The organism is Acinetobacter sp. 25-47-122, from assembly GCF_056779695.1.
On record NZ_JBWYIJ010000002.1, the window covers coordinates 57,672 to 115,342 of the forward strand.

General features: G+C 38.0%; 50 protein-coding genes and 4 tRNA genes (1 of these 54 only partly in view). 30 read left to right on the top strand and 24 right to left on the bottom strand.

Annotated features, from left to right (window positions below; all coding sequences use genetic code 11):
* Positions 1–680 precede the first annotated feature (680 nt).
* Positions 681–2,096 carry a type I glutamate--ammonia ligase gene (glnA, locus tag AC1M9P_RS01805; RefSeq protein WP_171076768.1) on the top strand — a complete coding sequence of 472 codons (1,416 nt, stop codon included), beginning with the start codon at positions 681–683 and terminating at the stop codon, positions 2,094–2,096.
* A 96-nt stretch (positions 2,097–2,192) separates the two neighbouring features.
* Positions 2,193–2,471, top strand: a complete 279-nt coding sequence (locus AC1M9P_RS01810) for a hypothetical protein (RefSeq protein WP_481586575.1) — start codon at positions 2,193–2,195, stop codon at positions 2,469–2,471.
* Positions 2,472–2,501: 30 nt separating this feature from the next.
* Here the strand turns inward: AC1M9P_RS01810 and AC1M9P_RS01815 are convergent, their stop codons facing one another.
* Positions 2,502–3,416: a polysaccharide deacetylase family protein gene (locus AC1M9P_RS01815; protein ID WP_481586576.1), complete on the bottom strand. Its 915-nt coding sequence runs from the start codon at positions 3,414–3,416 to the stop codon at positions 2,502–2,504.
* A gap of 160 nt (positions 3,417–3,576) precedes the next feature.
* Between AC1M9P_RS01815 and AC1M9P_RS01820 the strand changes: the two genes are divergently transcribed.
* From AC1M9P_RS01820 to AC1M9P_RS01835, 4 genes are all read left to right on the top strand, one after another.
* On the top strand, positions 3,577–4,068 hold the full coding sequence (locus AC1M9P_RS01820) for a chorismate--pyruvate lyase family protein (protein WP_481586577.1): 492 nt from the start codon (positions 3,577–3,579) through the stop codon (positions 4,066–4,068).
* 10 nt (positions 4,069–4,078) lie between these two features.
* Positions 4,079–4,957 carry a 4-hydroxybenzoate octaprenyltransferase gene (gene ubiA / locus AC1M9P_RS01825; RefSeq protein ID WP_481586578.1) on the top strand — a complete coding sequence of 293 codons (879 nt, stop codon included), beginning with the start codon at positions 4,079–4,081 and terminating at the stop codon, positions 4,955–4,957.
* 108 nt (positions 4,958–5,065) lie between these two features.
* Positions 5,066–6,289, top strand: coding sequence for an alpha/beta hydrolase family protein (locus AC1M9P_RS01830; RefSeq protein ID WP_481586579.1), 1,224 nt, complete (start codon positions 5,066–5,068; stop codon positions 6,287–6,289).
* Between the two features lie 112 nt (positions 6,290–6,401).
* Positions 6,402–6,632 carry a hypothetical protein gene (locus AC1M9P_RS01835; protein WP_051586562.1) on the top strand — a complete coding sequence of 77 codons (231 nt, stop codon included), beginning with the start codon at positions 6,402–6,404 and terminating at the stop codon, positions 6,630–6,632.
* Here the strand turns inward: AC1M9P_RS01835 and AC1M9P_RS01840 are convergent, their stop codons facing one another.
* The 6 genes from AC1M9P_RS01840 to AC1M9P_RS01865 all read right to left on the bottom strand — a co-directional run bounded on the left by AC1M9P_RS01840 (position 6,633) and on the right by AC1M9P_RS01865 (position 9,590).
* On the bottom strand, positions 6,633–7,085 hold the full coding sequence (locus AC1M9P_RS01840) for a DUF2726 domain-containing protein (RefSeq protein WP_481586580.1): 453 nt from the start codon (positions 7,083–7,085) through the stop codon (positions 6,633–6,635). It abuts the gene before it with no gap.
* 66 nt (positions 7,086–7,151) lie between these two features.
* Positions 7,152–7,227, bottom strand: a tRNA-Asn gene (locus tag AC1M9P_RS01845).
* A gap of 505 nt (positions 7,228–7,732) precedes the next feature.
* Positions 7,733–7,808 (bottom strand) — tRNA-Asn (locus tag AC1M9P_RS01850).
* Positions 7,809–7,814: 6 nt separating this feature from the next.
* A tRNA-Asn gene (locus tag AC1M9P_RS01855) sits at positions 7,815–7,890 on the bottom strand.
* Between the two features lie 153 nt (positions 7,891–8,043).
* Positions 8,044–8,670 carry a superoxide dismutase gene (locus tag AC1M9P_RS01860; protein ID WP_092765960.1) on the bottom strand — a complete coding sequence of 209 codons (627 nt, stop codon included), beginning with the start codon at positions 8,668–8,670 and terminating at the stop codon, positions 8,044–8,046.
* A 161-nt stretch (positions 8,671–8,831) separates the two neighbouring features.
* Entirely contained in the window at positions 8,832–9,590 is a 759-nt protein-coding gene (locus AC1M9P_RS01865; RefSeq protein WP_481586581.1) for a Nif3-like dinuclear metal center hexameric protein, read from the bottom strand.
* A 169-nt stretch (positions 9,591–9,759) separates the two neighbouring features.
* On the opposite strand from AC1M9P_RS01865, the gene AC1M9P_RS01870 reads away from it, so the two are divergent.
* Complete coding sequence (locus AC1M9P_RS01870; RefSeq protein ID WP_035267020.1) at positions 9,760–10,947, top strand: trypsin-like peptidase domain-containing protein; 1,188 nt, start codon at positions 9,760–9,762, stop codon at positions 10,945–10,947.
* Positions 10,948–11,181: 234 nt separating this feature from the next.
* Here the strand turns inward: AC1M9P_RS01870 and AC1M9P_RS01875 are convergent, their stop codons facing one another.
* Together AC1M9P_RS01875 and radA are read right to left on the bottom strand one after the other, a co-directional pair.
* Positions 11,182–12,186, bottom strand: coding sequence for a Tim44 domain-containing protein (locus AC1M9P_RS01875; RefSeq protein ID WP_481586582.1), 1,005 nt, complete (start codon positions 12,184–12,186; stop codon positions 11,182–11,184).
* Between the two features lie 131 nt (positions 12,187–12,317).
* Positions 12,318–13,706 (bottom strand): DNA repair protein RadA, encoded by a 1,389-nt coding sequence (radA, locus tag AC1M9P_RS01880; RefSeq protein WP_179998490.1) that lies wholly within the window; start codon positions 13,704–13,706, stop codon positions 12,318–12,320.
* Positions 13,707–13,891: 185 nt separating this feature from the next.
* Here radA and AC1M9P_RS01885 point away from each other — a divergent pair, with 185 nt between their 5' ends.
* Entirely contained in the window at positions 13,892–14,290 is a 399-nt protein-coding gene (locus AC1M9P_RS01885) for a hypothetical protein (protein ID WP_481586583.1), read from the top strand.
* A 58-nt stretch (positions 14,291–14,348) separates the two neighbouring features.
* On the opposite strand, the gene AC1M9P_RS01890 is transcribed toward AC1M9P_RS01885, so the two are convergent.
* The gene (locus AC1M9P_RS01890) at positions 14,349–15,707 is read right to left on the bottom strand and encodes an alanine/glycine:cation symporter family protein (protein WP_481586584.1); all 1,359 of its coding nucleotides are present in this window, start codon (positions 15,705–15,707) and stop codon (positions 14,349–14,351) included.
* Between the two features lie 322 nt (positions 15,708–16,029).
* Here AC1M9P_RS01890 and AC1M9P_RS01895 point away from each other — a divergent pair, with 322 nt between their 5' ends.
* The 5 genes from AC1M9P_RS01895 (at position 16,030) to AC1M9P_RS01915 (ending at position 20,947) form a co-directional block, all read left to right on the top strand.
* Positions 16,030–17,427 carry an amino acid permease gene (locus AC1M9P_RS01895; RefSeq protein WP_481586585.1) on the top strand — a complete coding sequence of 466 codons (1,398 nt, stop codon included), beginning with the start codon at positions 16,030–16,032 and terminating at the stop codon, positions 17,425–17,427.
* 150 nt (positions 17,428–17,577) lie between these two features.
* Positions 17,578–17,772 carry an LPS translocon maturation chaperone LptM gene (gene lptM / locus AC1M9P_RS01900; RefSeq protein WP_035267033.1) on the top strand — a complete coding sequence of 65 codons (195 nt, stop codon included), beginning with the start codon at positions 17,578–17,580 and terminating at the stop codon, positions 17,770–17,772.
* Between the two features lie 46 nt (positions 17,773–17,818).
* Positions 17,819–19,063 (top strand): diaminopimelate decarboxylase, encoded by a 1,245-nt coding sequence (gene lysA, locus AC1M9P_RS01905; protein ID WP_481586586.1) that lies wholly within the window; start codon positions 17,819–17,821, stop codon positions 19,061–19,063.
* An 11-nt stretch (positions 19,064–19,074) separates the two neighbouring features.
* Positions 19,075–19,917, top strand: a complete 843-nt coding sequence (dapF, locus tag AC1M9P_RS01910) for a diaminopimelate epimerase (RefSeq protein ID WP_035267038.1) — start codon at positions 19,075–19,077, stop codon at positions 19,915–19,917.
* A gap of 112 nt (positions 19,918–20,029) precedes the next feature.
* Positions 20,030–20,947 (top strand): tyrosine recombinase XerC, encoded by a 918-nt coding sequence (locus AC1M9P_RS01915; protein WP_035267040.1) that lies wholly within the window; start codon positions 20,030–20,032, stop codon positions 20,945–20,947.
* Positions 20,948–21,007: 60 nt separating this feature from the next.
* Here AC1M9P_RS01915 and AC1M9P_RS01920 read toward each other — a convergent pair whose 3' ends face one another.
* Positions 21,008–22,678 carry an amidase gene (locus AC1M9P_RS01920; protein WP_481586587.1) on the bottom strand — a complete coding sequence of 557 codons (1,671 nt, stop codon included), beginning with the start codon at positions 22,676–22,678 and terminating at the stop codon, positions 21,008–21,010.
* A gap of 336 nt (positions 22,679–23,014) precedes the next feature.
* On the opposite strand from AC1M9P_RS01920, the gene AC1M9P_RS01925 reads away from it, so the two are divergent.
* Entirely contained in the window at positions 23,015–23,389 is a 375-nt protein-coding gene (locus AC1M9P_RS01925; RefSeq protein WP_035267044.1) for a hypothetical protein, read from the top strand.
* Between the two features lie 210 nt (positions 23,390–23,599).
* The gene (gene mtlD, locus AC1M9P_RS01930) at positions 23,600–25,747 is read left to right on the top strand and encodes a bifunctional mannitol-1-phosphate dehydrogenase/phosphatase (RefSeq protein WP_481586588.1); all 2,148 of its coding nucleotides are present in this window, start codon (positions 23,600–23,602) and stop codon (positions 25,745–25,747) included.
* Between the two features lie 86 nt (positions 25,748–25,833).
* Here the strand turns inward: mtlD and AC1M9P_RS01935 are convergent, their stop codons facing one another.
* A complete protein-coding gene (locus tag AC1M9P_RS01935; protein WP_092765973.1) occupies positions 25,834–26,328 on the bottom strand; it encodes an Lrp/AsnC family transcriptional regulator in 495 nt (164 codons plus the stop codon).
* Between the two features lie 112 nt (positions 26,329–26,440).
* Here AC1M9P_RS01935 and AC1M9P_RS01940 point away from each other — a divergent pair, with 112 nt between their 5' ends.
* The 7 genes from AC1M9P_RS01940 to serC all read left to right on the top strand — a co-directional run bounded on the left by AC1M9P_RS01940 (position 26,441) and on the right by serC (position 35,494).
* Positions 26,441–27,049, top strand: coding sequence for a LysE family translocator (locus tag AC1M9P_RS01940; protein ID WP_481586589.1), 609 nt, complete (start codon positions 26,441–26,443; stop codon positions 27,047–27,049).
* A 452-nt stretch (positions 27,050–27,501) separates the two neighbouring features.
* Positions 27,502–28,254, top strand: a complete 753-nt coding sequence (locus AC1M9P_RS01945) for an electron transfer flavoprotein subunit beta/FixA family protein (RefSeq protein ID WP_035266425.1) — start codon at positions 27,502–27,504, stop codon at positions 28,252–28,254.
* Positions 28,255–28,272: 18 nt separating this feature from the next.
* Positions 28,273–29,205, top strand: coding sequence for an FAD-binding protein (locus tag AC1M9P_RS01950; protein ID WP_035266428.1), 933 nt, complete (start codon positions 28,273–28,275; stop codon positions 29,203–29,205).
* A 331-nt stretch (positions 29,206–29,536) separates the two neighbouring features.
* A complete protein-coding gene (locus AC1M9P_RS01955) occupies positions 29,537–30,046 on the top strand; it encodes a hypothetical protein (RefSeq protein ID WP_481586590.1) in 510 nt (169 codons plus the stop codon).
* Positions 30,047–30,350: 304 nt separating this feature from the next.
* A complete protein-coding gene (gyrA, locus tag AC1M9P_RS01960) occupies positions 30,351–33,299 on the top strand; it encodes a DNA gyrase subunit A (RefSeq protein ID WP_481586591.1) in 2,949 nt (982 codons plus the stop codon).
* A 77-nt stretch (positions 33,300–33,376) separates the two neighbouring features.
* A complete protein-coding gene (locus AC1M9P_RS01965; protein ID WP_481586592.1) occupies positions 33,377–34,222 on the top strand; it encodes a hypothetical protein in 846 nt (281 codons plus the stop codon).
* Between the two features lie 189 nt (positions 34,223–34,411).
* Positions 34,412–35,494 carry a 3-phosphoserine/phosphohydroxythreonine transaminase gene (gene serC, locus AC1M9P_RS01970; RefSeq protein WP_481586593.1) on the top strand — a complete coding sequence of 361 codons (1,083 nt, stop codon included), beginning with the start codon at positions 34,412–34,414 and terminating at the stop codon, positions 35,492–35,494.
* A gap of 84 nt (positions 35,495–35,578) precedes the next feature.
* On the opposite strand, the gene AC1M9P_RS01975 is transcribed toward serC, so the two are convergent.
* The 6 genes from AC1M9P_RS01975 to argG form a co-directional block, all read right to left on the bottom strand.
* On the bottom strand, positions 35,579–35,728 hold the full coding sequence (locus AC1M9P_RS01975; RefSeq protein ID WP_171076764.1) for a hypothetical protein: 150 nt from the start codon (positions 35,726–35,728) through the stop codon (positions 35,579–35,581).
* A gap of 33 nt (positions 35,729–35,761) precedes the next feature.
* On the bottom strand, positions 35,762–36,703 hold the full coding sequence (locus AC1M9P_RS01980) for a hypothetical protein (RefSeq protein ID WP_481586594.1): 942 nt from the start codon (positions 36,701–36,703) through the stop codon (positions 35,762–35,764).
* Between the two features lie 154 nt (positions 36,704–36,857).
* Complete coding sequence (locus AC1M9P_RS01985; protein ID WP_481586595.1) at positions 36,858–39,383, bottom strand: TonB-dependent receptor plug domain-containing protein; 2,526 nt, start codon at positions 39,381–39,383, stop codon at positions 36,858–36,860.
* A 215-nt stretch (positions 39,384–39,598) separates the two neighbouring features.
* Complete coding sequence (gene rnt, locus AC1M9P_RS01990; protein WP_035266446.1) at positions 39,599–40,255, bottom strand: ribonuclease T; 657 nt, start codon at positions 40,253–40,255, stop codon at positions 39,599–39,601.
* Positions 40,240–41,274, bottom strand: a complete 1,035-nt coding sequence (gene pyrC, locus AC1M9P_RS01995; RefSeq protein ID WP_035266516.1) for a dihydroorotase — start codon at positions 41,272–41,274, stop codon at positions 40,240–40,242. Before pyrC ends, rnt begins: the two co-directional genes overlap by 16 nt.
* Before the next feature lie 228 nt (positions 41,275–41,502).
* Complete coding sequence (gene argG / locus AC1M9P_RS02000) at positions 41,503–42,843, bottom strand: argininosuccinate synthase (RefSeq protein WP_092765981.1); 1,341 nt, start codon at positions 42,841–42,843, stop codon at positions 41,503–41,505.
* Between the two features lie 428 nt (positions 42,844–43,271).
* Here argG and AC1M9P_RS02005 point away from each other — a divergent pair, with 428 nt between their 5' ends.
* The 7 genes from AC1M9P_RS02005 to AC1M9P_RS02035 all read left to right on the top strand — a co-directional run bounded on the left by AC1M9P_RS02005 (position 43,272) and on the right by AC1M9P_RS02035 (position 51,242).
* On the top strand, positions 43,272–45,305 hold the full coding sequence (locus tag AC1M9P_RS02005; protein WP_481586596.1) for an FAD-dependent oxidoreductase: 2,034 nt from the start codon (positions 43,272–43,274) through the stop codon (positions 45,303–45,305).
* A 97-nt stretch (positions 45,306–45,402) separates the two neighbouring features.
* Positions 45,403–45,492: transfer RNA gene (locus AC1M9P_RS02010), tRNA-Ser, on the top strand.
* A gap of 414 nt (positions 45,493–45,906) precedes the next feature.
* Positions 45,907–46,440: a fimbrial protein gene (locus tag AC1M9P_RS02015; protein ID WP_035266450.1), complete on the top strand. Its 534-nt coding sequence runs from the start codon at positions 45,907–45,909 to the stop codon at positions 46,438–46,440.
* A 73-nt stretch (positions 46,441–46,513) separates the two neighbouring features.
* Positions 46,514–47,251 (top strand): fimbrial biogenesis chaperone, encoded by a 738-nt coding sequence (locus tag AC1M9P_RS02020; protein WP_051586549.1) that lies wholly within the window; start codon positions 46,514–46,516, stop codon positions 47,249–47,251.
* Between the two features lie 98 nt (positions 47,252–47,349).
* Positions 47,350–49,863, top strand: a complete 2,514-nt coding sequence (locus AC1M9P_RS02025; RefSeq protein ID WP_481586695.1) for a fimbria/pilus outer membrane usher protein — start codon at positions 47,350–47,352, stop codon at positions 49,861–49,863.
* On the top strand, positions 49,860–50,867 hold the full coding sequence (locus AC1M9P_RS02030; protein WP_035266523.1) for a fimbrial protein: 1,008 nt from the start codon (positions 49,860–49,862) through the stop codon (positions 50,865–50,867). Before AC1M9P_RS02025 ends, AC1M9P_RS02030 begins: the two co-directional genes overlap by 4 nt.
* A gap of 102 nt (positions 50,868–50,969) precedes the next feature.
* Positions 50,970–51,242, top strand: a complete 273-nt coding sequence (locus AC1M9P_RS02035) for a hypothetical protein (protein WP_155756966.1) — start codon at positions 50,970–50,972, stop codon at positions 51,240–51,242.
* Between the two features lie 89 nt (positions 51,243–51,331).
* Here the strand turns inward: AC1M9P_RS02035 and AC1M9P_RS02040 are convergent, their stop codons facing one another.
* Genes AC1M9P_RS02040 through AC1M9P_RS02060 form a run of 5 tightly spaced genes read right to left on the bottom strand, consistent with a single transcriptional unit; the run spans position 51,332 to position 55,971 of the window.
* Positions 51,332–52,120 (bottom strand): ABC transporter ATP-binding protein, encoded by a 789-nt coding sequence (locus AC1M9P_RS02040; protein WP_051586550.1) that lies wholly within the window; start codon positions 52,118–52,120, stop codon positions 51,332–51,334.
* Positions 52,117–53,133, bottom strand: coding sequence for a FecCD family ABC transporter permease (locus tag AC1M9P_RS02045; RefSeq protein WP_481586597.1), 1,017 nt, complete (start codon positions 53,131–53,133; stop codon positions 52,117–52,119). The genes AC1M9P_RS02040 and AC1M9P_RS02045 overlap by 4 nt, the downstream gene beginning before the upstream one ends.
* A 1-nt stretch (position 53,134) precedes the next feature.
* On the bottom strand, positions 53,135–54,172 hold the full coding sequence (locus AC1M9P_RS02050) for a FecCD family ABC transporter permease (protein ID WP_051586551.1): 1,038 nt from the start codon (positions 54,170–54,172) through the stop codon (positions 53,135–53,137).
* Between the two features lies 1 nt (position 54,173).
* The gene (locus tag AC1M9P_RS02055; RefSeq protein ID WP_051586552.1) at positions 54,174–55,124 is read right to left on the bottom strand and encodes an ABC transporter substrate-binding protein; all 951 of its coding nucleotides are present in this window, start codon (positions 55,122–55,124) and stop codon (positions 54,174–54,176) included.
* A gap of 37 nt (positions 55,125–55,161) precedes the next feature.
* Positions 55,162–55,971: a siderophore-interacting protein gene (locus AC1M9P_RS02060; protein ID WP_035266467.1), complete on the bottom strand. Its 810-nt coding sequence runs from the start codon at positions 55,969–55,971 to the stop codon at positions 55,162–55,164.
* Positions 55,972–56,203: 232 nt separating this feature from the next.
* Between AC1M9P_RS02060 and AC1M9P_RS02065 the strand changes: the two genes are divergently transcribed.
* The gene (locus AC1M9P_RS02065; protein WP_035266475.1) at positions 56,204–57,526 is read left to right on the top strand and encodes a condensation domain-containing protein; all 1,323 of its coding nucleotides are present in this window, start codon (positions 56,204–56,206) and stop codon (positions 57,524–57,526) included.
* Between the two features lie 36 nt (positions 57,527–57,562).
* Here the strand turns inward: AC1M9P_RS02065 and AC1M9P_RS02070 are convergent, their stop codons facing one another.
* Positions 57,563–57,671, bottom strand: partial view of an SDR family oxidoreductase gene (locus tag AC1M9P_RS02070; RefSeq protein WP_035266478.1) — the 3' end only. Its footprint extends 662 nt past the window's final position; 109 of the gene's 771 nt are visible here — the last part of the coding sequence; its start codon lies beyond the right edge, outside the window; it ends in the stop codon at positions 57,563–57,565.

Here is a 57,671-nt window from a genome sequence, read left to right on the forward strand (position 1 = left end):
CTCATACGTGTTATTCATAAGTTTTTTTAATCATTCTGTTTGATGAGTAAGATTTGTTTTAAAAACAAACAAACAAAATGCACTCAGTAAATTTATAATTTATAAGATTTAGTCTCGCGGTCGTTCACTTTTACATCATTTAGCGAAGATATTTAATTTTAATGAACTAATATGATGCACAAAATTTAGATTCATCATGGCTCGATGTGTATTAATAAAGTCATGATTGAGTTGTAATTTTAGTCTTTCAAGTAAAAATTAAATATTAAATTTTTTTATTTATTGATATATAAAACAAGGCATTAAACGCATGTGCCTGAAAATTTGATCCATTTTTCTAATTTATAAAAATTTATAAAATATATCGTTTGGTAAATTAAGTAATTAAATCCCTGAATAAACTTGACTTTAAGTTTAATAATTAAACGATCATGCTCTGAGGTGCACCATTTTGATACAGGTTGTAAATAAATATTTTTTATTGCGATGAACTGTGCCTGAATATGGTGCATTTAGTTTTAAGCACAGTATAATAGTCGCAAAGCAAAGTGAATAAAGCTGTTAATCTGATAAGGATTTCAAGATTTTAGCTTTGCTTTTAAAAGTTGGTACGGTAATTGCTTTAAAACTACCAACTACTAACACGCACTAAATGTGCAACAAAAAATCATCGGAGCAAAATGAGCATGGCGAACAAGGTCCTACAACTCATCCAAGAAAGTGGCGCAAAATGGGTAGACTTCCGTTTTACGGACACTAAGGGTAAAGAACAACATGTTACTTACCCAGCAGATACTATCGATGAAGATACTTTTGAAGATGGTAAAATGTTCGACGGTTCTTCAATTGCTGGTTGGAAAGGTATCGAAGCGTCTGACATGATCTTACGTCCAGATGCTGAAACAGGTTTTATCGACCCGTTTTTTGCAGAGCCAACTGTAGTGGTGACTTGTGATGTTATTGAGCCATCTACTGGTCAAGGTTATGACCGTGACCCACGTTCAATTGCTCGCCGTGCAGAAGAATATTTAAAATCTACTGGTATTGGTGATACTGCTTTCTTTGGTCCAGAACCAGAATTCTTCGTATTTGACGAAGTTAAATGGGACATCGATATGTCTGGTGCTCGCCATACATTAATCGCTGAAGAAGCTGCTTGGTCTACAGGTAATTCTTACGAATCAGGTAACTCAGGCCACCGTCCACGCGTTAAAGGTGGTTACTTCCCAGTGCCTCCAGTTGATTCTCACCACGATATGCGTGCAGAAATGTGTGCGAAAATTGAAGACATCATGGGGCCAGGTCGTGTAGAAGTACATCACCATGAAGTTGCATCTTGCCAATTAGAAATTGGTGTGAGCTTCAACACTATGGTTCGTAAAGCTGACGAAGTACAACAGTTTAAATATGCTGTTTGGAACGTTGCTCATCAATATGCTAAAACTGCAACGTTTATGCCTAAACCAATGGTTGGTGATAACGGTTCTGGTATGCACGTTCATATGTCAATTTCTAAAGACGGCAAGAACTTGTTTGCTGGTGATGAATATGCAGGCCTTTCAGAAATGGCATTGTATTTCATTGGCGGTATCATCAAGCACGCACGCTCATTAAATGCGATTACTAACCCTTCTACAAACTCGTATAAGCGTTTAGTGCCACATTATGAAGCGCCAATTATGCTTGCTTATTCAGCGCGTAACCGTTCGGCTTCTATCCGTATTCCATACGTTTCTAGCCCGAAAGGTAAACGTATTGAAGCACGTTTCCCAGATCCAATGATGAACCCTTACTTAGGTTTCGCTGCATTGTTAATGGCGGGTATCGACGGTATTCAAAACAAGATTCATCCAGGTGAAGCTTCAGACAAGAATTTGTATGATCTACCTCCTGAAGAAGAAGCAAAAATTCCTACAGTTGCACACAGCTTGGATATGGCTTTAGAAGCTCTTCAAGCCGATCACGATTACCTTCTTAAAGGTGGCGTATTCACTAAAGAAATGCTTGATGCTTACATTGAGCTTAAAACTGAAGAAGTTCGTCGTCTTAATACGACAACTCACCCAGTTGAATTTGATATGTACTACAGCCTGTAATTCGTTCACGAATTTCGCTGTAAAAAACCCGCGCAATGCGCGGGTTTTTTTGTGTTTTGAGTTAAAATAAATGTAGTCAAATATGAGAAATATTTCATGGCAAAGCCACGTAAAAAGCACACGGGATTTTTTCCTTGGAATGATCCAAGTGATCACGAAAAAGGATTTAAGCTCAATTTTTCTGAAGTGACCTATTTGGAAGTTGGCAGAACCGTCGAAGGCTATAAACAGGCACAATTTCTTGAACTAAGAAATCCTGATTTGGCTTTACAATTTGATTATCCAAATAAATTTTATATCAGTGCCGAAGGTTTGATTTTAGTAAAAACAGCACAAGGTAAATTTGAAGTGATTGCAAAATCAGACAATGCTTGAATGTGTGAGTCTGCGCCTAAAAAATAAGATTTATTCCTTGTGATCATCCAAGTCATATTTGAGTAAGTTTTCACGCTCATAAGGTGCATCCTCAGCAGGATATCTTAAACTTTCAATATTTTGGCTTTTGGCGATAGACCATATAACACTCTCCCCAGCGGGGATATTAGGGCTGAAATTCTGATATAACGGATCAACATAAGCATCTGTTGTATTGATTATTGTCCACCCTTTGCTTTCTAAGGCTAAAATAATCTCGCCTAGAAACTGTCCATTAATCGCATTCGTGTGGAGTAACAATACATGCTGAGGAGAGCGTTGAAGGGTTTGCAATGCGAGTGAATCATAATATTCAGCTCGATCAAGAAGATGATCAATATAAGCACGCTTCAATCTTTTAATGTGTGACGTTTTTCCTGCTTTTAGATACGCTAGATATTTTTGATTATAAAACCAGTCACTTGCATCAATACTGACACCACCATGCTGGTAATGATTTTGTTTTAACCAGTTTTGGACTTGATCTCTTTTCGCAATATTATTACCTTCTTTGAGATAGGGATATCTAAAAATTTTCCTAAAGTTTTGTAAATCATGAAAAACCAATTCATTAATTTTAATGCTTTTGATGTAGTCTTTCGCCAAAACTTCAGGTTTATTTAAATTTTCGTGAAAAGCACTGTGATTGCCAACAATGTGTCCGTGTTTATCCCATTGACGTATTAAGTCTTTACCCGCATTGTCACCGATTTTGATGTAACTTGGGAAAATGATAGATTGAATATTTTTGTTTTTTAAATGCGCTAGTATTTGTTGATTGATGTGTGGAGCAGTAGGATCGATAGTTGGATTTAATCCATCATCAAAACTCAGTGCTAATTGACGAGCATGAGCTTGGCAAAGAAATAACAGTGATATAAATGAGTACAAGCTAAATTTAAGCATGTTTAATGAAGTTGTTTACGAATGAATGTTTATAGCATTTTTTTGAGGGAGTGCAGTATGAAATGTGTGAGTGTGATGCCCTAAACTAAGCCATAGGTTTGGTGCATTAGTTCTAAAGCTTGGGTACACTTGAGTGTATAAAATAATGGTAGTCTGAAATATGCTCGAAAGCCGTCAATTTAATCATCAGGAAAAATTAATGTGTCCTGAGTTAAAAAAATGGTTGTACGCCTCAGGCTCACTTACCCAACAAATGACAGATTTAGCTGATGGAATATTTAAAGTTCAACGAATCCAAGAGCGATTTCAACGTTTAAACTTTAATGATGCTAGTTGGATGGGTGTATCACATCAGCATACTTCATGGGTTAGAGAGACTCATTTATTTGGTTCTGATTGCGAACCTTGGGTAAAAGCGAAATCTATTTTTCCAATTACCAGCCTTCAAAAAAAAGCACGTCTTTTTCAACATATTGGAAATCAGCCCATAGGTCGATTCCTGTTCCATCGCACAGAACCGCAATGCCAACGTCGCGTGATCTTCCTTGAGGATGGATGGACTAGACAGAGCTGTTATACTTGGCATGGCTGTAAATTTATTGTCCAAGAAACATTTTTACCAGCATTTGAACGTTTTATAAAAACTCATTGAGCTAGACTTTATGGCAACCGCACAAGCAATCACCTGGCGCGAGCGTTTAAGCGCTTATTACTATTTATGTCGTTTCGATAAGCCAATTGGTACTGAGTTAGTCCTGTGGCCCACCTTATGGGCGCTGTGGATTGCAGCTGGTGGAATACCTGATTTAGTGACACTGCTTGCCATCGTATGTGGCACTATATTTATGCGTGCAGCGGGATGTGCCATTAATGATTTTGCTGATCGTAAAGTGGATGCACACGTAGAAAGAACCAAAAATCGTCCATTAGCCACAGGTGTGATTTCGGCAAAAGAAGCAGTTTGGGTGTTTATCGCACTGGTTGCTGCAAGTGCTTGTACATTGTTTTTCCTGCCTATTGAAACTTTTTATTGTGCTTTAATTGGGCTGGTACTTGCTTTCATCTATCCATTTATGAAGCGCTATACGCATTTACCTCAAGTGGTACTGGGGATGGCATTCTCATGGGGAATACCGATGTCATTTACGGCAATGGGCAAGCCTTTGGATTGGACGTGTTGGCTACTTTATTTCGGTAATTTGGCTTGGACTGTGGCTTATGATACTCAATATGCAATTACGGATCGCGAATATGATTTAAAGATTGGGGTTAAGTCGACGGCTATTTTGTTTGGAAAAAATGATATTAAAATTATCAGTTTATTGCAGGCGATGAGTGTCATTTTAATTGGTGCTGCACTATGGCTTGAACATATACTTGTCCCTTTTGGATTAATCGCATTAGTGCTCGTGGTAGGTGATTTCATCTATCAATGGACCAAAACACGTGATAAAGATCCGCAATGGTGCTTCTGGGCATTTAGACATAACCGATGGGTAGGGGTGATGATCTTTATGGGTATTTTTATTGCATTCATATAAACTGAATATTAAGTACAAATAAAGTTATTAAGCATCCTAGTCGGATGCTTTTTTTTATGTTTAATTAAAAGTACTCATGGAGAGTGATAATAATGAAGGGAAAGAATGATGAAGTATGTGATTAAAAAAACAGTTATCGCAATGTACTGTACGGCAGCATTACTCTTAACGGCTTGTAATAGTGATGATGATAAAAATATTTTTCAAGAAAAAGTGTTTGTTGCTGAGAAAGCTTATCAAAAAGATAGTCTAGAGCAAGCTTCCAAAATCCAAATTATGACTTATTTAATGCCGAATGTTCTGGGTCAGAAAACTGAGGCTACAGCAATGGTCATGTTTCCTAAGAAAGCTCAGCCAGCAGCAGGATGGCCAGTGGTGGTATGGGCACATGGAACAACTGGTGTTGGAGACGAATGTGCACCAAGCAATAATTTACTTAATTCGAATTTTGAAATTTTAGCGAACAGTCTTCTTAAAGAAGGTTATGTCATTGTAGCCCCTGATTATGAAGGTTTGGGAGTTAAAGGGATTCATCCTTATCTTCATCTATCTAGTGCTGCACAATCTGCGATTCATGCAATAAAGTCAGTTCACCAAGCATATCCATCACGATTAAGTAAATCTTGGATGTCTGTCGGCCAATCCCAAGGTGGTCATGCATCATTAGGAATTGCACAATATGCCAATAATGATCCGTATTTCAAAGGGGCTGTAGCGACTGCTCCAGCATCCAGTTTGGGTTACATTATTACCCAAGTCGCACCAAATGCCATTTCAGCGATAGAAATTCAAAATAGAGATTTGGCAATCGCTATTTATTCAGAGCTATTAGCTTATGCTGCTTATACAGGTGTAGGGATTAAAGCATATGAACCTAGATTTTCATTAGCAACGATATTCCAATCTAGGTCTCAAGCTGTGGCAGAGAAAGCTGAGGGGTCGACTGGTGAAAATGGCCTATGCTTGATGCCATTAATTGATGAGTTTAGAACAGATATTAAGACTTATTTGGAATCAAATTCAACACAAAAAGTAATGGACTATCCTGGGTTAAAGGTTGGCTTTGAAAATGATCCAGTGGTGAGTAGTTTTTTAAGTAATAATCAGCCTGGAACTCAAAAACTCATGAAACCGGTTTATGTGGTTCAAGGTGAAAATGACACCGCTGTGCCATATCAAGTAACACAACAATTAGTAAATCAGTTAAATGGCTTGGGGACTCAACCTCCAGTTGTATTAGATATTGTGGCAGGAGCATCGCATACACAAGCGATTGTTGAGAAAAATGATGAGGTTGTTGATTTTATTAAATCGTATTTATCGGTGCGCTAAACGTGACTATGTCAGCTAGGGTGTTGCATCCTAGTTGACACTTAAAGCTAAAGTTTTTTCTATGACTTTATTCTGTTATATTGCCTCGGACTCAATGACTCAGGTTTTGTTGATGACTTCATCAAAAAAGAAATTCACCACTAAATTTATTTTATTGGCAAGTCTAGGCCCCCTTATCCCGTTGCTTATCATTGCGATTGCTTTTTTTGCAGTAAAGAGTGATGCAAAGAACAAAGCAGAGTACGATCGTTTACGTGCAGAACAAGCCGCGCGAATTGAAGCTAGAGAAAAACAAGAGCAACTTGAGCAGAATGCTTCGTCTGTAGCAGAGCCTTTGAACTAATTATTTTTTAGCAAGAATGTCTTTTTTGAGACTTTGAACACTTGGGATATCGTTATAGCGAAATACTCGATATCCTGCTTCATAAAACATTTGATCGCGTTCAGCATCTTCTTGTTCCTTACCAAGATGACTTGGATCATCGAGTTCGATAATGGCGATAACTTTAAGCTGATCATCCAGTAAGACAAAGTCAGTCACTTTTCGATTAAATTTAGCTCGAATCTTTAGACTGGGGTTTGTGATTAAAGCGCTAAAAGCGACTTGAGCAAGCACATGGTATTGCGGAAAACTCTCTTTTAATCTAAAAAACATTTTACTTTCAAATGCGGTAATAATGCGTTTGGGGTAAAAGCGTTGTGGCTTTTTAAATAATTGTTGAAAGATAATGGTGAGCAGGGCAAGGGTTGCAATAACACCAATAATTAAGAAAGTAATTTGACTGGATTGAAACACAGGAATTCGTAAATAAAAGCACATATAAGAAAAAACCCACTCGATTGAGTGGGTTTTTAGAATCTTTGGCTCTCCAACCTGGGCTCGAACCAGGGACCTGCGGATTAACAGTCCGTCGCTCTACCGACTGAGCTATTGGAGAATCTGGTACGCATTCTATGAGTCAAATGAAGAGAGGTCAAGCCTTAACATTGAAAAATATTAGAAATATGAATCAACTGATTTAAATTTAATCTAAGTGAAACGATCTATAGCTTTTTTAATAAATGGACATACTCTGCTTTGCTTTTCAGTGGATTCGCTTTACGACATAAACTCATAAGTTCCATCATGGTTTGTTGTGATGATTCCACATTTACCTCGTTTTGAATTTTTTTGATCAGGAGTGTGTGTTCAGAGGACAATTCTGAAGTGCAGTGATACAAACGTTCATACATAAGTGCAGGGGCTACTTTATTATGTTCAGATTTCTGAGTGCATTGAAATATAAAAATGAGACTGCCAACAAGTAGAGACCAGAAAATCAGTGATTTAAGCCAAGGTGTATTCATTTTTAGACTTTTTTATAAAATTAGAATAATTCTATAGCAAATCAAAAATTTAGGCATAAAAAAACCCAAGTCATTATGCTTGGGTTTTTAGAATCTTGGCTCTCCCACCTGGGCTCGAACCAGGGACCTGCGGATTAACAGTCCGTCGCTCTACCGACTGAGCTATGGGAGATTAGATTGGCTCTCCAACCTGGGCTCGAACCAGGGACCTGCGGATTAACAGTCCGTCGCTCTACCGACTGAGCTATTGGAGAATCTGATGCGCATTTTAGGGTTGAAATTACTAGTCGTCAACCAATTATTGTAAAGAAATGAATAGTTTGATTTATTAATACTCAAATTGATGTAAATAATAAAAAAACCATCCTAAAAGGATGGTTTTTTAAACCTAATAAGACGGTTAAATCTTATTTTTCTACGCCAGCTTCTTGACCAGCATATTTCGCATTAGCGTAATCCCAGTTCACTAAGCTTTCTAAGAAAGTAGAAATATACTTAGGACGAGCGTTGCGGAAGTCGATGTAGTAAGCATGTTCCCAAACATCGATCGTTAATACAGCTACTTTACCATGAGCAAGTGGAGTATCAGCATTTGAAGTTTTCATGATAGAAAGTTTACCATTTACTTCATCAGCAACTAACCAAGCCCAACCTGAACCGAATTGAGTTGTAGCAGCAGCAGCAAATTCTTCAGCAAATTTTTCGTAAGAACCGAAAGCTTCGTCAATTTTAGCAGCTAAAGCACCAGTCGCTTTACCACCACCGTTTTTAGCCATACAATTCCAGTAGAATGTGTGGTTCCAAACTTGTGCTGCGTTGTTGAAGATACCTGCTTTAGAAGCATCACCAGCAGAAGCTTTGATGATTTCTTCAAGCGTTTTACCTTCAAGATCAGTACCTGCAATAAGGTTGTTTAGATTAACAACGTAAGTATTGTGGTGTTTGTCGTGGTGGTATTCTAAAGTTTCTTTGCTGATGTGTGGAGCAAGATCTTCGTAACCGTACGGAAGAGCTGGTAAAGTAATCGTTGTCATGTTTTAAGTTCCTTGCATTGTGCTGGGTTTTACATCGAAGTGCACTTATTGTAATAGATTCTCACCATATTTTGCGCATTACTTATAAATAAGAATACAGAATAAAGCGTGAATTAATACGTATAAGCTCACTCCAATTTAAAACGCGTGGTTAAATCAATTTAAATAGGATTATTGAGTTCAACGTAATGATATTCAAGACCAAATTGTTCACAAATTGCTTGACCTAGTCGTTGAACACCATAACGTTCAGTCGCATGATGTCCACATGCGTAATAATGCACATCTAATTCTACAGCTTGATAAAAGGTACGCTCACTGACTTCACCTGAAATATAAGCATCGCAATTTTGTTCGGCAGCTTTAGTGATAAAGTCTTGAGCACCGCCAGTACAAAATCCAACTTTTTGAATACGTGGTTTATCAGCCATCAAATGTATCGGATCATAATTAAGTTGTTGTGACACAAAAGCTTTGAACTCATCTGGTGTCATTGCATTTTTTAAATAGCCGATATTTCCAATGGGATGACGTTCATTCGGATCAAGTGCTTCAAGTTGATCAAGATGAAGTAAATCTGCTATCGCTGCATTATTTCCCAAGCTAGGGTGGCTATCTAGAGGTAAATGATAAGCTAATAATGAAATATCATGTTGAATGAGTGATTTAATTCGTTTGCCACGCATTCCTGTAATCGGAGATGGCTCACCTTTCCAAAAATAGCCATGGTGAACCAATAAAACATCAGCTTGCAGCTCGATTGCAGCATCAATGGCTGATTGAGAAGCCGATACAGCACAAACAATTCGCTTTACTTCTGTTTTGCCTTCGATTTGCAGACCATTAGGAGCGTAATCTTTAAATTCATTGGCTTTTAGGGTCTGATCACACCATTGGATAATGTCGTTTAGCTTTACCATAATGTTCTTAAGTCTGTGAAAATATAAAGATCAAAGCATATTTTTAATATTAACTAAAGCCGAACAAAACTATTTTCACAATTTTAGGTATATAAATTTTTTTTGATTACAATATGCTGTCATAAATACTTTTCTCATCAATAAATTAAAATTCTCAGAGGATATTAAAGTGCGCCGGTCCTTTACATGGTTACCATGGGTGTTACTCATCATTGTAATTATTAGTTTTGTCACGTGGCAAAAGCTAAATCAACCAAAGCCTCAAATAGCAGCTGATGGTTATAAAATGCCGGCTGAAAAAGTAGAACCTTTAGTGGATACGACACGTTCTGGGGGAGTGGTTTCATACAATGCTGCGGTAAAGGTTGCAGCACCTGCAGTCGTCAATATTTTTACAACACAAACTGTTAAAAAAATTGATCATCCGATTCTAAATGATCCTGTTTTCAGAGAATTTTTTGGTGGTCAATTACCAGAACGTTTTGGACAAGGACCAAATGAAAATAGTTTGGGTTCAGGGGTGATTGTTCGACCTGATGGTTATATTCTGACTAATAATCATGTGATTGCACAGGCTGATCAGATTATTGTGGCGTTGTATGATGGTCGTCGAGCAGAAGCCAAAGTGATTGGAACAGATCCTGATACGGATTTAGCAGTCATTAAAATCGAAATGGACAAACTACCAGTACTTCCTTTCAAACTGAGTGGAAACGAGGTTGGAGATGTTGTACTCGCAATTGGTAATCCATTTGGCGTGGGGCAAACAGTCACGCAAGGGATCATTTCTGCGACAGAGCGTTCGGGATTGGGTATAAATTTCTATGAAGATTTCATTCAAACCGATGCTGCTATTAATCCAGGAAACTCTGGGGGAGCACTCATTGATGTTGCTGGTAATTTGATTGGGATTAATACCGCAATATTCTCGCAATCGGGTGGTTCTTTGGGAATTGGTTTTGCTATTCCTGCTAAAGTCTGTCAGCAAGTTTTGAATTCAATATTAAAAGAAGGCAGAGTGATTCGTGGGTGGCTAGGTATTGGTTTGGCGAATCCGACGCAACTCGATGTATTACAACCTCGTGAGAAGGGGGTAATTGTGAGCAGCGTCTATGAGTCTGGTCCTGCAGATAAAGCTAAGATTAAAGTTGGTGATCGGATCATGAAAGTAAATGATCAGGAGATCAATAATCCATCACAATTAATTAATTATGTTGCAATGCAATCACCGAATACCTCTGCGAAAATTGAGATTTTACGTGAAGGTAAGAGCATCAATACTGAAGTGGTTATTGGTGAACGACCAGCTGAAACCAGCGATCGTAATAGCCAGTATATTCCATTACCTCGTCGTTAAATTAACAAGCCCCAGTAATGGGGCTTTTTTATAATTCTTAGATTCTATATTGTTTCAAACCCTTGAATAGATCTGAATAAATCTGCTACTTAGTGATTTAAATACGGTCATGCATTCCTAAGTGACGGTGAGATAGGGTTTTAATACATGCAGAATTGAATTCACTCAACAAGGATTAAACAGTGTACGAAACAAAAAAAGCCAGTGGTTCACTGGCTTTTTAAAAGAATAAAATTAGCTTTCCTGTTGAATACCCGCAATCAACCAATCTTGACTAGAACCCGCTGGTTTAACGAAATGCCAGACTTCAGCAAACGGTTGTGGAAGGCTGTTTAAGTCTTCACTTACCGTACCCGTGAAACGAACGCTAACAACGTATTGACCATTTTCAGTTGCAGAATCAACAACCATAGCATTCAGATTTGAAAACTCAGCTACGTCTTGATCTTGGTTAGCCATGATATCGTTATACATCGATTGATAAAGATCAGGCGTCAAATAACGTTGAATCTCAGCAATATTACTTGCCGTATTCATCGATTGAATATGATTGAAGCGTTGGCGTGCAATGCGTAAGAAAGCAGCTGGTTCAGTTCCGTCAGGTAGCTGACTTCCACTAGACATTGTTGCTGCACCAAAAGGAGCTTGTGGTGCTTGACCAAATGGCGCTTGAGATGCAGCTGTGCCACCGCCCACAGATTGACCAAAAATATTGGTATTGTCATTAGACACTGAAGGGCGAGGTGCAGCAGTTTGACCAAACGGTGCAGATTGTGGACCTGAACTGTTTGGTGCATAAGGGTTGTTAGCCGCTAATTTTTTTTTTGCTCCGAATTTACGGAAGATGAAGAACGCAGCAGCAGCAATAATCAACAACCATACCCAACTTGGGATACCACCTTCTTCCTCAGGTTGTGCAGCAACTTCTGCTTGACTTGCTGGAACAGTATCATCATCTGCTAAAGCATTTGCTGCGACTGCACCAATTGCAGCACCAGCAACACCAGCAGCGACCATACCACCCACACCAGGACCAGACTTTTGAGGCGCAGTCGCTGGAGCAGCAGGTTGTTGGGCAGGAGTAGCTTGACGTGGTTGCTGATATGATTGGGTTGGAGCAGCAGAACGGCTCATACCATGGCTTTTACCACCACCAGCACGTTTTGCTTCTGCAAAAGGCGCTACCATGAGTGTCGCCATTAAAATACCCGCAACTAAACTACGCTGTCGAACTTCCATCTAAAATTCCTATTTTAAAAAGTTAATTTCACACTGTATTTATGCAGTCTTTTGGCTTAAATTTCAACTTAAACCTCAATTTTTTTCAGTATTCATACACAGTGTACAGTTAAATAAATTGATCAGCTGAATTAATGTTCATCCGCTAAGCTCATCGCTTCAGTTAAAGCTTCATGTAGACGGGCAACGGCGATAATTCGAACACCAGAAATATCCTTTTGCGGTGCATTCGCTCTAGGCACAATAATATATTTAAACCCGTGCTTAATTGCTTCCTTCAAACGTTCCTGCCCGTTAGGTACGGGACGAATCTCTCCAGATAAACCCACCTCGCCAAATACAGCCAATTGCTGAGGGAGTGCTTTAGCTCTCAAACTTGAAGCACAAGCCAATAAGACGGCGAGATCTGAACCTGTTTCAGTAATTTTTAAGCCACCAACAACATTCACATATACGTCTTGACCAGAAGTTTGAACACCACCATGTCGGTGCATGACGGCGAGTAGCATATTCAAACGGTTTTGCTCAAGACCCAAGGCAACACGACGAGGTTGACCATGTGCGTCATCTACTAGGGCTTGCACTTCAACTAAGAGTGGACGTGTGCCTTCTCGACTAATCATGACGATAGAACCAGGAATCGCTTCATCATATCGGCTAAGAAAGATGGCTGAGGGATTGGCAACCTCTCTAAGCCCTTTATCGGTCATCCCAAAAACACCGAGTTCATTGACTGCACCAAAACGATTTTTAACAGCTCGAATCATTCGATAACGTGAATCAGATTGACCTTCAAAATAAAGTACGCAATCGACCATGTGTTCTAAAACACGAGGGCCAGCTAAAGCACCTTCTTTGGTCACATGACCCACAATAAATAAAGCTGTTCCGCTGTTCTTCGCAAAACGTGTCAGAAGGGCTGCAGATTCTCGAATTTGAGAAACGCCGCCTGGCGCAGACTGTAAAGTTTCAGTGTATAAAGTTTGAATCGAGTCTAAGATCGCGACAGCAGGTCGTTCATGCGCTAATACTTCGCAAATACGTTCTACGCACGTCTCAGCCATCACTTTTAATTGATCAGTTGGAAGATCCAAACGATTGGCACGTAATGCAACTTGAGATAAAGATTCCTCACCAGTGACATATAGGGCGGAACTTTTCGCGGCAGCCATATGGGTTGCCGTCTGCAAAAGAATTGTTGATTTACCAATACCAGGGTCACCACCGATCAGTACAACTGAACCAGTAACAAGCCCTCCGCCTAAAACGCGATCAAATTCTCCAATCCCTGTTGCTAAACGTGTTTCGTGAGAAACTGAAACTTGATTCAATGTAGTGATTGATGCTGCTTGACCAGCATAACCGCCTGCAATTTTTGGATTTGCACGATGCGTAATCGCAGGGGCAATGGTGACTTCAACTAAACTGTTCCATTCACCGCATTCTGAGCATTGACCTGCCCATTTAGGATGATCTGCGCCACATTGTTCACAGCGATATACACTTTTTGCTTTAGCCATAACTTGATATAGGTTTTTGATTATCTATATGCTGAGCATACTGAGTAAAGGTCACGAAAACAAAAAATATTGATCAAATTTTAAAATAATAAGACAAGTCATGACGTGTGCTTTAACGAGATATTAAATTAAAGCAATCATGAATTGATTTATACTCATAACAAGAATCTACTGAGTCATTTGATATGCGTTTGTACGCCCAACATATTGATGCCATCGCACGTGAAATACAGCGTGATGTACTGTTTATTCATTTTGAGAACTATACTGATGATCAGAATGATGAAGAAAGTATTCGAGATCATGTGATTGCGTGGCTTGAACAACATGAAATTAAATTTGAGCCATGTTTAGGTTTGTCTGGTGAGGATGAAATTGATAGCTATCTGGGTGACCTATATCTAGATATTCCTTTTGATGAGCAAAATATGCAGTATCAGCTGGTTAAAAATTATCTTGAAGATGAACAAGGCAATATGAAAATTGAACATGTTCTATTTTTTGTATTGAGCTTAGAGGTTGCGGAAGAAATTGTAAAGGATCAAGAGGAAAAACAAAATTTGAATGAGCAGAAATTTTCGTGAAAAGATAAAAAAGCCTCATCAATGAGGCTTTTTTATTGGTTTGATTCTATTAATTTGTTTAATAAAGCTCACCAGATTTTCGTCGTTCAATAAAATCTTTAGATTCTTTTGCAATAACTCCAGAAAGTAATAATAAGGCAATTAAGTTTGGTGCTGCCATTAAACCATTGAAGGCGTCTGCGAAAAGCCAAACTAAATCAAGTGTGACGACACAGCCTACAAATACTGAAGCAATATAAATGAGACGATAAATAAATACTGACTTTTCACCCAGTAAATAGGTGCAACATTTTTCGCCGTAATAACTCCAACCTAAAATAGTTGAATATGCAAAAAAGATGATTCCGAACGTAACAACCCAGCCCCCAAATCCTGGTAGTAATTTGTCAAAAACACTAATGGTCAGAACAGCGCCAGTTTGATCACCGAAAGTTTGTCCTGCCATGATGAAACCCATAACAAGAACAATACCCGTAATTGAGCACACAATAATCGTATCAATGAATGTACCTGTCATTGAAACTAGGCCTTGACGGGCAGGGTGGTCAGTTTTAGCTGCTGCCGCTGCAATTGGAGCAGAGCCCATACCAGCTTCGTTTGAAAATACACCACGGGCAACACCGTAACGAATCGCTGCACCAATCGCACCACCTGCTGCCGCTTCACCTGTGAATGCATAGGTAAAGATCATTTTTAAAGCAGGAACAACTAATTCAAGGTTATTGAAAATAATAATTAGCCCGCCAATGACATAGCCTAGAGCCATGACTGGAACAATAATTGAGGATGCTTTGGAAATAGACTTAATACCGCCTAAAATCACCAATGCAGAGAAAATTGTAATAATGATGGCAGTGGTGAGCGTGCTTATACCCAAACTATTTTCTACTGCTAATGCCACTGTGTTTGATTGAACTGAGCTACCAATACCAAAGGATGCCAATGTACCAAATAATGCGAAGAGGACAGCTAGCCACTTCCATTTTGCACCAAGTCCTCGTTCAATGTAGTACATTGGACCACCAGACATTTCACCTTTTTCATTTTTTACACGATATTTGACTGCCAGAACACCTTCACCGTATTTGGTTGCCATACCGAAAAATGCAGTCATCCACATCCAGAAGACAGCACCTGGACCACCCAGCACACAAGCTGTCGCTACCCCTGCGATGTTACCTGTACCAATCGTGGCTGAAAGTGCAGTCATGAGTGAGGCAAACTGTGAGATATCTCCCGAGTCTTTTTTATCGGGGTGTTTCCCAAACACTTGTTTGAATGCTAATGGAAGCATCCAGAATTGCCAAAAAAGTAGACGGAATGTTAAGAAAACACCTGTCCCAACAATCAGCACCAGCATATAAGGTCCCCAGACTAAGCCGCTGAGTGTTTCCATGATCGATTGTATTTCTTGCATAAATTACCTTCTTATTTTCCTGATTGTTTTTTACATGCATGATCAAGCAAGGGATATGCCATACTTTTGCGCGATCAAACACATCATTCCTTTTGATTATTTTTTGCACTTATATTTTTTACATATAACAACAAGATTTTCAATATTTTACTCAAAATAAGATAAATAAATATGATGAATAAATGATCATTCTGGTTATATATAAGAAAAATGAATTAATACTTTAAACTAATTAGAAAATATTGATCGTGCTAATTTTCTTTTTGAAATCTGATTTTTTTCAGTTAAGTTGTGCCGATTAATATATTTGGTGAATTTGAAAATGTCAGATCAAAATATAAATTCGCCTCAGCAAAATGGTGAATTACAACGAAGTCTATCCAATCGACATTTGCAGTTAATTGCAATTGGAGGCGCAATTGGAACAGGTTTGTTCATGGGCTCTGGGAAAACAATTAGCCTAGCAGGTCCTTCAATCCTTGTAATTTACATGATCATCGGTTTCATGGTTTTTTTAGTGATGCGAGCACTAGGCGAATTGTTGCTTTCAAATTTGCAATATAAGTCGTTTATTGATTTCTCCACGGATTTAATTGGACCATGGGCAGGTTACTTTGTGGGCTGGACCTACTGGCTGTGTTGGATCACCATCGGTATCGCAGATTTATCGGCGATCATTTATTACCTTCAGTTCTTCAATAATGGGATGCCTTTTAGCCCCGAAGAAGGGGTAATGATTAGCATCGCTGCAATCGTATTTATCATGGGATTGAATCTTGTTACTGTGAAACTGTTTGGTGAATTAGAATTCTGGTTTGCTTTAATCAAGATTATCGCAATTGTGGTTTTAATTGGCGTTGGCTTTTGGATGATATTTACAGGTTTCACATCTACATCAGGTGAAATCGCAGCATTCAGCAATATTTGGTCACACGGTGGGATTTTCCCAACTGGTGCAATCGGTTTCTTGGCAGGCTTCCAAATCGCAATTTTTGCTTTTGTGGGTGTAGAACTGGTGGGTACAACCGCAGCTGAAACTAAAGATCCTGAAACGAACTTGCCGAAAGCTGTCAATTCGATTCCTATTCGAATCATTATTTTCTATGTTTTGTCGTTACTGGTGGTGATGTCGGTTACACCATGGAATAAGATTGATCCGAATATTTCCCCATTTGTAAACTTGTTTAGTCAAGCAGGTATTGCAGCCGCTGCTATTATTATGAATTTGGTTGTATTGTCTTCAGTAATGTCATCGATGAACAGTGGCGTATTCTCAACCAGCCGCATGCTGTTTGGCTTATCGCGCGAGACTCAAGCTCCTGAAGCTTTTGGAAAACTAAATAAGCGAGCTGTGCCAGCGAATGCCTTGTATTTCTCAGCAGTATGTTTGTTACTAGGGGCAGCACTGCAATACTTCGTACCGAATACGGTGGAAGCATTTACTTTAGCGACAACACTTTCCACCATTTTATTTATTTGTGTTTGGTTGATGATTATTTGGAGTTATGTGGTGTATTACAAAACACGCCCAGAACTTCATGCCAAATCGACATTTAAACTACCAGGTGGATTGGTGACATGTGCGATTGTTGCTATATTCTTTATTGGCATGATTGGAGTATTGGCTTTAGAAGATGATACTCGCCGTGCATTGATGGTGAGCCCGATTTGGTTTGTTATTCTGATCATTGGTTATTTTGGTTTTTATAAGAAAAAATAAAAACTTATAAATGATTTGCAATTTAGGTCAAAAGAAACGTCAGTAATTACTGGCGTTTTTTTATTTCTGTTATTAATCTGTTGCGTTAAATACTTTGGTGAATTAGATGATCAAGGTATACTTCTATAAATTTTACTGATAGGTGTGGGTATGCGTATTTTGATCGGAGTTATCAGTGCAGCCGTTGTTTCAATCTTGGCTGGATGTGGTCAGACTGGTGCATTACAACTACCCAGTGATCCAAACTATGACAAGCGAGCACAATATTTAATTTATAAAAACAGTGATCGCCCAAGTCAGGATCAAGCTGAACCTAAAGCAGATGCTGTACCTACTCAAGATTAATATTCATTTATTTTTTTCTCCAGCGCAATTTAGAAAGGATACATCCATGAGTTTCCCTCGCATTCAAGGGGTTTTGCACGCAGAACAATGTTCATTGGATCAACTTGCTCAGCAATTTGGTACACCACTTTATGTTTATTCAAAAGCAACTTTTGAAAAACATTATTTGGATATGGATCGTGCTTTTAACTTTATCGATCACCAAATTTGTTTTGCAGTGAAGTCAAACTCAAATATCGCTGTTCTAAATGTGTTGGCGAAACTTGGTTGCGGTTTTGATATCGTGACTGGTGGTGAATTAGCACGTGTTTTACGCGCAGGTGGTGACGCTTCTAAAATTGTCTTCTCTGGTTTGGGCAAGTCTGAAGCTGACATTCGTCAAGCATTAGAAGTGGGTATTGCTTGTTTTAATGTGGAATCATATGCAGAGCTTGACCGTATTCAAAAAGTTGCAGCAGAACTTAACGTAAAAGCTCCAATTTCACTTCGGGTAAATCCAGATGTTGATGCCAAAACACATCCATATATCTCGACTGGTCTTAAAGAAAATAAATTTGGTATTCCTTCTGATTCGGTATATGAAACTTATCAGTATGCAGCAAGTTTAAGTCACTTAGATATCGTAGGAATTGATTGTCACATTGGTTCACAATTGACTGAAACTCAACCTTTTGTTGATGCACTTGATCGTGTCATGAACATGATTGAAGCATTGAAAAAATTAGGGATCAACCTCAAACATATTGATATTGGTGGTGGTCTTGGTGTGACTTATAAAGATGAAGTTCCACCGACAGTTGAAGAATATGCAAATGCTTTACGTCCTGCATTAGAAAAACTTGGTCTTAAAGTGTATATGGAGCCAGGTCGTAGTATTTCGGCGAATGCTGGCGTATTGCTGACGAAAGTTGATCTTTTAAAACCTACCAATCATCGCAATTTTGCAATTGTTGATGCAGCAATGAATGACTTGATTCGTCCTTCTTTGTACGAAGCTTGGATGGATATCCAAGAGGTTAATCAAAATTCGAAAACTGAGAAAAAAGTTTGGGATGTGGTTGGTGCGATCTGTGAAACAGGTGACTTCCTTGGTAAAGAGCGTGAACTTGCGATTCAAGCGAACGATCATTTGGCCGTTTTAGGTGCAGGTGCTTATGGTTTTGTGATGAGTTCAAATTACAACAGCCGAGGTCGTGCAGCAGAGGTGATGGTTGACGGTGATCAAGCACACTTAATTCGTCAACGTGAAACGATTGAGTCTCTGTGGGAACGTGAGTCCTTATTGCCTTAAGGAGACAATAGATGTTGCTAGAATTTACTAAAATGCATGGTCTGGGTAATGACTTCATGGTGGTTGATTTAATCAGTCAACGTGCTTATTTAGATCCTGTCATGATTCGCCGTTTGGCTGACCGTAATTTTGGCATCGGTTTTGATCAGTTATTAATTGTTGAAACACCAGATCATCCGAACGTTGATTTCAAATATCGCATTTTTAATGCGGATGGTTCTGAGGTTGAGCAATGCGGCAATGGCGTTCGTTGTTTTGCCAAATTTGTTCATGATCGTCATTTAACCAATAAAACTAAATTCAAAGTGCAAACAAAGGCGGGGATCGTCGAGCCTGAGTTGGGTGCGAATGGATGGGTGCGTGTGAACATGGGGTATCCGAAGTTCTTACCGAACCAAATCCCATTTCTAGCAGAAGCGCCTGCTGCTTTATATGATTTAGCTTTAGCGGACAATGAGACGATCAGCATTGATGTGGTTAATATGGGAAATCCGCATGCAGTGACCATTGTGCCAGACGTGTTAACTGCTGATGTTGCTAAAATAGGCCCTCAAGTGGAATCTCACGAACGTTTTCCTGAGCGTGTAAATGCTGGATTTATGCAGATCGTTGATGAAAAACATGCTCGATTACGAGTTTTTGAACGTGGTGTGGGAGAAACATTAGCTTGTGGTACAGGTGCATGTGCTGCTGCTGTCTCAGGTATGCGCCGTGGTTTATTGTCTAGCAATGTGGAAATCGAACTTGCCGGCGGTAAATTGCTGATTGAATGGAAAGAGGGAGATGTGGTGTGGATGACTGGTCCAACTGCAACGGTTTATGAAGGTCGTTTGGATCTACGTTATTTTCAATAAAACTTATTTCCTGACTAAAAAGCCCTGAAATTCAGGGCTTTTTACTTTATGATTTGTTGGAATGCCCACGAGTATTGATGATTAGACATCGATTCAATAGAGAGAAAGCCAAATGCAATATGGCGCAATGCAATTGCTGTCAATGTGGTTGAAAGAGAGAAAGATTCAAAATCAATCTGAGCATACGCTTGAGGCGTATTTCCGTGATGTGTCTGGTTTTATTGACTTTTGTTATGAAAAGAAAATTGAATTAAATCAGGTTGAAGCATCTGATTTACGAGAATATATGGCTTATAAGGTTGAACAACATCAACTCAATAGTGCAAGCTTACAACGTCATTTAACAGCCATTCGTCAATTCATGAAATGGGCTGTGGAAGGGAAATATCTATCGAATAATCCCATTCATGATTTTAAGTTAAAAAGACAGCCAAGGCCTTTGCCGGGTATGGTTGATGTCGAAACGATTCAGCAAATTTTGGATCAACCTGCACCTGAATCCTCTCAAGATCATCTCTTGTGGTTAAGAGATAAAGCTATTTTAGAGTTGCTTTATTCAAGTGGTTTACGATTAGCTGAAGTTCAAGGATTGAATATTCGAGATATCGATTTTACACGACAATTACTTCGAATTACAGGTAAGGGAAATAAAACTCGGGTTGTTCCTTTTGGTTTAAAAGCGAAAACAAGTTTAATTGAATGGCTCAAAGTCCATCGTATCTGGTGTGGAGACATTGAATTGGATTCCCCAGTTTTTATGACCAAAAAAGGGAGTCGATTGACGAATCGACAGATTGAAAATCGAGTCAAATTGCAAGCACAAAGAGCGGGTGTTAATGTGGATTTACATCCTCACTTACTGCGACACTGTTTTGCTAGTCATCTGCTCTCAAACAGTGGTGATTTACGAGCAGTTCAAGAAATGCTAGGTCATAGTAATCTATCTACGACACAAATTTATACTCAGTTAGATTTTGATCGTTTGGCTCAAGTCTATGATAAAGCTCACCCTAGAGCCCAAAAATCTTAATCCTCAGTATTAAGTATATTGAATATACTTAATACTGTACTGAATGATAAAGTTATCTGTTTAAAGTGCTGGTGTGTGTATAGGTATCATACGTGCGGGATTCACTTTTTGGAATGCGACTGCGATTTCAAATAAAGTCGGCTCATCAAATTCACGAGCAATAAACTCGATGTTAACATTCATAGGATAACTACTGCGACTTGAGTTCACTGATTTAGCAGGCATAGATAATGCAGGAAAACCACTAAACGGACTTAGGCGATTATTGGTACCTGTGGTCGGGCTACTTCCTAAATTGCCAGCAAACCCAGTAATAGAAGGGTAGGCTAAAGCGTCGTATTGTACGCCTTTACGAGTACCATCTAGTTCAACATTATTTAAAGCGCTATTCATGCGTAAGCGCACGAAAGGACTTCTTTCAGTGGTGTTGCGCTCATAATTCTCAATATATGATGCACTTGTTGGATCAGAATTATAGCCGCTGAAGTTACGGATCATTAGTCCACTAGCGAGTAAATCTTCATACGATTGGTAAATACTTCTTGTGGTCTTTAAATACTCTGTAAGTGATATTTTAAATTCAGCACTTGAAAGACTCGAATAACGTGTCAAAATTGTATTTAGATCGCTTATTGTAACTATTTCTACAGTCGCTCCTGCCTCTTCAAGTTTAGTAATTGCGTTATCCATTGCTTCTTTAACGAGATTGTAGTCTTCTTTCTGTTGAGTGGTTGAACCTTCGGAAGGGTAAAGTGCTTGTACTATACCAATACGCTTTCCTACAAGACTTACAGTGTCATGAGGAACGTAGCTATTCGGTTGATTAATCAATTCGCGGTAAGCAGACTCTGATTTTAGAAGAGGAGAAGTACGTGAAAATTCACTACGTTGATTTGAACTTAATGAGCTATCGAATCCGATCATTGCATCCATTAATTTTGCACAGTCAATAGCTTGTCTACACATTGGTCCAGCAGTATCTTGAGTTGGTGCCAGTGGAATAATTCCATCTTGACTCAAAAGACGTAAAGATGGTCGTAAACCGACAAGACCCTGTACTGATGAAGGCACACGAATTGATCCTCCCGTATCAGTTCCTATTCCCACCATTGCAAAACTTGCAGATATAGCAGCGCCAGTTCCTGATGATGAACCACCTGGGCCTTTACTTAAGTCATACACATTTTTAGTTTGATCACCTAGAGTTGATTTTCCACCAAAGCCGAAAGCGAACTCATCAAGATTGGCTTTTCCTAAAATGATTCCGCCATTTTCTTTAATATTTTTTATGATATAGGCATCATCATTTGGAAAATTATCTTTTAATGCTACAGAACCTGCTGTGTTCGCCATATCTACAGCATCAATATTGTCTTTAGCGAGTACAGTGACACAGTGAAGAGGTCCTGAAAGTTTTGAATTCTTTGCAAATTGTTGGTCGAGCATTTCTGCTTCTTTAAGTGCATTTGGATTTAAAGAAATAATGCTATTGAGCTCTGGACCTTGTCGATCGTAAGCTGATATACGATTTAAATAACTTTGCACAACATTAACACAAGATGAACCTTTGCTTAAAATCGAGTTATGCAAATCAGTAATGGTTGCTTCTACAGGATTAAATGGGACAGGAGGCGGCGTGTTAGAATTATTTGTGCTACTTTCATTGTCACCACAGGCTGTTAAGAAAGTTGCTATCGTCACAACAAGCAGAGTTTTTTTAAATGTGATCATGTGCATTCCCCAGATTAAGTTCAAACTGGTTAAGCAATGAATGTGCCACTCTAAAAATGAATGAAATTTACAGTTTTATGCTCCAGAAAATAGCTAATAACCATTGATATAAATAAAATGCGTTAATTTAATGCGAATAAAATTATTTGAAAAATAATGTATTGTTGGGATGGAGCTTTTGAAAGCTGCGCGTTTAAAAATAATTTTCCCTTAAACTTTAGCTTAAATTTTTAGAATTGATTTTTTTTAATACTATTTTTAAGGTATAACTTTAATAGATGGATTTAAGTTGTATATAAATTAAAAAATATTTTGCAGGAATGATTAGGTCAAGCCATGATTGACAATATTGATCAAAAGTATCAGCAACTCTCTTCAGCACAAAAAGACATTTTTGCAGGCTATGGTTTACGTCAGGTGAAACATTTTGTGGAAATCAATCTCCCGACGATAGAAGCTGCTCTACCCAACAATGCCTATGTGCAGGGTATTAATACTGAAGGAAAAATCCAAGCGATTGATCCAGTAGCATCTAAGACTTATCTGTGGATTTCTGATCAGCAATGGCAAGAAAGACCTATTGCAGATCAAGGAGTTGATTTGAAAGAAGACTTTATTGAAGTTTGGAAAATTTTTGAACTAGAACAATATCCTATTATTGAATTGAGTCACGTCCATCGTGATTACTTGGCAGCGCTCAATCAAGTTTGAAAAAAAACATTTAAAAAACAGGGCTAATAATTTTAGTTCTGTTACTTTGTAGAAAATTAAATTTACCTGTTTCCAACAACTCAATACATAAAGATAAAAATATTGATTAAATAACAATCAATTTTGTTTCATATATTTATTCTGCCTATTCGATTCAGTCAAATTCTTTACACTTGTCTAGTAATTTTGAATTTTTTTGGAGAGGGGTAAATGATTAAATTTCATGAAAATAATATCCATGCCGCCATTTTTGATATGGATGGCACAATGTTTGATACGGAGCGACTTCGTTTTCAAACGTTGAAGCAAGCATCATTAGAGCTCATTGGAGTCGAATTTACAGACGCTTATTTATTATCTTGTTTGGGTCTGAGTGCTCGTAGTGCCGAAAAACTAGTAAATCAGCAATATGGTCAAGAAGTGCCGTATGCGGAAATTAGAAAGCGAGCAGATCAGCTAGAACTTGAGCATGTAAGAAAATACGGAGTGCCGATTAAATTTGGACTCATGCAAGTTCTTGAACGTTTAAGAAAGTCCAATCTGAAAATGGCAGTAGCAACTTCGAGTCGACGTGAAATAGCTGAAGAGTATTTAATCAATGCCAATGTATATAAGTTTTTCGACATTATCGTATGCGGCGATGAGGTTGATAATGGAAAACCACACCCAGAAATTTTCTTAAAAGCTGCTGAGCAACTGAACATTGATCCAACTTTATGTTTAATGTTTGAAGACTCAGAAAATGGAGTGATGTCGGCGTTTGAAGCGGGTGGATTAACAGTATTACTTCAAGATATCAAAGAACCTAATTCAACCATGCTCGAAAAAGCGAATTTCTTTTACGAAAGCATGCATGATTTTCTGGAAGATTTGAATCAATTTACACCAAAATTAAAAATGCCTGCTCTATTTGACCCTTTTCCTCAGACTTTAAATCAGCATGTCGTGGGGATACATGGTTTTGGGGCAATAGGTGGTGGCTATATTGCCCAAGTATTGTCTCATTGGGATGGATATACTCGACCAAAACAAATCTATGCTTCAACGCGGAATTCACTCTATAGAAATAGTGTGAATACTTTTGGTGGTTACAGTATTCGTTATGGGCAACACTCTCATGACGAGCGAATAGACAATATAACCGTCATAGATGCATCAAATATTGAAATGATGCAGCACATGTATATTGAATCAAGTTTAATTGCACTGTGTTTACCTGAAAAGGCAATCGAGCAAGAGGCTAAAACCATTGCTCAAGGGTTGTATGCGCGTTATATCCATTTTGAAGAACAGTTGAATCCTCTAACAGTTTTAATTATTTTGAACAAAGTAGGTGCAAAATCGTTAATTGAACAACAGATTTGTAGTGCTTTGCATGAAATTACGGATGCGAAGACGGTCAATATCATCATGTCGCAGCACTATTTTTGCGATACAGTAGTCAATCGAATGGTAGCGAAAATTACAGATCAAAAATTATTTAGACAGTTAAAAATCAAATACAACATTTTTAGACATGTGCAGGATGAGCATGATTTAGACGTGACGGATGTGGATGAAGGGACGCGTTTAAATGCTGAACAAGAACAATTGGCTACTCAGTATATTGACGATCTATACGAAAAATTCAAATCGGCGCATATTCTACAGAATCTAGAATTAATCTTATTTCATGCCGAAACAGATATGCCGCTTTATGTGGAAAATAATAGTCCTTTATTGGAAAAAATGCGCCAAATGATTCTGGTTGAAGAGATTGAAGAGATACAGTTAATCAAAAATCGCATGTGGAATGGTGTGCATGCAATGACAGCATGGGCTGCAAGTTTTCGACAATATGAAACGATCGGGATTGCACTGTCTGATGAGCAAATTTCTAAATTTATGTTGGCAGTACTCCATGAGGTTAAAGTTGGATTAAAGGATCTACTACCACATCGAAAAGAAAATTTAGAATTGTTGGCGAAGAGTTTTATCGACTCTTGTGAGACGGCTTATAAAGACCCATGTGATCGAGTGGCACGAGACCCATATCGTAAGTTAGGTTTTGGTGAGCGGGTACTATCTTCATTGGCATACAATTTTCAACGTGGTAAGCCTTATCAGGAAATTTTCAAAGGGCTTGTATTGGGTTATGCATACGTTATATTGAAGGAAAATCAACGACTTGAAGGTGTGATTCGGCATTTTGCTCAGCAACTTAGTCAAACTGAATTGGAACTTGAGGATCAATTGTATTTACAGGAAGAGCTGAAACGAAGACTCAAAATTTGTGATCCTAAATTGAGTGAATCAGTGGATCAGCATGTACTTTTAGAAAAAATTTTGAATGAAAAAATCGAGGTTGAAAAAACTTAAAGCATTGAACATTTAACTTTTTAACTTGATCAAAATGGATAATCGGTCCGATCTAAAAAGTCAGTCGGATCGATTGCTTTGTGGTGTCAAATTGATTGCAGGGGCAGTTGATAGCTTTGTTTAATGATTTGACTGGGTAAATCCGTTTTCACACTGGTAATCCCATTTTTTTTGGTTAAGTGTTCTGACTGAAATTTACGATAGTTCTCCAAATCAGGTACGACAACTTTTAACATCGCATCACATTCGCCCAAAATAATATAGCACTCCATGACTTGAGGGAGTTCTTTCATCGCCTCAATAAAAGTATCGATGGTTTCAGCGTCTTGTCCCACCAACCAAATACGCGAAAATAGAATAAGTTGTAATCCGATTTTTTGAGGATCAACAATGGTTGTGTATTGCTGGATGACTCCAGCATCTTCGAGAATTTTTACGCGTCTTAAACAAGAGGATGGTGATAAGCCAATCTCTTTGGCTAAATCATTATTTTGAATTCGACCGTTGGTTTGAAGTTCATGAATGATACTTTTATCGATACGATCTAATTTAACTGAAATTGATTTAGATATTATTTTCATATATTAGAATTAGATTCTAAAAATTAAAGAATAAATAGAATATTTGAAATCCTATTTTATGTAAATTCGAAGATACTTTTTTTTCATTTTCATTAATGATGGAAGAAAGAAAATGTCTACCTATTGGTTATTTGCTTTGACCGTTATCCCTCTTATTTTTACGCCTGGTCCGGATATGTTATTTATTCTGTCACAGGTAATGGGTAAAAATGCGAAAGCAGGCGTTATGGCGACTTTAGGGGTGTGTTTGGGTTATTTCGTCCATTCTTTTTTAGTCGTTGTAGGTATTGCGGCTATCATTATTTCTTTCCCTATTATTTTTGAAACGATCAAATGGTTAGGAATCTGTTATTTGCTTTATTTGGCATTTAATTTAATTCGATCTGCGCTTAATCACAAAAATATTGAAATTAAACAAAGTCAGGTCAATAGTCCGATTAGACGCGGTTTTATAACATCCTTACTTAATCCTAAAGCTATGCTCATTTATTTTGCGATTTTGCCTCAATTTATTAACCAGCATACCTCTTCGATTATGGGACAGGGGATTGTCTTATCCCTAATCTTCATTGGATTATGCTTAATTATTTATTCATCATTGAGTTTTGTATTTGCATTTTTGACACAGAAAACAGGGATAAATGAAAAACGTCAAAAATGGATTGATGGTGGTTCGGGAGTGATGCTTTCATTGGCAGCAACATGGCTCATTGTGAATTAACATTAAAAAAGCGCAAACTAATGTTTGCGCTTTCTATTCAAATAGAATTAACTTTGGTTAAATTATACTCAAAAAGGATAGCTGTTATTGTAATTTTTGCTGTCTGTTATGACATTTTTTACCTCAAATTTGGTGACTCACGCCAACGCTTTTCAACGTAAAATAAGAGTCTACAGCATCAATTCAACTGATGTAGTTAATAAATTAAAAAAATATTAAAAATCAAAGTTTAATTTTTTACAAAAAATATTGAAAAGCTGACAAATTTATTAACAAAATAATTTCGTGAACGCTCCGTTCAACGAAAATTACGCTTTTTTACAGCAGTTTTGTGAATTGTGACTTGACCGAAATGCCAAACACATTGCAAGATAGGACACCTAAAAATTTTAAATGAAGAGTTATTATAACTTTTCTGAATATTTACTTCTGTTAAAACAGCCGAGGATTACATGAAGGCTCTTGTTGCTGTAAAACGTGTGGTTGATGCCAACGTTAAAGTTCGCGTAAAGCCGGACAATAGTGGGGTTGACCTTACTAACGTTAAAATGTCAATTAACCCATTCTGTGAAATCGCAGTGGAAGAAGCGGTTCGCTTAAAAGAAAAAGGAACTGTTTCAGAAATCGTTGTTGTTTCTATTGGTCCTAAAGAAGCGCAAGAACAAATCCGTTCTGCAATGGCGCTTGGTGCAGACCGCGGTATCCTAGTTGAAGCTGATGATAGCCAACTTGGTGCTTTAGAAGTTGCGAAGATTCTTAAAGGCGTTGTAGACGCTGAACAGCCACAACTTATCCTTCTTGGTAAACAAGCAATTGATGACGACTCTAACCAAGTTGGTCAGATGCTTGGTGCATTACTTGGTGCTGGTCAAGGTACATTTGCTTCAGAAGTTAAAGTTGAAGGCGATAAAGTACAAGTGACTCGTGAAATCGACGGTGGTTTACAAACTGTTGAACTAGCACTTCCAGCGATTATTACGACTGACTTACGTTTGAATGAGCCACGTTATGCTGCTCTACCAAATATCATGAAAGCACGTAAGAAACCGCTTGATACTAAATCTCCTGCAGATTTTGGTGTTAATCCTGCAACTAAGCTTAAGACTGTTAAAGTTGAAGCGCCTGCTGAACGTAAAGCTGGTGTTCAAGTGAAGTCTGTTGATGAGCTTGTTGAAAAACTAAAAAATGAAGCGAAAGTGATCTAATACAGAAGGATAAAAATCATGAGTATTTTAGTAATCGCTGAGCACGACAACAAAGCACTTAACGGTGCAACTTTAAACGTTGTAGCTGCGGCTCAAAAAATCGGTGGTGATATCACTGTATTAGTTGCTGGTTCAGGCGCTCAAGCAGTTGCTGATGAAGCTGCTAAAGTTGCTGGTGTAAGCAAAGTTCTTTTAGCTGACGATGCTGCATATGCAAACCAATTGGCTGAAAATGTAGCGAAGCTTGTTGCTTCAATTGGTGCAGGTTATTCACACATTCTTGCGGCGTCTACAACGACGGGCAAAAACGTACTTCCACGTGCTGCAGCACTTCTTGATGTTAGTATGATTACTGACATTATTGCAGTTGATGGTCCTAAAACTTTCAAGCGTCCAATCTATGCTGGTAACGCGATTGCAACTGTAGAGTCTGGTGAATCAGTTGTTGTTGGTACAGTTCGTGGTACAGCGTTTGATGCAGTTGCTGCTGAAGGTGGATCTGCTGCGGTTGAAGCTGCAACTTCTACTGGTGATGCGGGTATTTCTAAGTTCATATCTGAAGAAATCGTAAAATCAGAACGTCCAGAGTTAACAGCAGCTCGCATTGTTGTATCTGGTGGACGTGGTGTAGGTTCTGGTGAGAACTACCATAAAGTACTTGATCCATTAGCTGATAAGCTTGGTGCAGCTCAAGGTGCATCTCGTGCAGCAGTAGATGCTGGTTTCGTTCCAAACGATATGCAAGTTGGTCAAACGGGTAAAATCGTTGCGCCAGACCTTTATATTGCTGTAGGTATCTCTGGTGCGATTCAGCACTTGGCAGGTATGAAAGATTCTAAGGTGATCGTTGCGATCAACAAAGATGAAGAAGCTCCAATTAATGCAGTAGCTGACTACTGGTTAGTAGGTGACTTAAATACAGTGGTTCCAGAATTAGTTTCTAAAATCTAATTCAGCATTGCTGTACTAATGCTCTGATCGAGTAATGATTCATTTCATTTTACTTGGTCAGGGCATTTTTATATTTAATCATCAAAAAAATCTCATAAAACAAAATTATAGATTATTCTCATCAAGGGATCAGAATTTACCGTTTTATATGTTTTTTGTAATTGTGATATGATTCGCCATCATTTTTTAAGCTCATTCATACTTTCAATGTATTAATGAGGGAGTTTGTGTTTTGCTGGTCGACACCCGAATAACATTACCGCTTGTTCTAATCGCGGTCTCATGTTTAATTTTTCCATTATTTAATCAAGTCCATTTCAATGTGTTTGGTATGGAAGACGTGCGTCTGATTGAAAATTTACAGGCTCTTTTATTGTTGTCCTTTGCAGTTATTAGCTATTTTTACATAAAGCCTTTACAGCTTAGAGAAGGTAAGAAAGAGTTTTGGCTTTGGGCTGTTTGCTGGTGGGTTTTATTGTTTGGTCGTAGTACCAGTTGGGGGCGAGATTATTTCCCTGATGTCCCCAAAATCTATTTTCGAGGTATCTCAATTGTATTGATTGGGTCTGTGGTTTTTCCACTATTGAACCAAAAATTACGCACAGAGATTGTGAACAAGTTTAAGACAGCTATTATCCCAGTTTGGGCCTTGGTTTTGGCTGTGATTGGGCTCGTTGTTTCTGATGCGATAGAGCATCATCGCTTTATAGGGATGCTCCTGCTCACAGAAAATAGTAATGAAAGCTTACTCGAAGAGCTGTATGAGTTTCCGTTAATTTTAAGCTTATTTGCAATTTCTTTTAGTTTAATGAAAGCGGACAAGCGCGAACTTCATCATTGAAGAATATTCATGTATTTATAAGGATCCTTACGAGGATCTTTTTTATGTATAAGTAGCAAAAAAGTGATTTTTATCATTCATTTTAGGGCAATACTGTTTAAGAATTTTGTGTTGAAAATTTAGTCATTTTTATGAATAAAATTAAACAGATCATCCATAAAATTTAGGGACAAAAATACGGATTTGTGCTATAATTTTCGGCTGAGTTTTAGAATTTAGCTCCATAGATTTTGGGCTAATTTTTTGCAAGATTGATTATATAAATCGAGCAGTTTCTTCAAGCTGTTTGTAATAAGGAGTATGCATGAGCGTATCGGAAATTCGACCGATTGCCATTGAGGATGAACTGAAGAGCTCATATCTCGACTATGCTATGAGTGTCATTGTCTCTCGTGCACTACCAGACGTTAGAGATGGTTTAAAGCCAGTTCATCGCCGTGTTCTTTATGCGATGCATGAGCTTGGAAATGATTATAACAAAGCTTACAAAAAATCAGCGCGTGTCGTTGGTGATGTAATCGGTAAATACCACCCTCATGGTGACTCTGCTGTATACGAAACAATCGTTCGTATGGCACAAGATTTCAGTTTACGTTATCAGTTGGTTGATGGTCAGGGTAACTTCGGCTCTGTTGATGGTGACAGTGCAGCAGCGATGCGTTATACCGAAGTGCGTATGCGTAAATTAACGCATGAACTGTTAGCTGATTTAGAAAAAGATACAGTAGAGTGGGAAGATAACTACGACGGTTCAGAGCGTATCCCACAAGTTATGCCAACTCGTGTGCCAAATTTACTCATTAATGGTGTCACGGGTATTGCTGTAGGTATGGCAACCAATATGGCGCCGCATAATATGACTGAAGTGGTCAATGCGTGCTTAGCCTATGCCAATAATCCGAATATCAGTATTGAAGGATTGATGGAACATATTTCGGGTCCAGACTTTCCTACAGGCGGTATCATTTACGGTAAATCGGGTATTGTTGATGCTTACCGTACTGGTAAAGGTCGTTTATTTATTCGTGGTAAGTACCATTTAGAAGAAGACCAAAAAACAGGTCGTACGACGATTGTATTCACTGAAATTCCATATCAAGTGAACAAAGCAAAAACGATTGAACGTATTGCTGAACTTGTGAAAGAGAAGAAGCTCGAAGGTATTTCAGAGTTACGCGACGAATCTGATAAAGAAGGGATGCGTATTGCAATTGACTTAAAGCGTGGCGAAAATGCTGAAGTAATTGTTAATAATTTATTCCAAAATACTCAGCTTCAAAATTCATTCAGTATTAATATGGTTTGCTTGGATAATGGCCAGCCAAAGCTGATGAATTTAAAAGACATCATTGCTGCTTTCATTCGCCATCGTCAAGAAGTTGTAACACGTCGTACGATGTTCGAATTACGTAAAGCGCGTGAACGTGGTCATATCTTGGAAGGTTTAACGGTTGCTTTAGCAAATATTGATGCCATCATCGAAACCATTAAAACCTCTGCGAATCCGCAAGAAGCACGTGAACGTTTGCAAGCAGGGGAATGGTCTGCAGGTGGCGTAGTTGCTTTATTAGAAAAAGCAGGTTCAGTATCTGTTCGCCCAGATGAAATTGAAGGCGAAGATCCTAATAAACCGTTTGGATTATCTGGCAATATTTATCGTCTCTCACCAACTCAAGTGGGTGCAATTTTAGAATTACGTTTGCATCGTTTAACTGGTTTAGAACAAGATAAGCTGCATGCAGAATATTCTGAAATATTGGCACAAATTGCAGAGTTGACAGCAATTCTTAATGATTTTGAATTGTTGATGAACGTGATTCGTGAAGAGCTAGCACTTATTCTTCAGCAATATGGTGATGAGCGTCGTACTGCGATTGTAGAATCTCGTGTAGATTTCTCTCGTGAAGATTTAATTCCAGAAGAGCAAGTTGTTCTAACGGTTTCTCAATCAGGCTATGCGAAAACACAGCCACTTTCTGATTATGCTGCGCAACGTCGTGGTGGGCGTGGTAAATCAGCAACGTCTATGAAAGAAGATGATTACATTCAACATCTGATTGTTACATCTAACCATGCAACAGTTTTATGCTTTACCAATGTCGGCAAAGTCTATCGCTTAAAAGTTTTTGAAGTGCCTCAAGCTTCTCGTGGTGCAAAAGGTCGTCCTATGGTGAACTTATTGCCATTAGATGAAAATGAGACAATTACTGCTATTCTGCCAGTGATTGATGCACCGAAGAAATTTAAAGAACGTCTAGCGGATTTCCGTCAGTTTGTTAAATCTCATCAAGTTCAATTACAGCAAAACGAAATCATTGCTGCACACTATGATGCATTAGAAAAATCATTTGCTGATCTAGCAGATGGTGACGATCTATCAGACGAATTGCGTACGCATCTGAAAGAGCTAGGTATTGAATTATCAACTACAGATCTTGATGATGAAGTAGTTGCTGAATTTGCTGAGCTTGCAGAAAACTTACGTAAAAACTTCTATGTCTTTATGGCAACGGAATACGGTACGATCAAGCGAGTTGAACTTGAGCAGTTCTCTAATGTACGTTCAAATGGTTTACGTGCAATCGAGTTAGCTGGAGATGACCGTTTAATTGGTGTTGCGATTACGGACGGTGAACAACAAATTATGTTGTTCTCGAATGAAGGTAAAGCGATTCGATTTGCAGAAACTGATGTGCGTGCAATGGGTCGATCTGCGAAAGGTGTACGTGGTATGCGTGTCACCATTGGATTGGCTCAAGCGGAAGAAATTGAAGACAATGATGTAGATTCAGAAGATGAAGATACGGATTCTAATTTCTTAAGCCGTATTGTTTCATTAGTCGTTGTCCCGGCAACAGGTGAAGTGCTATGTGCTTCAGCAAATGGTTACGGTAAGCGTACGCCAGTGGATGACTTCCCGACGAAGAAACGTGGTGGTAAAGGCGTCATTGCGATCAAGACATCTGATCGTAATGGTGAGCTGGTTGGTGCTGTAGCGATCGATGTCAGCAAAGAAGTCATGCTGATTTCTGATGGTGGTACGCTAGTACGTACTCGTGCATCTGAAATTGCTCAGACAGGTCGTAATGCACAAGGTGTACGTTTAATCCGCTTAGGTGAAAACGAGACATTGGTTGGTGTTGAAGCGATTGAAGCTGTTGAAGATGAAGAATTAGAAATTTTAGATGATTCAGAAATTTTGAATACTGAACCAGCTGAAACTTCTGAGCTTGATCAGCCATCAGAAGAATAATAATACATTCAAAAAAAGGACGCTGAGGCGTCCTTTTTTATAAAAGTAAGAATTATAAATAAAGGAAAGTATCGAATATGGATCAAAAAACTTTAGAACAAATATCAGAATTTATTTGTGGGAATGATCCTGAAAATCATCCTGAGTATAGAAGCGGTTCACAATTAACACAATTTTTTAGAAATGCAGGACTACCGTTTACTCATGATGGTTCAACAAGATCAAAGTGGGTTTTAGAAAAATTAAATGAAGCTAATAAAGAACAACTAGCGAATATTCTTAAAAGATTAGTGTCACCGAAAGAATATGCAGGTGATAAAGAGAAAATAAATAAAGCTTTAAAAATTTTGAATAAGATTCTCTATATAGAGGGTTTTGAAATGTACTTGGATCGTATAGATCCAAAATTTAGAAAAATTGAAATAGATTATTCAAATATTTGCGAATTAGAATCAGAACTTAAGTCTTATCCACCACCTAATTTCTTAATTCTAGGTCTAGAGATGAGGGTGGGTGAAATTTTACAGAATAGGTGGGTGGAAATACAAAAGTGTCTAGATTCGAAAGCATATTTAGCTTCAATGATATTAATGGGTAGTGTCTTAGAGGGGTTGTTATTGGGTGTTTTTCAACAAAATATGAGAGAGGCGAATCAGGCTCCAAGTGCACCTAGGGATAAAAATCAAAAAACAAAAAATTTTGCTGATTGGAAATTAGGTGAAATGATTGATGTAGCTCATCAGTTAGGTTGGATTGGTGTAGATGTGAAAAAGTATTCACACTCTTTAAGAGAATTTAGAAACTTAATTCATCCTTATGAGCATATGATTCAGGGATTTGATCCTGATGAAGACTCTACAAATATTTCTTGGTTAGTGGTGCAAGCTGTTATCAATGATTTAACAAAAAAATTAACCAATTAGAAAGATTCTTATATCTTTAAATATGGGGTGTTTCTCGTTTTATTAAAACTATCCTATAAATATACATCGTTTTTTTGATTCTGCTAAGGATAATAGATTGAAATAATTTCAACTTAAACTACTGCAACATAATGCCATCTGTGGTTAAATGCCATCATTTTATTGTGTTTCACTCTGAAAGGAAAAATCATGCGCGCGTACAACTTCTGTGCTGGTCCTGCTGCATTACCTACTGCTGTATTAGAAAAAGCTCAAGCTGAGATGCTTGATTGGCAGGGTAAGGGCCTATCAATCATGGAAATGAGTCACCGTAGTTCAGACTACGTCGCTGTTGCTGAAAAAGCAGAAGCAGACTTACGCAAGTTAATGAATATTCCTAACAACTACAAAGTGCTTTTTTTACAGGGTGGGGCTTCTCTACAATTTTCTGCGATTCCATTGAATCTATTAGGGAAAAATAACAAAGCAGATTATATCCATACTGGCATTTGGTCTGAAAAAGCTTTAAAAGAAGCAAAACGTTATGGCGAAATTAACGTGATCGAAGCTGGCATTAAAGATGCAGATGGTAATCTTGCAATTTCTGAAGAAAGTACATGGAATTTATCTGCTGATGCTGCCTATGTTCATTATGCAGATAATGAAACAATTGGTGGTATTCAATTTAAAAATATCCCAACTACGGATAAACCACTGGTTGCAGATTTATCTTCTAGTATTTTGTCGGCACCAATTGATGTTTCAAAATTTGGTCTTATTTACGCGGGTGCGCAAAAAAATATCGGTCCTGCTGGTTTAACATTGGTAATCATTCGTGATGATTTATTAGACCAAGCAAAAGAAGAAATTCCGAGCATTATGAAGTATTCAGCGCAAGCGAAGAACGATTCTATGGTGAATACACCGTCTACTTATGCTTGGTATTTATCAGGCTTAGTATTTGAATGGTTGCTTGAACAGGGTGGTGTAGAAGCAATTCATCAAGTGAACCAACAAAAAGCTGAATTGTTGTATGGTTATATTGATTCAAGTGACTTCTATGCAAATCCAATTGCAAAAGAATATCGTTCAATCATGAATGTACCATTTACATTGGCGAAGCCTGAACTTGAAAAGCAATTCCTGAAAGAAGCAGAGGAAAATAATTTATTAAATCTTGCAGGACATCGTTCAGTAGGTGGTATGCGTGCGAGTATTTATAATGCAGTGCCACTGGAGGGTGTACAAGCTCTTGTGAAATTTATGGATGATTTTGCGAAGCGTAATGCTTAAAAATCAGTTTGTAAAAAAGCCTGTCATATGACAGGCTTTTTTCATGCACTAAAACGAAGATGAAAGTGATCAACGCTAATTTTCTTAAAAAGCTGGAATAAGATTGGTAAAGTGGAAAATAAAAGCAGCGAGGAAAACACCTAAGAAAAAGAAACAGTAAGCACCCTTGTCTACTCGAATACGAGGGCGTGCTTGTTCCATTAAGCCTGTTGATTGTTCCGGTATAATTTTCATCTAGGAGCCTAAATATTACTTTATAGTTAAATCCTATTTATTTGATGTATTTTTAGCATAAATATTCGCCTGAATCCATATATTTCCACGAATATATTGACCAATTTCGAAATTTTTATAATTCTCATCCTTAGTCGCGATACGAATAAGTGTAGCAGGTTGGTTTTCTTCCAAAATAAGTGTTACATCATAAAGTTGATAAAATTGATTGTTGAACTGCATTTGGGTCTTGCCAACAACTTTTCCTTGGAACCAGGCCTCATCTTCCTGACCCATGGTTTCACCGTATAAGTAAGCTACCATTTTCGAAAAATCGACCGTTACAGGTTCTTTATCGGCATCTGATTTAGGTTCCCAAGCATCGATCAGCTGCTGTAAATTATCTGGCGCTACACCATTGTGTTCACTCAAAATTTCATTTAAAGCACGATGGTGTTTAATTGAAGCTGGATCATCCACAACAATTTGTTCTTGATCAGCAACCTTTTCTAGCTCATAAGCCCACGCATTTAATTGGACTTTATAAGATTGATTTTTTTGGTATTGAATTTGGTTCACGCTGTATAAGCTATCAAAAGCATAAACCACACTATTATCACTGACTTTTAATTGTAACACTGCTTGCGTGTTGGACTTACAAGTAATGATACGTTCAATCGTTGCGTTTAACGTATAAGGACTATCAAAAGTTGGGAAGGCTGTTTTGACTGCTTTAGGTTTATTGTCTTCTACAGCAATAACTTGCACCAATTGGATAGGTTGTTGTTTAGGTCCTTGAATTAACCAAACATTCGGATCCATATCTTGTTCTTCAGTACAAATCCCCATCGGCATGACAGGTGCATTTAGTGCTTCACTCAACCATTTTGGAACCTGAACAGTCGGATCATCAGTTAACAGCGCCCAATGTTCTACATGGCTACCAAAGCTTTGATCTTCTATCGTAATAATTTCAGGTTTGTTTTGATTGTTCATATGCTCATTCTAAGATTGAGTGAATTACTTTATGTAATATCGAGGATAATTGATATTTTTCAAGTCTTGAATTGTTTTTTCTTTATGCAATCCAAAAGTTTAACGCGGTATAAATGAAAAAAAGAGCACCTAAGTGCTCTATGGGAATCATGAGTTAGAACTTGAATGTAACATCGGCAATAAACTGACGTCCAATTTCAGACTTCAATGTATTGCTGCTATCAGAAATGTTTTGACTGGTGTAAATATTGTGATGGTTCGTCAAATTATTGATCGTTAAACCAAATATTGCTTTTAAATCTTTGTTGATTTGCATGTCATATGTGCCTCGGAGATCCCATGTGAAGCGAGGGTCGATACGTTCAGTACCGTAAACTTCTAAACCATCTTTGTTGGGTTCTTTAAACTTATAAGTGTCTTTGTAAGATGATTTATAACTTAAAAAGTTGCTAATTTTAATCGGTGTATTTAAGAAATTAATATCCCAGCTTACTCGAGTCGTCCAAGGTTGTGCATAGTTCTCAACAGGTCGTTCATTAAATTTAATGAGTTTACCATTATAGATTACTTCACGATCTTCTGCTGTAGTTTGACTATTTATATTGAATGCATCGACATAGGTATTGTAGTTCTTTTTTATTTCATTATAGTCAAAAGCTAATCCAAAGTTGTGCTCACTATTTTTCAACTTCAGTGGGTGAATGTTATTGATTGCTAGGGTGTAGATGTCAGCGGTAGACTTCCCTATATTACTATAGCTAAAATAATCAATCGTGTTTTTAGTTCCTTCAACGACGTAACGGCTTTTGGTAATTTCATCTTTAGTATCGCGATTGATCCACTTGAGTCCAATATTCCAGTTTTTTATTTGACCATTCATACCAAAAACAATTTCGTCACTATATGGTGTGTCGAGTTCAGAGCGACGAATGTTGAGATTCGAAATTAGAATATCTGATAACCCAATTTGAACCCAATCTTCTTGTGGGCTATTTGTACGTTTTAAATTGTATTCGAGGTGTGCAACCTCATCTCGCAATTCAGTATTCAATGTATAGTTCGAATAGTAGCGATTCCAACCAGTTGTGAAGCTCAATAGTTCTGATTGGAATGGGCTGTATTTGAATGAAGTACGAGGAGCGAGATTGAAATTTTTTGATAGGGTTTCATAGTCAACACGTAAACCTAAACGAGCAGAAAATTTATCCCATAACATTTGATTTTCAGCAAATAAATACACACTATTTTGATCAATATGAGTTGACCCTTTTTTATAATATTTACCATTACTTAAGAACTGACCTTGATCATTATTTTCGGCAGATGGTAAGTCGCATAGAATATCTTCAGCTAAACAAGTGTATTGAGCTGATTTAGAAAAAACTTTTGGTTGATTGTACATGTAAGAGTCATTAAGACGTTCCCAGGCTGCGCTTGTATGTGAGTAACCTAAGCCAAAACTAATATTATGTATGGCTTTTGCCCAATTTTTAGGGTCAAAGACATTTTTAGCGCTATATGAAAACACATTTTGTGATAGTTCAATATCACTGCTGGTTGCACCTTGTCCGGGATTGTTACTCCAGTTTTTGGTCGGTGTTTCTTTCCAAATAATACCTAAATTACTGTCATTTTTGCGAGCATTGCTCATGGTTTGGTAGCTTAGATTTTGAGTCAGTGACGAATTATCAAATTTAGAGGTGAGTTCACCAAATAGGGTAACCGTTTCAGTATGGGTAACACTGCCTGAATCTAAGCGCTTTGCAACATAGTTCGTACTGTCTAAATTGCCATAATCAAAGCCAAACTTAAATTTATTTTGAGGCGAAGGTGTATAGAACACGGTTGCACCAGTGTTAATGTTATGTCTTTTATTTTCCTGTTTTGTATCAATTGCTAGGCCGCTCAATACTGGTATTAATGAATGACGCGTAGAACCATATAGATTGACCCCCAAATTTTCCGATAGTTTACTGTAAATATTTGCGCTGATACCTTGTTTATTGAAGTCTTTTTGATTGGTTAAGGTTGGTTCTTGGAACTCATCTTGTTCTTCTTCATTCGCATAATGATATTTCGTCCAATTACTGCTAGTATAATCATATGTTAAAGAACCATGAATTTTACCAATCTCTGTATTAGGGGCACAGGTTTCGGCACGAATAACTCCCCCTGTAAATTCACCATATTCTGCAGAAATATTGCTATCTAATACCTCAAGACTACAGATTAAATCCGTATTAATTGCAATGCCTTGAGAACTGTCCGATAGTTTTCCATCATACGAGTCCCCACTTCCCATTGGATCAACGTTATTTGTAGAATTTACACCATTAATCATAAATTTATTACGGTAAGTTTGTGCGCCATTGATAGAGATTTCGGATGGTTTTAATTCAGCTTGTGATCCTGCAGCACGATAGTCATTACTAAATTGCACATTAGGATTTACTCTTAAAAAATCAGTAATGTTCTTAGAACTATTGGGTGTCTTGTCTAAGTCATCCTTCGTATAAAGGGTTTTCCCAACTTCTTGTTGCTCAGTTGCATTCGTTACAATTGTATTGAGTTTGATTGAATCATCATTAGCTGTTGAATTTATTTCTGTTTCATTTGCACAAACTGTAGTTGAGAGAATCGTAAGAATGGCTAAATTTAATTTTGAGCGTACAAATGACATGATTTAACATTGAGAGAATAAAAACGATAGCGATTATCATTTAATAATACTTATTTCACAATATTAATGAGAATAATTATCAATACTATATTCCGATTAACATAATATAAAAAAGCGATAGTTAAAAATTGGAACAAAAAGCCCCAATACTTTTCAATTAAGATCAATCCACAGGATGATCAAGATTTCTAAAATATTGGGGTATTTAAAGATTTTTACTCTGAAACGAGTGTTTCAAGTAAATGGGGCGCTAATTTATTTAAAATATAGCAGAATAATTCAGCTGTTTTCTGTGTGTCATACAAAGCAGAGTGGGCTTCTTTACCATCAAACTCGATGCCAGCTTGAATACATGATTTAGCCAAAACAGTTTGTCCGAACATCACAGCACTCAAAGTCACCGTATCAAAAACCGAGAAACTATGAAATGGATTTTGATTCTTAGTTCCAGTACGTGCAATTGCCGCTTTTAAAAAACCAAGATCAAAATGAGCATTGTGTCCAACTAGCACAGCATGTGTGCATTGTTGTTGTTTGCGTACCTCATTAATTGCTTTGAACATACGTTTAAGTGCAGACTTTTCATCTTCTGCCATCGCTACACGCATTGGATTAAAAGGATCAATGCCAATGAAGTCGAGTGAGCGACGATCTAAATTTGCACCTTCAAATGGATTGATGTGTGCATGATGCGCTTGACCAGGTACAAACTTTCCAGATTCGTCGTAAATGATTGGAATACATGCTATTTCAAGCAATGCATCGGTATCCGCATTAAAACCAGCTGTTTCCACGTCAACAACCACGGGTAGGAACCCGCGGAAGCGTTGACCGATGACAGGTAATGTTTCAGTGGTCACACTTTTCTCCATTGAATTGTTTTACCTGCATAAAGAGGAATGATCTGTTCGCCATCTAAATATTCAAGGCTTTCAGGAATCACTTGATCTTCTTTGATCAATGTAATGGTTTCAGTATTACGAGGTAAACCATAGAAATCCGCACCAAAGAATGAAGCGAAACCTTCAAGACGTTCAATTTTACCGACCTGATCGAATGCTTGAGCATACAATTCAATTGCAGTTGGAGCGCTATAGCATCCCGCACATCCACAGGCATTTTCTTTCGCATTTTTAGAATGCGGAGCGCTGTCAGTACCTAAGAAAAATTTAGGGTTGCCACTTGTTGCGACTTCTAACAAAGTTTGCTGATGTGTCTGGCGTTTTAAAATTGGCAAACAATAGAAATGCGGTTTAACACCACCAACCAACATGTCATTGCGATTGAATAACAAATGTTGTGGTGTAATCGTCGCTGCCACATTGCGATCTTGCTCAAGTACAAAATGTGCAGCTTCGCTTGTGGTGATATGTTCTAAAACTAATTTCAATTTTGGAAATTGTTTAAGCAGCGGTGCTAAAACTTCATCTAAGAAACGTTTTTCACGATCGAAAATATCAACATGATGATGTGTTACTTCGCCGTGGAGTAAGAGAGGAACCTGATGTTCTTCAAGTTGTTCAATGACGCTATACACTTTACGTATATCACTAACGCCATTATCAGAATTTGTGGTTGCTCCAGCAGGGTAAAGCTTAATTGCATTTACATATGGAGAGTTTTTAATTTTTTGTACTTCTTCAGGAGAAGTATGATCCGTAAAGTAGAGCACCATACGAGGATCGAATTTTACATTTTCAGGAACATGCGCCATGATTCTTTCACGATAAGCATGTGCTTCTTCCACAGTTTTTACAGGTGGAACTGTATTCGGCATACAGATTGCGCGATGAAATTGCTTCGCCAAATCAGGAACAGTACGTTGAAGTGCTAAACCATCTCTTAAATGAGCGTGCCAATCATCTGGCTGGATTAAAGTGATCGTATTCAAGGCAAGTCTTACTGAAAAAATAACATAGATGATAATCGATATTGCTTGAAATTGATAACGACAAAAGCCGATAAAAGGGGTTTTACATCTATTTGTGCTGATTAATATGGAAATGAGGCATACGTTAGATGAATGAGTCATTATCCATCTAGGGAACAATGATAGATTTTAACGACCAAATAAAAAACCGCGCTCAAAGCGCGGTTTTTTTTAGGACTAAACTAAATCTTAGTTTTTGTCTTTAAGTTGTGGAACAGCAGAACCTGTACCGACAGCAAGTAAACCTGCACCAGTATAGATTCCTAACTTAGCGCGAGTATCTGTAATGTCTAGGTTACGCATGGTTAATTGACCAATACGATCCATTGGAGTGAATACAGAATCACCTTTTTCCATGGTTAAGCGTTCAGCTTCGTATGTAAGGTTCTCAGATTCAGTGTTCATAATAGTGTAATCGTTACCACGACGAAGTTCTAAAGTCACAGTACCTGTGATTGCTTTAGCAACCCAACGTTGAGCAGTTTCACGAAGCATAAGCGCTTGAGAGTCGAACCAACGACCTTGGTAAAGTAAACGACCTAAACGTAAACCGTTGATGCGGTACTGTTCAATGGTATCTTCGTTATGAATACCAGTTACAAGACGTTCGTAAGCAATGTGTAGAAGTGCCATACCTGGAGCTTCATAAATACCACGAGATTTCGCTTCGATGATACGGTTTTCGATTTGGTCAGACATACCTAGACCATGACGACCACCGATACGGTTCGCTTCAAGAATTAACTCAACTGGATCTTCAATACGTTGACCGTTAAGTGCAACAGGGAAGCCTTCTTCAAATGTGATTGAAACTTCTTCAGGTGCGATTTCAACGTCTTCTTTCCAGAAAGCAACACCCATAATTGGTTCAACGATTTTGATACCAGCATCAAGATACTCAAGATCTTTCGCTTCGTGAGTTGCACCAAGCATGTTTGAGTCTGTTGAGTATGCTTTTTCTTTTGACATTTTATAGTCAAAACCGTTATCGATGAGGAACTGTGACATTTCTGCACGGCCACCAAGTTCATCGATAAATGTTTGGTCTAACCAAGGTTTGTAAATTTTAAGTGCTGGGTTCGTTAATAGACCATAACGGTAGAAACGCTCAATGTCGTTACCTTTATAAGTAGATCCGTCACCCCAAATGTTGACGTCATCTTCTTTCATCGCGGTAACAAGCATTGTACCTGTGACTGCACGACCAAGTGGTGTTGTATTGAAGTAAGGTACACCACCTGTAGAGATATGGAATGCGCCACATTGAATTGCTGCAATACCTTCTAATGCAAGTTGTAAACGGCAATCCACTAAGCGTGCTTTAACAGCGCCATAAGCTTCAGCTTTCTTTGGAATAGCATCGTAATCATCTTCATCTGGCTGACCTAAGTTTGCTGTATACGCATAAGGTTCAGCACCTTTTTGTTTCATCCACAATAGAGCTGCAGAAGTATCAAGACCACCAGAGAAGGCAATACCAACTTTTTTGCCTACAGGTACATTCTGTAAGATAGTTGCATTATCAGACATTGTTCATCCTAACGATAGAATATAGGCACCTAGAAAATTGGTAACCTGAAAAATATATTTCTTCAATTGTAGCACTTTTCATTGGTAATTTTTTTTAAAAAAAGATACGTGGTGCAAAAATATTAGAATAAGTAGCAATATTTCGTCGAAACTCAGAAGTAATAGGTAGTGCTTAATCTAATTCATGATTTCTTCTTGAAAATAATACAGTGCATTTATGAAGATTTTTATGCATCAATTTATTTTATTGCAATTTTTCAAAGAGAACTTAGTGAAAAATATTTTTTATAAGTGATTGAATATTAATATCTAATTTCATGGTTGGTAATTTATTATAGAAAAAGACAAAAAATTGCCATAAACAGTTATGAAAAAAGAAGTATAGTTTTATGCAACAAGTTGCAAAGCCCATAAAATAAGGAATTGCCATGACAACTCGCTATGCAAATATATTAAAACCTCTTGATCTTGGTTTCACTACCCTCAAAAATCGTGTCGTGATGGGATCGATGCATACCGGTCTAGAAGATCGTTTTTATAACTATCCTAAATTAGCAGCATATTTTGGTGAGCGTGCTAAAGGGGGCGTAGGTCTCATCATTACAGGTGGTATTTCCCCTAACCGTCAGGGCTGGCTGCTTCCAGCTGGTGGCACAATGAATACCTTAGGTGATGTTGCCCCACACCGATTAGTGACACATGCAGTTCATAAACATGGTGCAAAAATTTTAATGCAAATTTTGCATTCAGGGCGTTATGGTTATCAACCTTTTGTGGTTTCTGCAAGCCCAATAAAATCGCCGATCTCACCATTCAAACCACGCCAAATGTCAGAAAAACAAATTTTGGATACGATTCAAGATTATGCGGCTACAGCAAGTATCGCGAAAAAAGCTGGCTATGATGGTGTTGAAATCATGGGATCAGAAGGCTATTTGCTGAACCAATTTATGAGTCGTCATGTCAATCAGCGTACAGACCAATGGGGCGGGGAAATAGAAAACCGTATGCGCTTTGCAGTTGAAATTGTTAAGGCAATTCGCGCGAAAGTTGGCGAAAAATTTATCATTTGTTTCCGTTTATCTATGCTTGATTTAGTTCATGACGGTAATACAATGAATGAAGTGATCACGGTGGCTAAAGCGCTAGAAGAAGCAGGTATCACATTATTGAATACAGGTATTGGTTGGCATGAAGCTCGTGTGCCAACAATTGTAACCTCTGTTCCTCGTGCGGCATTTGTAGATTATACCGCAGAGGTGAAAAAACATGTGTCTGTGCCTGTGATTGCATCCAACCGAATCAATATGCCTGAAACTGCCGAAGTTATTTTGGCTGAAGGTAAAGCCGACATGATTCAAATGGCTCGACCATTATTGGCAGATGCTTTCTGGGTGAATAAAACTGCGACTAATCGTGTTGATGAAATCAATACGTGTATTGCGTGTAATCAGGCTTGTTTGGATCATACTTTCAAAAATAAACGTGCAACATGTTTAGTGAATCCACGTGCAGCCTATGAAACTGAACTGGTTTATTTAAAAACCAAGAAGCCAAAAAAAGTAGCTGTTGTGGGTGGTGGTGTAGCTGGAATGTCGGCAGCGACCGTTGCTGCCAGTCGTGGTCATCAGGTTACTTTATTTGAAGCCACTAATGATGTAGGGGGACAATTCAACTTAGCGAAAGTTGTTCCTGGGAAAGAAGAGTTTCATGAAACCATTCGCTATTTTAAAGTCCAAATTGAGCGCACTGGGGTTGAACTTCGTTTAAATACTAAAGTTAATCGTGAACAGCTTGAGCGTGAAGGCTTTGATGAGGTGATTGTTGCGACAGGCGTTGTACCACGTGCATTGAAGATCGAAGGAAGTGATGCACCACAAGTTTTATCTTATGCAGAAGTATTAAGAGGTGCGCCTGTGGGTCAAAAGGTAGCAGTAATTGGTGCTGGTGGTATTGGATTTGATGTGTCAGAGTTTTTATTAAAACCTGAACATCAGCCACAGCCACAACCTTTGGCAGAATGGAAACGTGAGTGGGGAGTTGATCCTGATGTTCAGTATGTTTCTGAAGGTGGTTTACAACCTGCTGAAGTGGATCATCCAGTTCGCGAAATATATTTATTGCAACGTAAGACAACGCCTTTGGGTATAGGATTAGGTAAAACCTCTGGTTGGGTTCATCGCGCCCAATTAAAAAAACATCATGTGAAAATGTTGCGTGGCGTTCAATATAAATTAGTGAGTGATGAAGGTCTGTGGATCGAAGTTGGTGGGCATGATCAATTATTACGAGTCGATACTATCGTTGTTTGTGCAGGGCAGGAATCTGTTAAAGAGATTATGCCATCAGAGACTGAAACAACTTTAGCGAAATATCACATTATTGGTGGTGCAAAGCTTGCTGCTGAGCTTGACGCTAAGCGTGCGATTCGTGAAGGTGCTGAAATTGCAGCCAAAATTTAATAAATTTGAATCATTTGGTGAAACTATATTCACTTGAATGGTTTGATTGTAATTTTTACTTGTCATGATATGAAAAGCTTCGTATTATGGCGCACATGGAAGCGTGGCAGAGCGGTTTAATGCACCGGTCTTGAAAACCGACGAGGGTGTGAGTCCTCCGTGAGTTCGAATCTCACCGCTTCCGCCAAATTCAAAAGCCCTGACAGATGTCAGGGCTTTTTTTATGAGCGAAATAATATTGCCTCATTGCCTCATATTGAATATTTAGAATTATGACGGGATCATGACAGAATTTGTCTAAATCAAAAATTTCATAATATCGCTTTAATATATATAAATATTTTAAAAATTATTAATTTTATAGAGTAATTTAGCTAAATTTTTCAAAATTCATAGTTACAAAAAAATACATGAATAATTAATTAATAATAAATAAAGAGTTAAAGATAAATTTACAAATGTGAAATGGTTTTAATGAAAATGGCAAAATGTGACTTTATTTACACTTATTTTGTAATGTAATACCATGCTTTTGCAATTTTTTGCATATCAATCGACATTTTTTAAACATCCCACCATTCCCCGAATTAGAGTAAGACTAATGAAAAAAATCGCATTATTTTCAGCAGTTTTATTAGCTACGATTGCACAAGCAAATGCAGCTGATGGAACAATTACAATCAACGGTTTAGTTACAGATAAGACTTGTGACATTGTAACGCCACAAGGCAAAAACTTTACTGTGACTCTACCTACAGTTTCAAAACAAACGCTCGCTACAGCTGGTGAAGTCGCTGGTCGTACACCGTTCACGATCAATCTAAGTGATTGTTCAGAAGGTAAAGTCGCAACTTATTTCGAACCTGGTGCAACGGTCGATTTCAACACTGGTCGTTTAAATAACCAAGATGCTAATGGTGCTAAAAACGTACAAGTTCAATTGTTAGGAAGCAACAACCAACCTATTTTAGTTCAGCAGGCTGGTGCGAATGGTGCGCAAACTAACTCTCAGTGGGTTGATGTTGTCGATGGTGGAACTGCTGCACTTGACTACTATGCAGAATACTATGCGACTGGTGCTTCTACAGCAGGTCCTGTAACTACTTCAGTTCAATACACGATTATTTATCAATAATTTGTTTTGAAAATAGAGTTAAGTTATTGATTAACTTGGCTCTAATCAAATGTATTAAGTAGAGATCAATTGCATGCTAGGTTCATTTAAAAATATAACAATGATGTTGGGACTATTGGCTTCGACAAGTTTTGCTCATGCTGAAATCATTATTCATGGAACAAGAGCAATATACCCAGCAGATGCAAGAGAAATCACACTACAGGTCAGTAACAATGGTGATAAACCATCATTGGTACAAGCATGGATTGATGAGGGTGATCCAAAGAGTAAGCCTGAACAATCTAAAGCTCCATTCATTATTACACCGCCAATCTCGCGTGTTGATCCCACCAAGAGTCAATCGCTTCGAATCACGGCTTTGCCAAATGCAAAATCATTAAGTGGTGAACAAGAAACTGTGTTTTGGTTGAATGTTTTAGATATTCCGCCTAAACCTAAAGCCAATGCTCAAAGCACGGAACCAGATAACTTTTTACAACTGGCAATACGCTCAAGAATTAAATTATTTTATCGACCAACAAATTTGAAAGATAAGGTTGCAGAAGCTCCAGCAAAATTACAATGGAAGCAAGTAGGTAATCAACTCCAAGTGATTAATCCAACGGCTTATCACGTCACAATCACATCGATATTAAGTCAACAAACTAATGGGAAATTGGTGGATTTGATGAAAGAAGGGATCATGGTGAGCCCCAAATCAAGTGAAAATATAAATCTAAAGTCAGCTATCACTCATAGTAAGTTGAGTTTTACAACGATTAATGATTTTGGTGGGCGTATTCAGACAGATTTGAAATTAAATCCCTAAATTAATGAATCAATATTCCTATTAAATATTAATAGGTAGGCAAAAATATGCTGATCCGTAACCAAAAACAAGATGATGAAAAAAAACTTCCTACAATTATGATTGTTTTGGGGGCTATTACGTTCGGATTTACTTATTTAACGCCAGCACATGGTGAAGAGATTTCAAACGAATCATCAGCGGATGGTGTGGAATTTGACTCATCTTTTTTGATTGGTGAAAACGCACAATCAATTAATACAGATAGGTTTAAATTTGGAAATCCTATTTTGCCAGGTGAATATAATGTTGATGTTTACGTAAATGGTAACTGGTATCGTAAGCATCGAGTTGTATTCAAGAATGAATTAAATAATAAATCAGCAAATGCTTATACGTGTTTTGATGCAAAAACATTAATGCAGTTTGGTGTCAAAAAAGAGATTTTAAAATTTGAGCCATCTAATTCTACTTCGACATCTTGTCAGCGTATTGAAAATTGGGTGGAAAATGCATTTTATGAGTTTGATTCTGCTCGTTTAAGACTAGATATTTCTATCCCTCAAATTGCGATGCAACAAAATGCTCAGGGCTACATCGACCCAAGTGCTTGGGATCGAGGGATTAATGCTGGATTTATTTCATACAGTGCCTCAGGTTATAAAACAAAAAATTACTCTGAAACCAATCCTGAAATTAACAATGCCTTCATGTCTTTGGCAACTGGTGCAAATTTAGGTGGGTGGCAACTCCGTCATAATGGTCAATGGAAATGGTCTGATCACGAAGATCAGGGGCGTAATAAAAGTAGTTACGATGCAGTCACGACTTATGTACAACGTGCATTTCCCCAATATCGAGGTATGTTGACACTCGGTGATTATTTTACCAATGGTGAATTATTTGATTCTGTAGGTTATCGCGGTCTAGATTTCACAAGTGATGAACGGATGTTACCCAATAGCATGACGGGTTATGCGCCCCGAATTCGTGGTAATGCTCGTACGAATGCTAAAATCGAAATTAAACAACAAGGTCAAATTATTTATCAAACTACAGTTGCACCGGGTAGTTTTGAAATTAATGATCTTTATCCCACTGGCTTTGGTGGTGAATTAGAAGTTTCAGTCATTGAATCTGACGGTCAAATTCAGCGCTTTTCTGTACCTTATGCATCAGTTGTACAAATGCTAAGACCTGGTATGAATCGTTATTCATTTACGATAGGTGAGTTTAGAGATAAGGATATTGATTTAGATCCATGGGTTGGTCAGGCAAAATATCAACATGGGATCAATAACTATATTACAGCCTATACAGGGCTACAATTTTCTGAAAATTATCAGGCATATTTAGTCGGTACAGCTTTTGCGACACCAATTGGTGCGATTGCAATTGATATCACGCAATCTGAAGCTAAGTTTGATCGAAGAAAAGATCAAACTGGACAAAGTTATCGTTTGAGTTACAGCAAGTTAATTAGCCCGACGAATACGAATTTAACTTTGGCTGCTTATCGTTATTCAACTGAAAACTTTTTGAAACTACGAGATGCCTTTTTAATCCAAGATCTGGATGAAAAGGGGGTAAGCTCAGGTCATGTTGGTAAGCAGAGAAGTGAGTTTACCATCACGTTAAACCAAGGATTACCAAATAATCTAGGCAATTTCTATGCTACAGGTTCTTGGAGTGATTATTGGAACACCAACCAAAAGTCTAAACAATATCAAGTTGGCTACAGTAATACTTATAATTTGCTGACGTATGGTTTATCTGCCATTAAACGAGAATTAGAAAATAATAATACGAATATGCGTAGCAGCGATACGGAGTATATGCTGACGCTTTCTTTGCCGCTCACATTTAAAAAGAGTGCTTTAAATCTAAGTTCAATTACCACGCAAGATCGTATTAATGTAGGTGCGAGTGGTACAGTGGGCGAAAAATTCAATTACGGATTTTCGACTTCCGCGGATTATGGCAATAATCCAAGTTTTAACACTAACGTACAATATCGAACAAATTATTCAACTCTTGGTGCGTCTTATAGTTTGGCGGATCAATATCAACAAATGTTAGTCACAGCCCGAGGCAATGTGGTTGTACACCGTGATGGCGTACATTTTGGACCAGATCAGGGGCAAACGATGGTCTTAGTCTATGCCCCTGAAGCCTCAGGTGCAAAAGTAAATAATTCGACAGGTTTAGAAATTAATAAATCTGGTTATGCGATTATTCCTTATGTCACACCATATCGTCTGAATGACATTAGCTTGAACCCTGAAGAGATGTCGACAGATGTAGAATTAATGGAAACAAGTCAAAGAATTGCACCTTATTCAGGCGCGATAACGAAAGTGAATTTTGCGACTAAATCAGGGAAGGCAATTTATATCAAAAGTGCGCTAAAAGATGGACAATCTTTACCATTTGCAGCAGAAGTATTCAATTCTAATCAAGAAAGCATTGGTTTAGTTGCTCAAGGTGGTTTGGTTTATGTCAGAACCGCAGCACTCAAAGATACTTTAAACATCGTTTGGGGTGATGAGCCAGATGATCGTTGCCAAATCCAATATGATGTCACTGCGCATCAGTCTGAAAATATGATTACGACAGAGGCACTATGTCAATGAAAACTAAGATTTTAATAGGTGCTGTTGTACTCTCAGGTTTTGCCATAACTTCTGTTCAAGCAGCTTGTACACCTCAAGCTAACTTTAGAACAGTTGATATTAGCATGGCTGTTGGCAGAGTCGTAGTCAGACCATCTGATCCAGTAGGCCGAGTTTTAACCAAAAAAACGTTTCCAATTTCACCGAATGGTTCAAGTATTCGGTGTGATCGAAATCCTGTAAATATTAATGCAAGACTGATTCAAAATGGTCAGTTGAGTCCCGCTGGGGATTCAGTTTATGAAACCAATATTCCAGGTATTGGGATTAGGCTTTATCGTGAAGCCGCAAATAATCAAAATTTTTCAGGTTATTATCCATACTCTCGTAGGTTAACGGCTAATACAACTTATAACTTAGATAATGGTTTTTTTGTTGTCGAAATTATCAAAACTGCAGTAAATTCGGGTTCAGGTGTAATAGCACCGGGACGTTATAGTACTTATTATGTAGAGGGCTATCCTCAGCAAGCTTTTTTAACCAGCACAGTATATGGTAATGCGATTACGATTGCTTCAAGTTCATGTGAGATCCAAGGAAATATCAATAAAACGGTGAATTTACCTACAGTAAATAAATCCGATTTTAAAGGTATAGGATCTACAGCGGGTGAGCAGGCATTTGATATGAATATATTATGTAATGGTGGAGATAATCCGACGAGTGTGACAGAAACAAACCGAATTAGCCTAAGCTTTGATTACACTTCAAATGGAAATAATTCAATCGTAAATGATGCAGCGTCAAATGTCAGAGCCAAAGGTGTAAATACACAATTAATTTCCAATTATCAAAATCAAAATAAAGTTATTACTCAAGGTGAGCAAATACAACTTGGCACCGTGAGCTCGAATCAAACGGTTCAATATAACTTGCCATTGAAAGCACGCTATATCCAAGTTGAAAACCAAGTAGAACCTGGTCGTGTGAGAGGTCAGGCAACGGTCACAATCCAATACCAATAATGATATGTAGTTCACATTAATAAAAAATATTTAATTTATAATATTGTTTTAACTATATTTTTATGTAAATTTAAAGATCGTATGCTTTATTGGGGAAAGGCAATGCGATCATTATTTATACTTATTCTAAATATGGTCATTTCGGTGCATGTCGTGCATGCTCAAAATATTGAATTTCAAGGTTCAGTCATTGAAAACTATAGCTGTTCTGAAAGTTCTTTAGAAAAATATTGTATTGAATTACATGAAATCACTCAGCAGTTAAAAGATCATCAAGTGACTCAAGAGGATCGTTTAAGTTTAGATCATTATGTGGTTCAAGTAAGCAATGTAAATGGGCAAGATAAGAAAATGATTTCAGTTTATTACCACTAATTAAACTCAAAAGCTTGCAATGGAATAATGCTCTTCCATAAGAAATCTACGTTGTCATCAATGAAGATGGATTAAGTTGGTATTGAGGATTAATCACCAAACTTATTTGGGATGACCAGTAACCTTTTCTTGGATTGATCATCTTCAACTATTCTGACTTCGGCATCTAAGTTATAAAGTTGATGAACTAATTGCTTTGTTAAAACATCTTCTGATTTACCTTGTGCAATGATTTGACCATCTTTCATGGCAACTAGAAAATCGGCACAGCGTGCAGCAGTGGCTAATTCATGTAGAACCATCACTATGGTTTTACCTTGTGAAGCTAGAGAGCGGACTAAATTTAAAATATCGGCTTGATGACCGATATCGAGCATACTAATTGGTTCATCTAAAAGAATTAAAGGGGTCTGTTGTGCGAGGACCATTGCGATCCATGCACGTTGACGTTGACCTCCTGATAGATTGCTTAAATTTTGATTTTTTAATTCGCTTAAATGGGTCGCAGACAAGGCATCATCAATCGCTTTTTGGTCTTCGATGTTCAGTCGTTTAAACCAACCTTGATGTGGAAAACGACCGAAGCGTACTAACTGCTCAACTGTCATGCCGTTGGGTGCAGTTACATGCTGTGGAAGTAATGCAAGTTGCTTAGCGAGCAACTTTTTACTGAGTAAATTCAGTTGATTTTTTTCCCAAATGACTTGGCCTTGATCATATGGATGAATTTGAGCAATACATTTTAACAAGGTCGATTTTCCACAGCCATTTGGACCAATGAGGACGATGACTTGACCCTGCTGAAATTCAGCATTGATACCCTTCAAAACTTGATGATGATTATATCCAGCACTTAATTGATTGATGATTAAACTCATGTACGACTCATACTTCTAGAATGACGATATAACAACCACAACAACAGTGGACCACCAACCATGCCGCTAATAATGCCTGCGGGAATTTCGACAGGGGCAAGCAAATTTTTTCCAAGTAAATCGGCACATAAAACCATTAATGCACCAATACACATGGTTGGGAAAATCGGAAATAAATGATGAGGAAATGATTTAAATGCGATGATTGGTGCAGCAATAGCCACGAATCCAATGGGGCCCGCAATACTGACAGCGGTCCCAGCGAGAAACGCAGCAATAATAATGAGCATCAGTCTAATTTTAGATAAGGGTTCTCCTAGACTATCAATGACAGAATCAGGGAGAACCATTGCACTAAATAGTCGCCGCCACAGCACAATAATACTGACAAGCAGCATGATAAAAATCGAAGTTGGTAGCAAGATGCTGTAGCTTCGACCAATCAAACTACCACTACTAAAAATTAAAATATTACTGGTGTGCATTACTGGCAGTGTCGCAAGGATAAGGTCAAAACTGGCTTTCATGAGTGTTGCAATTCCGACCCCGATGACCAAAATACGATACCCCTGTGTTCCTACGCCGCCTGAAGCAATTAAAATAAAAAAAACACAGAAGATCGCACCCATTAATGCTTGCCACCATTGACCTAACATACTAGAACTTGAGAGGAGAATGGTGAATGCCAAAGCAAGCACTGCACTGTCACTGATACCAAAAACATCTGGGCTCGCAAGAGGATTTTTGGTGATAATTTGAAGAATGAGACCAGATAAGGCGAGTGCAGCGCCAATCAATAAGGCTGCCAAAAGTCGTGGTAATCTAATCTTTTCAACGAGAAGTTGATGTGCAGCTGACGCATTGCCTGTAAATACATTCCATAGCGTATTCAAATTTAATGTGATTTCACCGTACATCAGGCTAAATAAACTAAGTGATATCAGTAGAATCGCAATGATTATCCAAGCCTTTATCATTGATTTTTGTTTTAAACGACTCAACAGAGAAGACATATTATTTCTCCGCCTGAATGATATTTTGTAAGTTATTTTGACGCACCATCCATATCAAAATAGGTGCACCTAATAAGGCTAAAAGAATACTGACAGGGGCTTCGAAAGGTTGCACGACTGCACGTGCAATGATATCCGCCATCAGCAACAACAACATGCCAAATAGTCCACTATAGATGAGCTGTTTCTGAATACTCTGAGCACCAATAGCTCGTGCAAAGTAAGGTGCAATCAAGCCTAAAAAGGCAATTGGTCCTGTTAATGCAACGGCACTTCCAGTTAATAAAACCACAGCTAAAATGCAGAATGCATCAAGTAGTTTCGTATTTAAGCCTAAGCTATTCGCCAGTTGATCACCAACTAAGCTAAGACCTAGAGGGCGTATCACCAATATAGCGATGATGAGTCCGATCGCCATTAAAATCAGTGCAAGACTGAGATATTGAATATCAACGCGATTGAGCGAACCTAAAACCCAAAAACGATAGTCGTCTAAGCCATTTTGGAAACTCAGAAGAATGGCAGCCATAAAACCTTGGAATGTACTGGTGATTGCCAGTCCAGCTAAGACTAAACGTGTAAGTGAGCTTTGATCTGTCATTTGACGAGGGCTGATGGCAAAGACCAATAATGCACTCACTAAAGCCCCAATCACCGCCCAAAAAAATAGTCCGAAGGTATCCATTTGAAGAACAATGGCCAAAACAATGGCAAGAGATGCACCACTATTAATTCCGATTAATCCACTATCAGCCAAAGGGTTTTTAAGCAAGTTCTGAAGGATGACGCCTGAGATCGCTAAAGCTAATCCGACACTCACCGCCGCAATAGTGCGTGGTATTCTAATTTCCAATAGGGGAGTAATTGGTTCTAAGGACCATTGACTGAGTGCCTGAAGAATAAGTTGCAAACTGTCTGTAAAGTAGGGCTGACCAGCGCCGTAAGCGATCGATAAAACAGTGCAACATAAAATAATCAAGCTAAGCACGATTCCCATCAGCGGGAATCGGTCAAGTACAGTTGTAGCATTCGTCAGCATGTTAATTATGGAGATGCTTCAATACATCATCAATGGCATGTCGAGCGGCATGTGGTCCACCTATGCCAGTCCACATAGATGCATCAACCACGAAATAATGCTTGTTTTTTGCAGCATTAAGACGTTGGAATTCTGGTAATTTTTCTAGTTCTGCCAGTTGCTTTTCCGCGTTTAGATGACTGCCAATGATGAGCCAGTCTGCATCAATTTGATCAAAACGTTCTCGACTGATTGGAGGGGTATGGCTTGCACCTGGTTGTTGCTGATGTTGAGGTCGTGTTAAGCCAATATCTTTTAAAACTTGGCTCGCAAATGAATCATTTAACATATACACAGGTCCATTGGCTGTCCAACGAATGACACTGACTGATTGACCTTGTTGAGCATGTAATTTCTGTTGAGCTTCTTGCGCATATTGATCGTACGCTTCTAGAGCTTTTTGGGCTTGTTGTTCTTTATTTAATAAATGAGCTACCTTTTTGAAACTGTCTTTCCATGGCTCGCCGCGTGCAAAACTGACTGCAGTGGGTGCAATTTGCTGCAATTGATTAATCATTTGTGTATCAATCATGCTTCCAGCAATAATTAAGTCAGGTTGTAACGTAAGAATTTGTTCCATGCTCGGTTGTCCAAAGTTACCGACGGAGGCGATCTGTTGTGTTTCATTTTTGAGGTAATCTGGAAAATTACTTTGACCTCGAACATAACTACTGCCTATAGGTTTTATTCCAAGCGCAATAGCACTATCCAAATCAAGTTCACTTAAAACCACAACACGTTGTGGCTGAACAGGAATCGTAACTTGACGACCTAAAGCATCTTCAATTTGTCGTGTCGTATTTATTTGAGATTCAGCCGTTGCTTTACTGTCTCGTGAAGAAGGTTCATTCGACTGAGAGCATGCTGTAAAGAGAGTGATAGCACTCAACATAATTGCAATTTTATATTTCATATCTTTCTACATATTTCATTAAAATAATTCTATTCACTTATTCAATGGCATCCATTACTTGATGGCGTTCCTCATGATAAGCCTCTTCGTTGTGACCTTGCTTCCAATAAGGCACAGCATATAAATTACTTTTGGGTAGCTGGAAGTTTTGTCTTAGTATTTTACGAAGTTCAACCACCGTTGAATTTTCACCCGCCAGTGATACTGAAATATCTTTATTTTTCCAGTCTAAGTTTTGCAAAGAATCACGGATGTTATTATTCAATTCATGAGGGCCTTTGCACCAATGAACCTTAATGTGTTCAGGCTTATTCAGATGTATTTGGTCTGAATCATCTTCGATCTCGATCCAAACTTCACCATGAGCGTCTTTTGGTAATTGTTCAAGAGAGGCAGCGATCATCGGAATTGCTGAAAGATCTCCAACAAAAATCCAATATTCTGCATCGATTTTAAAACGTGCTGGTCCTCCTGGACCGGCTAGACCTAACAGATCACCTGGACTCGCATGCTTTGCCCAATCAGCCGCTATACCAAAATCTTCATGTCTTACAAAATCGATGACTAAAAGTTGCTGTTCTTCATCGAAATCTCGAACAGTATATGTCCGTGTAATTGGTTTCTTTCCATTTGGCCACGTAATTTTGCCTAAAGAATTTCGAAACGGGAGGTCAGGGGCTTGTTGATCAGGGTTCGGAAAAAACAATTTGATGTGCGCACCACCATCACATTTTGCATAACCTGTGAAATCTTCACTTTTAAACTTAATACGCTGTAAATGAGTGGAAATTTGTTCTGTTGAATGGACAGAAATATGTCGAGCTAGAGGAGGAGATTGTGTCGTCATTATTTAATCTTCTGTACTTATCAATGGAGTGAAGATCGTCGATACAGTAATACGTGCGTCAGTCGACAGATTTGAATGGTTATTAATCTAAATCAAACAAATTAAATTTGCAAATGATAATCATTATATTTAATAATCTTTTTGTGCCAAAGTGTAATCACAAAATATGTAGGTTAAAATATTTTGTAAAGCTTTGATTTTATAATGAAAATTAAATATATGCGGTTGTCTTATGCAAATCAATGAATCCCATGATCTATTAACTCGTGCACAACACAGTATGTGGAAAGGCCATCATTATCATGGCAGTTATCCTTTTCATACGGCGGAGTGGTTGGTTATTGAGGGACCATTAGATCGAGAGCTTTTTCAAAAAGCAGTTTATCTCACATTAAAGGAAGCTAAATCGCTTCATTGGCGAGCTTTAGTTCAGGGCGAACACGTCTATCGAGTAGATGATGTGACGATACGGAAACCTAGCTTCGTTGATTTATCTCAGCTTGATGAGGAGGAAATTTTAGCGTGGGCTGAAAAAGAAGTAGAACCAGCATTTAATTTAGAATCGGGTCATTTATATGACTATGTGTTTGCACACTTAGGTGAGCAAAAGTATGGATTATTTTTTAAAGCGCATCACGTTGCATTAGATGGCTACGCTTACGGACTGATGATTAGCCGATTTATTGATTATTATCAATCTCTCAAAAATGGTACTGAATTAAAAATTAAAGGGTTCGATCATTATGAAAAGTTTATTGCAGAAGAACAGCGCTACCTTCACTCTGAAAAAGCTGAAAAAGATTTAGACTTTTGGAAGGCTAATTTTTCGTATGAGAAAGCTCCTAAGAAACGACTTAAACGAAAATTAAAAGAACCATTTTCACAAGGGCCACGTTATGAAGAGGTAATTGATTGGCCTACACAGCTACAATTAAATGCATTAGCAACTGAATTAAAATTGCCCAGTGCTCTTATCGTCATGGCAGTGATGATGAGTTATTTAATAAAACAGTCTAAAGATCCTCAACAATGCTTTGGGGTACCTTTTATGTCTCGGTTGGGTACTTCATCTATGCGTATACCGTGCTTAGTCATGAATATCCTGCCATTAAGGTTGGGCATTACTGGACAAGAAAACTTAAAAGAAATCATTTTATTATTAACGAAAAGATTTGCCGAAATTCGACCGCATCAGCAAAGCTATTTTGAGCAAATGCGATTTGTATTAGAAGATTTTGATCCCTATGAAAATATCTTATTTGGACCTATTGTGAACTGGATTCCTTACCCTCTACCTGAACATTTTGAAGGGTGTAAGTTAACAAAAACAACTATATCCGCTGGCCCAATTGAAGACTTTGATACCGCGATTACCAATAAGTTTGTTGATGGTATCGAACGATTGTATCTCGCTGTTGACGGACATAAAGAACTCTATGATGTGCCAAGTCTTAAAGCTTATTGGTATGATTTTATGGAGATGATGAAAACTTGGTTAGCTCAACCAGAACTTGTTTTTGAACAACTTCAAATTCACAAACCACTGCCAGAATAGTCTGGCAGCTTATCCTTTGAATGGGCAATAGGGCTGTTACACGCCTAAAGTTGCTCCACCATCAACCACCAATTCGTGCATTGTGATTTGGCGTGCTTGATCTGAAAGTAAGAATATCACTGCATTGGCAATATCTTCAGCCTCA

Excerpts from the sequence above, each read along its gene's own strand:
- AC1M9P_RS01820 (WP_481586577.1), top strand. The coding sequence starts at position 3,577 with ATGCTCGAAAGCCGTCAATTTAATCATCAGGAAAAATTAATGTGTCCT.
- AC1M9P_RS01965 (WP_481586592.1), top strand. The coding sequence starts at position 33,377 with ATGGATCAAAAAACTTTAGAACAAATATCAGAATTTATTTGTGGGAAT.
- lysA (WP_481586586.1), top strand. The coding sequence starts at position 17,819 with ATGAGTTTCCCTCGCATTCAAGGGGTTTTGCACGCAGAACAATGTTCA.
- AC1M9P_RS02005 (WP_481586596.1), top strand. The coding sequence starts at position 43,272 with ATGACAACTCGCTATGCAAATATATTAAAACCTCTTGATCTTGGTTTC.
- glnA (WP_171076768.1), top strand. The coding sequence starts at position 681 with ATGAGCATGGCGAACAAGGTCCTACAACTCATCCAAGAAAGTGGCGCA.
- AC1M9P_RS02040 (WP_051586550.1), bottom strand. The coding sequence starts at position 52,120 with ATGAGTTTAATCATCAATCAATTAAGTGCTGGATATAATCATCATCAA.
- AC1M9P_RS02015 (WP_035266450.1), top strand. The coding sequence starts at position 45,907 with ATGAAAAAAATCGCATTATTTTCAGCAGTTTTATTAGCTACGATTGCA.
- serC (WP_481586593.1), top strand. The coding sequence starts at position 34,412 with ATGCGCGCGTACAACTTCTGTGCTGGTCCTGCTGCATTACCTACTGCT.
- argG (WP_092765981.1), bottom strand. The coding sequence starts at position 42,843 with ATGTCTGATAATGCAACTATCTTACAGAATGTACCTGTAGGCAAAAAA.
- AC1M9P_RS02045 (WP_481586597.1), bottom strand. The coding sequence starts at position 53,133 with ATGTCTTCTCTGTTGAGTCGTTTAAAACAAAAATCAATGATAAAGGCT.
- AC1M9P_RS01815 (WP_481586576.1), bottom strand. The coding sequence starts at position 3,416 with ATGCTTAAATTTAGCTTGTACTCATTTATATCACTGTTATTTCTTTGC.
- AC1M9P_RS01920 (WP_481586587.1), bottom strand. The coding sequence starts at position 22,678 with ATGATCACATTTAAAAAAACTCTGCTTGTTGTGACGATAGCAACTTTC.
- gyrA (WP_481586591.1), top strand. The coding sequence starts at position 30,351 with ATGAGCGTATCGGAAATTCGACCGATTGCCATTGAGGATGAACTGAAG.
- AC1M9P_RS01810 (WP_481586575.1), top strand. The coding sequence starts at position 2,193 with ATGGCAAAGCCACGTAAAAAGCACACGGGATTTTTTCCTTGGAATGAT.
- AC1M9P_RS01895 (WP_481586585.1), top strand. The coding sequence starts at position 16,030 with ATGTCAGATCAAAATATAAATTCGCCTCAGCAAAATGGTGAATTACAA.
- AC1M9P_RS01875 (WP_481586582.1), bottom strand. The coding sequence starts at position 12,186 with ATGGAAGTTCGACAGCGTAGTTTAGTTGCGGGTATTTTAATGGCGACA.
- AC1M9P_RS02055 (WP_051586552.1), bottom strand. The coding sequence starts at position 55,124 with ATGAAATATAAAATTGCAATTATGTTGAGTGCTATCACTCTCTTTACA.
- AC1M9P_RS01830 (WP_481586579.1), top strand. The coding sequence starts at position 5,066 with ATGAAGTATGTGATTAAAAAAACAGTTATCGCAATGTACTGTACGGCA.
- AC1M9P_RS02035 (WP_155756966.1), top strand. The coding sequence starts at position 50,970 with ATGCGATCATTATTTATACTTATTCTAAATATGGTCATTTCGGTGCAT.
- AC1M9P_RS01975 (WP_171076764.1), bottom strand. The coding sequence starts at position 35,728 with ATGAAAATTATACCGGAACAATCAACAGGCTTAATGGAACAAGCACGC.
- AC1M9P_RS02030 (WP_035266523.1), top strand. The coding sequence starts at position 49,860 with ATGAAAACTAAGATTTTAATAGGTGCTGTTGTACTCTCAGGTTTTGCC.
- mtlD (WP_481586588.1), top strand. The coding sequence starts at position 23,600 with ATGATTAAATTTCATGAAAATAATATCCATGCCGCCATTTTTGATATG.
- AC1M9P_RS02050 (WP_051586551.1), bottom strand. The coding sequence starts at position 54,172 with ATGCTGACGAATGCTACAACTGTACTTGACCGATTCCCGCTGATGGGA.
- AC1M9P_RS02025 (WP_481586695.1), top strand. The coding sequence starts at position 47,350 with ATGATTGTTTTGGGGGCTATTACGTTCGGATTTACTTATTTAACGCCA.
- radA (WP_179998490.1), bottom strand. The coding sequence starts at position 13,706 with ATGGCTAAAGCAAAAAGTGTATATCGCTGTGAACAATGTGGCGCAGAT.
- AC1M9P_RS01890 (WP_481586584.1), bottom strand. The coding sequence starts at position 15,707 with ATGCAAGAAATACAATCGATCATGGAAACACTCAGCGGCTTAGTCTGG.
- AC1M9P_RS01865 (WP_481586581.1), bottom strand. The coding sequence starts at position 9,590 with ATGGTAAAGCTAAACGACATTATCCAATGGTGTGATCAGACCCTAAAA.
- AC1M9P_RS01925 (WP_035267044.1), top strand. The coding sequence starts at position 23,015 with ATGATTGACAATATTGATCAAAAGTATCAGCAACTCTCTTCAGCACAA.
- AC1M9P_RS01945 (WP_035266425.1), top strand. The coding sequence starts at position 27,502 with ATGAAGGCTCTTGTTGCTGTAAAACGTGTGGTTGATGCCAACGTTAAA.
- AC1M9P_RS01985 (WP_481586595.1), bottom strand. The coding sequence starts at position 39,383 with ATGTCATTTGTACGCTCAAAATTAAATTTAGCCATTCTTACGATTCTC.
- AC1M9P_RS02065 (WP_035266475.1), top strand. The coding sequence starts at position 56,204 with ATGCAAATCAATGAATCCCATGATCTATTAACTCGTGCACAACACAGT.
- dapF (WP_035267038.1), top strand. The coding sequence starts at position 19,075 with ATGTTGCTAGAATTTACTAAAATGCATGGTCTGGGTAATGACTTCATG.
- AC1M9P_RS01950 (WP_035266428.1), top strand. The coding sequence starts at position 28,273 with ATGAGTATTTTAGTAATCGCTGAGCACGACAACAAAGCACTTAACGGT.
- AC1M9P_RS01935 (WP_092765973.1), bottom strand. The coding sequence starts at position 26,328 with ATGAAAATAATATCTAAATCAATTTCAGTTAAATTAGATCGTATCGAT.
- AC1M9P_RS01980 (WP_481586594.1), bottom strand. The coding sequence starts at position 36,703 with ATGAACAATCAAAACAAACCTGAAATTATTACGATAGAAGATCAAAGC.
- AC1M9P_RS02020 (WP_051586549.1), top strand. The coding sequence starts at position 46,514 with ATGCTAGGTTCATTTAAAAATATAACAATGATGTTGGGACTATTGGCT.
- ubiA (WP_481586578.1), top strand. The coding sequence starts at position 4,079 with ATGGCAACCGCACAAGCAATCACCTGGCGCGAGCGTTTAAGCGCTTAT.
- AC1M9P_RS01940 (WP_481586589.1), top strand. The coding sequence starts at position 26,441 with ATGTCTACCTATTGGTTATTTGCTTTGACCGTTATCCCTCTTATTTTT.
- AC1M9P_RS01885 (WP_481586583.1), top strand. The coding sequence starts at position 13,892 with ATGCGTTTGTACGCCCAACATATTGATGCCATCGCACGTGAAATACAG.
- AC1M9P_RS01860 (WP_092765960.1), bottom strand. The coding sequence starts at position 8,670 with ATGACAACGATTACTTTACCAGCTCTTCCGTACGGTTACGAAGATCTT.
- rnt (WP_035266446.1), bottom strand. The coding sequence starts at position 40,255 with ATGGAGAAAAGTGTGACCACTGAAACATTACCTGTCATCGGTCAACGC.
- AC1M9P_RS02060 (WP_035266467.1), bottom strand. The coding sequence starts at position 55,971 with ATGACGACACAATCTCCTCCTCTAGCTCGACATATTTCTGTCCATTCA.
- AC1M9P_RS01955 (WP_481586590.1), top strand. The coding sequence starts at position 29,537 with ATGGAAGACGTGCGTCTGATTGAAAATTTACAGGCTCTTTTATTGTTG.
- AC1M9P_RS01835 (WP_051586562.1), top strand. The coding sequence starts at position 6,402 with ATGACTTCATCAAAAAAGAAATTCACCACTAAATTTATTTTATTGGCA.
- lptM (WP_035267033.1), top strand. The coding sequence starts at position 17,578 with ATGCGTATTTTGATCGGAGTTATCAGTGCAGCCGTTGTTTCAATCTTG.
- AC1M9P_RS01915 (WP_035267040.1), top strand. The coding sequence starts at position 20,030 with ATGCAATATGGCGCAATGCAATTGCTGTCAATGTGGTTGAAAGAGAGA.